We start from the raw sequence: 57210 nt of genomic DNA, 5'->3' as shown, positions 1-57210 counted from the left end.
TGTTCAGCACGATCCAGCCGATGGGCAAGAGGCCGGTGAAGCCGCCCAGCATGGCCGCACGCCCGGCCATCTCCGCCGGCATGCCATACGCGAACACGGCCACCAGCAGGGCCGCGATCAGGCCCATGCCGGCGGCGATGTGCGCCTTGATGTGGAAGAAGCCGAGTGCGCCGAGCATCACCACCACCGGAATCGCGGCCAGCGCGGTGGAGATGAGCATGTTCCCGAACGGGTCGTAGATTTGCTGCCAGATCATGAGTGTTTGTCTCCGATGCGTTTGTTTGTTCGTCTGTTTCGGATGGATCGATGGGCAAGGCAAACCCATCCCGCCGCATGGCGCTTCCATGCCGGTCGCCCGAATGTATGGGGAATGTATGGAGAATGTTTCATCGCGTGCGTGAAATCCCGTCCGCGCGGGTTGAGCCGATTTCAAACGCGTCAGCGGCGTGTCAGCAAGCAGCGGCGCACCCGGGCCGCAGGGCCGCGGGCCGGGTGGGAACGAAGGACGAACGAAGGGGGTGCGCGCAGGCGCGGCGCGGGGCCCGCCCCGCGCGCTCGGGCGATCAGGCGATCGGCGGGTTCACGCGCAGGCGGAGATGACGCCGCCGCCCAGGCAGACCTCGCCGTCGTAGAGCACGGCGCTCTGGCCGGGCGTGACGGCCCATTGCGCCTCGGTGAAGTGCAGGGCGAAGCGGCCCTCGGCATCCGCATCGGCCAGGGTGCAGGCCGCGTCTTGCTGGCGATAGCGCGACTTGGCGGCCAGGGCGCCGGCGGCGGGCGGGTGGCCGGTCACCCAGCTCGCATCGGCCGCCTGCAGCGTGTGCGAGAGCAGCCAGGGGTGGTCGTGGCCCTGCACCACGCGCAGGGTGTTGGTGTCCAGCTCCTTGCGAGCCACGAACCAGGGTGCGTGCTCGCCCGCGCCGCGCTGGGCGCCCTTTTCCTTCACGCCGCCGATCCCCAGGCCCTGGCGCTGGCCCAGCGTGTAGAACGACAGGCCCTGGTGGCGACCCAGCACGCGGCCGCGCTCGTCCTTGATGAAGCCGGGTTCCTTCTGGATGTAGCGGTTGAGGAATTCGCGGAACGGCCGCTCACCGATGAAGCAGATGCCGGTCGAATCCTTCTTCTTGGCGTTGGGCAGGCCGATCTCCTCGGCGATGCGGCGCACCTCGGTCTTGTGCAGCTCGCCCACGGGGAACAGCGTCCTGGACAGCTGCGCCTGGTTCAGCCGGTGCAGGAAGTAGCTCTGGTCCTTGGACGGGTCCAGGCCCTTGAGCAGCTCGAACAGGCCCGTGGCCGCGTTCTGCCGCACCCTCGCGTAATGTCCGGTCGCGATCTTTTCCGCGCCCAGGCGCATGGCGTGGTCGAGGAAGGCCTTGAACTTGATCTCGGCGTTGCACAGCACGTCGGGGTTGGGCGTGCGGCCGGCCTGGTATTCGCGCAGGAACTCGGCGAACACGCGGTCCTTGTAGTCGGCGGCGAAGTTGACGTGCTCGATCTCGATGCCGATCACGTCGGCCACGGCGGCGGCATCGACGAAGTCGATGTTGGACGAGCAGTACTCGCTGTCGTCGTCGTCTTCCCAGTTCTTCATGAAGATGCCGACCACCTCGTGCCCCTGCTGTTTGAGCAGATGCGCGGTGACCGCAGAATCGACCCCGCCCGACAACCCGACTACCACCCGATGCTTGCTGTTCATGGGGCCGATTATCCCCGTGGCGGCGCGGCGGTGCCCGCGTGGGGCCGCCCGCCCGGTCTGGGCACGTCACTATCGAAACCATAGCTGCATGCGCAGGCTACATGAGCGCCTGGGCCGTTTTTCATCGCAAACGCAGCGCGCCACCGTTCCATGTCTGCACCGCTGCGTTGCACTGGCGGGGTCTGGCGCCGGAGCACAGTGGCCCCATATGCTCCTCCATGGCCCGCCGCGTGCGGGCCCCCACGCCGACCCGAAGGACCCCGCCATGACCGTTTCCACCGCCTCGCCCATCCTGAGCCGCCAGCCGCTGGCCGGCGGACTCTGGCCCACGCTGGACCCGTTCCTCTTCTGCGCCCACCACGACGACGCCTATCCCGCCGGCACGCCCGAGCTGGGCCCGGACGCATCGCTCGCCGGCCGGCAGATCGGCCAGGACTTCTCCGGCAAGGACGGCTGGAGCATGTACCACGGCGACGTGGTGCCCGGCTTTCCGCCGCACCCGCACCGCGGCTTCGAGACCGTGACCATCGTGCGCGAGGGCCTGATCGACCACAGCGACTCGCTGGGCGCTTCGGCCCGCTTCGGCCAGGGCGACGTGCAGTGGCTGACCGCCGGCCGCGGCGTGGTGCATGCCGAGATGTTCCCGCTGCTCGACGCCGCCGGCCCCAACCCGCTGGAACTGTTCCAGATCTGGCTGAACCTGCCCGCCCGCCAGAAGATGGTGGACCCGCACTTCACCATGCTCTGGTCCGAGCGCATTCCGCGCCTGGTGCTGCGCGAGGGCGATGCGCCGGACGGCCCGGCGGCCCACGTCGCCGTGATCGCCGGACGGCTGGAGGGCGCCGCGCCGCTGGCGCCGCCGCCCGGCTCCTGGGCCGCGCAGCCCGCGTCGGACGTGGCCATCTGGACGCTGCGCCTGGAGCCCGGCGCGCGCTGGACGCTGCCGGCCGCCGCCGGCGAGGGCACGCGCCGCATGCTCTACCACTTCGCGGGCAGCGGCGTCACCGTGGCGGGCGAGGCCACCGGCCACGCCGCGCTGGAGCTGCGCGCGGGCGAGGCGGTGACGCTGGCCAACGGCGGCACCGAGGACGCCGAATTCCTGCTGCTGCAGGGCCGCCCGCTGGGCGAGCCGGTGGTGCAGTACGGTCCCTTCGTGATGAACACGCAGCAGGAGATCATGCAGGCGCTGCAGGACTACCGCCGCACCGAATTCGGCGGCTGGCCCTGGGGCGACGCCGCCCCGGTCCACGGCCCCGAGCCCCGGCGCTTCGCGCGCCGCCCGGGCACCGAGGCGGACGAGCTGCCCGCCGAAGCCGCCGCCACGGCCTGAGCCGGCCGCAAGGAGAGCAAAAGGGGGCGGGAAAGCCCCCGGCCCCACGCCCGCCGCAGTCTTGCTCCATGGCCGACAATCGCGGGCTCTTTTTTTCTTTCAGATACCCCAGGACCGCTACCCATGCAGATCGCCAAGGACACCGCCGTCACCCTCCAGTACAAGATCACCGACCCCGTCACCGGCAAGCCGCTGGATTCGGGCGACGTGGCCTATCTGCACGGCGGCTACGAGAACCTGTTCGCCAAGGTGGAGGCGGCCCTGGAAGGCCAGGCCGCGGGCCAGACCGTCACGGTGGACCTGGCGGTGGCCGATGCCTTCGGCGAGCGCGACGAGAGCCTGGTGCGTACCATCCCCAAGAGCGAATTCCCGCCCGGGGTGAAGGTCGGTGGCCAGCTGCGCGGCGTGGGCAACGACGGCCACCCGGCCGTCTTCAACGTGGTCAAGATCAAGGGCCCCGAAGTGCATCTGGACGGCAACCACCCGCTGGCCGGCCGCGCGCTGCGCTTCACGGGCAAGGTGACCGAGGTGCGCGCCGCCACGCAGGATGAGATCGCCCACCGCCATGTGCATGGCGGCCACGGCCACCACCATTGATTCGATGGTGCGGCGGGCGGCCCATCCGCCCGCATGGCCATTCGCTATATATTTGATAGCTTAAGGCCCTTGATCTGCAAGGGCCAGCGCCTAAAAATTCCCTGATCGGCGCGGGGCGAGCACTCAGCCCCGCGCCTTGATGGCCGTCTGCGTGATGGCGCGGCCCAGCGCCTCGAAGGCCCGGCCGGCCTGCTTCTGCTCGTCCAGCCCCTCGGCGCAGGTCGCCACGATGATGGCGCGCCGCCCGCCGTCCTGTGGATCGATCACGCCCATGTGGCAGGCGCGCTGGAACTGCGTGCCGGTCTTGTGGATGAAGCGCACCGTGCGCGGCAGGCCGGCTTCGAGCCGGTAGGCGTCGTAGGTGTCGAACTTCAGGTCCTTGTAGAGCTGCTGCTGGTGCTGTGCGTTCACCAGCTGGCCGCGCACCAGCCGCTCCAGCATGAAGCCGTAGTCCACCAGCGGCGCGGTGTTGTCGCCCCGGCGGTAGAAGCGCGCATAGGCCTCGTCCATGGTCCGCACCTGCAGCTGCGATTCGGGCATGCCGAGCGCCCGGGCCAGGGCCTGCACGCGGCGCGGGCCCTGCGGTGCGCCCGCGATGCGCACCAGGTCGCCGTGCGAGAGCTTGCGCGCGTCGGGGTGGAATTCGGCATAGACGCCGTAGCGCACCTCGGAAAAGTCGGTGATGCGGCCGGCGCGCGGGCCCAGCAGGCTGCGCGCGCGGCGGGCCACCACGTCGGGACCGGCCGAGCGCAGCAGCATGTTGGCGGCGGTGTTGTCACTTTCCATCAGCATGCGGCGCAGCAGGCCCTGCACGTCGTGCCGCGTGCCGTTGTCCTGCCAGACCACGCCGCCCGACCCATCCACCTTGTCGCCGTCCTGCACCACGAGTTCCTGGTCTTCGCGCAGGCGGCCGGCTTCCACCTCCTGCAGCACGGCGATGGCGATCGGCAGCTTGGCGGACGAGGCCAGGTACCACGGCCGGTCGGCCTGGTGGGCGAAGACCTCGCCCGTGTCCAGCCGCTTCACGTACACGCCCAGCTGGCCCGGCGTGGCCTTTTCGATGCGACCGACCTGCTGGCGCAGGGCGGCGACCCAGGCGCCGTCGGCGGCGGCTTTGTCCGCCGCCCTGGGCTGGGCCAGCGCGGCGTCAGGGCTCGTCGCCGCCGAGCAGATCGCCGTCCACAGCGCCAGCGCGAACAGCCGCGCGCGGGTGGACGATGGTGGACGCGGCCGCAGCCGGGGTGGGGCAGGGTAGGTCATGGGGTTTCCCGTGGGTCAGCAGGCCGGACTGGCAGATCGCAATGCCGACCTGCCGCAGCGTGCGGTCGGATCGGGTGGTGGAGGGCTCGCCCCGCGTGCAGGCGACGACGATGGCGCGCACGGCGTGCGGGTGCAGGGCATCGGCCGGCCGGGTGATGAGGCCCGAATCGCAGGTGCGGGCGCGCTGGGTGCCGGTCTTGTGGGCGAAGGTCACGCCGGCGGGCAGGCCGGCCTTGATGCGCTGCGGGCCGGTCTGCACGCGCTCCATCACGCCCAGCAGGTAGCGGGTGTGGGCGGGGTTCAGCAGCCGGCCCTGCGCCAGCTGCGCCAGCACCTCGCCATACGCATCGAGCCGGCCGGAATTGAGGCCGGTGGCGTAGTAGGCCTCGAAGGCCTCGCCCACGCCCAGCGGCCGCAGGCTGGCGGGCGCCACGTGCAGCAGGCGCGACAGCGTGTCCCGGACCTCGCGGTCGCCGCGCTGGGCCTTGAGTTCCAGGAAGTCGCGGCCCGACAGGTGCACCGCCTCGGGCGTGAGCTGCGCGTAGGCCTGGCGGCGCACGTCGGCCAGGGTGGTGATGCGCTCCAGCCCGCCGGGCGCGGCCTCCTGCGCCACGGCATTCACGGCCGGCAGGCCGACCAGCTCGATCAGCATGTCGCTGGCGGTGTTGTCGCTGAAGACGATCATCTGCTCCAGCAGCCAGCGCACGGTGAGCGGCGTGCCCGCCGGCTGGCGCTTGGTGGGGCCGGCGCCGTCCACGTAGTCGGCCTCGCGCAGCGTGAGCGACGTGTCGAGCGTGAACGTGCCGCGCTCCACGCCGCGCAGCACGGCGATGGCCACGGGCACCTTGACCGACGAGGCCAGATACCAGCGCTCGGCGCCATGGAACGAGAGCACATCGCCCGTGTCCAGATCGCGCACATAGACGCCGAAGGCCGTGGCGCCGGGCAGGGTGGCAGCCCGCTCCAGCCCGCGCTGCAGGGCCGGCACCCAGGGCGCGGGCACGGCGGCAGGCGCTGTGGTGGCCGCCAGGGCGGTGGCACCGGCCGGCGGCGCCGGTGCCTGCGCCCGAGCAGGTAGACCGGGCAGCGCGCACACGGCCAGGGCGGCGAGGGCGCGGCTCAGGACGGACAAGGCGGGCTTCGGGGTCGGCAGCGGAAGGCGGAGCAAAGGCATGGGGCAGGGCAGGGTACGGCGCAGGGCAGTGAAAGCAACCGCCACCGTACCGCGCACGCCCGCGCCGCCGCGTAGCGCCCCAGGTGGCACCCGTGTCGGACGGCAGCGCATGGGCAGCAAAAACCTACTGGTTTTATCATCAGTGGTTCATGCCGGACTTCCAACCCACCCGATTCCACCGCACGCGCCTCATGCAGATCTGGCGCTCCGCCGGCTGGCCCTGCAAGGACGCGCTGGAGATCGACCTGCTCGCCGCCGGGCTGATCGCCCAGCACGCCACGCGCGAGGGGCACGAGCTGCTGCGGCTCACCGAGGCCGGCATCGCCCTGCTGGCCCAGGCGCGCCAGCGCGGCCTGCGGGCGCTCTCGGCACACGACCGGCTGGCGCAGCGCTTCGCCCACCATCTGCTGGCGGGCGGGCGCATCGTGTGGCGCGAACTGGCCCTGCGCGCTGCGCTGGAAGCCCCGGCCGCCCCTGCGGGCGCCGCCCGCCCGCCTGCGCGGCCGCCCGCCGGGCCCACGCTCTGGGCGGACGAGAACGAAGGCGGCACGGCCACGCCACCGCCCGCCGCGCAGGTCTGGCGCATGGCGCGGCCCGATCTTTTCTCGGTGCGCAACACCAGCGTGCCGGCCTACCTGCAGCCCATGGTGCATGAGGTCAAGGCCAGCCGCGCCGATCTGCTCTCCGACCTGCGCCACGCCGAAAAGCGCCAGGCCTACCAGTGGCTGTGCGAGGAGTGCTACTACGTCTTTCCGGCCGGCGTGGCCGCGCCCGAGGAGATTCCCGAGCAGTTCGGCGTCTGGGTGATGCACGGCACGCTGGACGGAGGCGGCCCGGGCGAGAGCCGCTTCGAGCTGCTGCGCCCCGCCCGCCATGCCCGCTGCACGCTGCCCTTCGCGGTGTGGATGGCGCTGGGCAAAGCCACCCCGCTGCGCCTGCCCGACGAGCCCGCGCAGGCGCAGCTGGGCGAAGCGCCGGACGACAACCCAGGCGCCCCGGACGCCCCGGACGGAACCACCGCATGACCTACACCGTCGCGGTGCGCGAGCTGTGCGAGTTCACCGCCAAGGCCGGCGACCTGGACCTGCGCTTCACGCCCGCACCCACCGCGCTCGAAGGCATCGCCGGCCACGCCGCCGTAGCCGCCCGGCGCGGTGCGGGCTACGAGCGCGAGCTGACGCTGGCCGGCGACTGGCACGGCGACGGACCCGGCGAGGGCCAGCCCCTGCATCTGCACGTGCGTGGCCGGGCGGACGGCTTCGACGCCGCGGCCGGCCGGCTCGAAGAGGTCAAGACCTTCAAGGGCCGGCTCGACCGCCAGCCCGCCTCGCACCGCGCGCTGCACTGGGCGCAGGCCAAGGTCTATGGCTGGCTGCTGTGCGAGGCGCGGCAGCTGGACACGCTGGAAGTGGCCCTGGTCTATTTCGACATCGCCACCCAGCAGGAGACCGTGCTGGCCGAGCGCTGCAGCGCCGCCGAACTGCGCGCCCACTTCGACCGGCAGTGCCGCCGCTTCGCGGCCTGGGCCGCGCAGGAGCAGGCCCACCGCGCGGCCCGCGATGCCGCACTGTCGGCGCTGGCCTTTCCTTTCGGCGGTTTCCGCACGGGTCAGCGCCCGCTGGCCGAGGCCGTCTATCGCGCCGCCACCGCCGGCCGCTGCCTGCTGGCGCAGGCGCCCACCGGCATCGGCAAGACCGCGGGCACGCTGTTTCCGCAGCTCAAGGCCCTGCCCGGCCAGCGGCTGGACAAGCTCTTCTTCCTGGCCGCCAAGACCTCCGGCCGGCAGGTGGCGCTGAACGCGCTGGCCCGCATGGCCGGGCCCGCGGAGCAGGGCGGCGCGCTACCCCTGCGCGTGCTGGAGTTGGTGGCCCGTGACAAGGCCTGCGAACACCCGGGCCAGGCCTGCCACGGCGACGCCTGCCCGCTGGCGCGCGGCTTCTACGACCGCCTGCCCGCCGCCCGCGCCCAGGCGCTGGCGGCCCCGCAGCCGCCCGTGCCCGGCCCCCTCGCGATGGACCAGGCCCATGTGCGCGCCGCGGCGCTGGCCCACGGCATCTGCCCCTACTACCTCTCGCAGGAGCTGGCCCGCTGGGCCGACGTGATGGTGGGCGACTACCACTACTACTTCGACCTCGGCGCGCTGCTGCACGGGCTGGCGCAGGCCAACGGCTGGCGCGTGGCACTGCTGGTGGACGAGGCGCACAACCTCGTCGAGCGCGGGCGCGGCATGTACACCGCGGCGCTCGCGCCCAGCCTGCTCTACGACGCACGCCAGTCGCCCACCGCGCGCAGTTTTCCAGCCGTGAAGAAGGCGCTGGACCGCATCCGCCGCGCCTGGGTGGGGCTCGACAAGACCATTGCGCCGGACCAGCCCCAGGGCGCGGCCTACGCAGTGCAGGAGGACGGCTTTCCACCCCCGCTGCTGGCCGCGCTGCAGCAGGGCACCGGTACGGTGGGCGAGCATTTCGCGGAACACCCCGAGCAGGCCGACGGCGCGCTGCAGACCTTCTACCTGGAGGCGCTGCACCTGCTGCGCATGGCCGAATTGCTGGACGCGCATTCGCTGGTGGACGTGCAGCGCCCGGCCGGCAGCGCCCCCGGCGGCTCCACCGTCTGCGTGCGCAACATCGTGCCCGCGCCCTTCCTTGCGCCACGCTGGGCGGCCGCGCACACCGCCACGCTCTTTTCGGCCACGCTCTCGCCCGGGCACTACCACGCCGACCTGCTGGGGCTGCCGCCGGACCACGCGGCCATCGACGTGGCCTCGCCCTTCGCCGCCCGGCAACTGCAGGTGCAGGTGGCGCGCCACATCTCCACGCGCTGGGCGCACCGCGCCGCGTCGGCCGGGCCCATCGCCGACCTGATGGCGCGGCAGTTCGCCGAACGGCCCGGCAACTACCTGGCCTTCTTCAGCAGCTACGACTACCTGGCCCAGGTGGCCGAGGCCTTCGCGCACCGCCACCCGCAGCTGCCGCACTGGAGCCAGTCGCGCCGCATGCAGGAGTCCGAGCAGCGCGCCTTTCTGGAGCGCTTCACCGATGCCAGCGAGGGCATCGGCTTCGCCGTGCTGGGCGGCGCCTTCGCGGAAGGCATCGACCTGCCCGGGCGGCGGCTGATCGGCGCCTTCCTTTCCACGCTGGGCCTGCCGCAGATCAACCCGGTGAACGAGCAGATCCGCGCGCGCATGGAACAGCTCTTCGGCGCGGGCTACGACTACACCTACCTCTACCCCGGCCTGCAGAAGGTGGTTCAGGCCGCCGGGCGGGTGATCCGCACGCCGCAAGACGAGGGCGTGGTCCACCTCATCGACGACCGCTTCGCCCGCGCCGAGGTGCGGCAGCTGCTGCCCGCGTGGTGGCAGGTGGATCTTTCACCTACGCTGCGTATGTGAAAACGGCAAAGCGGTTTAACATACGCCGCGTATGTCAACCGCCCCCGCCACTCCCGCAGCGCCGCCCGCCCCGCCACGGACCCGGCGCGCAGAGGCCATGGAAGCCACCCGCGCGCGCCTGCTGGCGACGGCGCGGCGCGCCTTCGCCACCCAGGGCTATGCCCAGACGTCCATGGACGAGTTCACGGCCCAGGCCGGGCTGACCCGCGGGGCTCTCTACCACCACTTCGGCAGCAAGCAAGGGCTGCTGACCGCCGTCATCGAGCAGATCGAGGCCGAGGTCGGCGAGCGCCTGCGGGCCGTTTCCGACGCCGCCCCCACGCCCTGGGAAGGCCTGCGCCGCCGCTGCCGCACCTACCTGGAGCTGGCGCTGGACCCTGAGATCCGCCGCATCATCCTGCAGGACGCGCGCGCCGTTTTCGGCGACGTGCCGCAGGCCGCGCAGTCGGTCGGCATCGCCGCGCTCGAAGCCGCGCTGCAGGGCCTGATCGACCAGGGCACGGTGGCCCCGCTGCATGCCGGCGCCATGGCGCGCATGCTCTACGGCGTGGTCACCGAAGCCTCCTTCTGGATCGCCGAGACCGACGGCGACCCGGCCGAGCGCCTGGCCCAGGCCAGCGATGCGCTCGACCGGCTCCTGGGCGGCCTGCGCGCCACCCGTTCCTGACACCCTTTCCACAACACTCCACCCACCCTCATCCGGGAGCTTTCGCCATGCAGTGGACCAACACCCCCACCCGTTTCGGCGCCCTCGCCAAGTTCTTCCACTGGACGAGCGCCGCTGCCTTCATCGGCGCCTATGTCATCGTCTATTACGTGATCTGGTTCATGGACGACACCTCCGACGAGTCCCTGCCGGTGCTCAACATCCATTGGGTGCTGGGCCTGATCGTGGGCTTCATGGTGCTGCCCCGGCTGTTCTGGCGCCTGTCCAGCGTGCAGCCCGAGGACCCGCCCGGCACCCCGCTGGAACACGCGCTGGCCCACGCGGCGCACTGGGGCCTCTATGCGCTCATGATCGTGATGCCCTTCACCGGCTACATCGGCACGGGCGCACCGACGCACTTCGGCCTCTTCACCATCCCCGGCTTCAACGAGTCCGCGCTGTTCGGCTGGATCAGCCACACCTGGGGCCTGAGCTGGGAGGCCTTCGAGGCGCCCATCGACGTGGTGCACCACTTCATCGGCAAGTACGTGGCCTGGGTGATGGTGCTGCTGCACGTGGCCGCCGCGCTCTACCACCACCGCGTGCGGCGCGACGACGTGCTCAAGCGCATGCTGCCCGGCCGCGACTGAGTCCCCCCCGAGGCCCCGCCTGACGCCGCGCCCCTGCCGGCAGCGGTAGCGGGCCATGCGCCGCGGCCGGCGCATCTCTGCCACACTGTGCCCGCATCCCACGCACCTTCCCTGGCACAACGGCATGGCCTCACCCATCGACCCGCCCCGCACGCCGCTGGCGCCGGCCGCCCGCGCGCTGGCCGAAGCCGCGCTGCAGCGGCAGAACATGCTGCTGCGCCCCGCTGGCGCCACGCCGGCCGCAACGCCAGCAGAGGCCTCGTTTCCGGCCACGCTGCAGCCCGGCGCCGTGCCGCCGCAGTTCATCGCCCCGCCACCGCTGCCCCAGCCCGCCACGCCCGACCGCGTGAGCCTTTCGCCCCAGGCCCGGGAAAGCCTGCAGGGCACGCCCGGCGGCCATGCGCCTGGGCGCACCGGCAGCGCAGCGGGCGGATCCGACGGGCGGCCCGCGCAGGCGCCGCTGGCCGGCCTGGGCCGGCCAGCCACCGCAGCCACCGATGCCGCCGCCCCGCTGCGCACCACGCCCTGGCCCACGGGCGGCGTGCCCGCGCCGCTGCGCCAGGTGCTCGACGCACTGGTACGCCAGCTGACCGCGCCCGGCCAGGCACCGCAGCGCGTGGTGGCCGCCCAGCCCTGGTCCGCCGCGCTGGAGGCACAGCTCGCCGCCCATGAAGACCCGGGCCTGCCGCCGCTGCGCACCTGGCTGGTGGGGCAGGGCGCGGTGCAGACCGGCGAGGGTGCCCGCCCCGTGGCCGTGGCGCTGCGCGTGCCCGCCGCGTGGCTGCAGGAACAGCCCCCATCGGCCGCTGGCACCCATGCCGCAGGCCCGCTGTCCGCCGCCTTCGCAGGCCGGCCCCAGGCGCTGGCCTCGGGCCTCTTCGCGCTGGTGCTGCAGTCACCGGAGGCGGACGGCGCCCGCACCAGCGCGCTGCTGGCCCTCGATGTCACGCCGTGGCTGGCCGCGCAGGCCGCCACCGTCTATGGGCGCGACCCGCGCAGCGCCGGCGACCCCTGGTTGCAGATGGCCGCCCTGCAGGCCGCCGGATGGCGCCCGCCCGATGAGGATGAAGACACGCGCGGCGGGCACGGCACGCCCTGCGACACGCCCGGCTGTCCCTACCTGGGCCAGGCCACCTGCGTGCTGCCCTTCTGCATGGCGCTGCGCGTGGCGCCCATGGACGAGGCGCAGCGCCTGGGCGAACGGCTGCCGCCGCCGCCCCCGCACAACGACAAACCGCCAGGGCCCGGGTAGGGCGCTGGCGGCTTCTGGCTGCCGGGCGGGACTGATGGGCCCCCGCGGCAGGAGTTCGCTGTCGGGTTCGCCGACGTCAGTGCATCAGGGGTAGAGGCCGCGCATTTCGCGGGCGCTCAGGATCCTCTGGCAGGCCACGATGAAGGTGGCGGTGCGCAGCGTCACCTTGTGTTCCTGCGCCACGTGCCAGATGCCGGCGAAGGCCTCCTGCATGATGCGCACGAGGCGGGCGTTGATCTCGTCCTCGCTCCAGAAGAAGCTGGAGAAGTCCTGCACCCATTCGAAGTAGCTGACCGTCACGCCGCCGGCGTTGGCGATCACGTCGGGCAGCACCAGCACGCCCTTGTCGGCCAGGATGTCGTCGGCCTCGGTGGTGGTGGGGCCGTTGGCGCCTTCGATCACCAGCTTGGCCTTGATCTTGCCGGCGTTGTCCTTGGTGATCTGGTTCTCCAGCGCGGCCGGAATCAGGATCTCGCAGTCCACACCCCAGAAGTCTTCGTTGGCGATGGTCTCGGCACCGGCGAAGCCGCCCACGCCGCCGGTGTGCCGCACGTAGGCCAGCAGCGCCGGCACGGCCAAGCCGTCCTTGTTGAAGATGGTGCCGGTGTGGTCCTGCACGGCGACGACCTTGGCGCCCGCCTCGGCAAAGAGCTTGCCGGCGATGCCGCCCACGTTGCCGAAGCCTTGCACCGCGATGCGCGCGCCTTCCAGCGGCAGGCCCGTCAGCTTGGCGGCTTCCACGCCCACGGTGAACACGCCGCGGCCGGTGGCCTCGACGCGGCCCAGCGATCCGCCCAGGTCCACCGGCTTGCCGGTGACCACGCCCGTGGCGGTGGCGCCGGTGTTCATGGAGTACGTGTCCATCATCCAGGCCATGACCTGGCCGTTGGTGTTCACGTCAGGGGCGGGGATGTCCTTGGAGGGGCCGATGAGCAGGCCGATCTCGCTGGTGTAGCGGCGCGTCAGGCGTTCGAGCTCGCCGCGCGAGAGCTTCTTGGGATCGACGCGGATGCCGCCCTTGGCGCCACCGTAGGGCACGTTCACGGCCGCGTTCTTCACCGACATCCAGGCCGACAGCGCCATCACTTCGGACAACGTCACGTCCTGGTGGAAGCGCACGCCGCCCTTGCCGGGGCCGCGGCTCAGGTTGTGCTGCACGCGGTAGCCCTCGAAGTGGGCGATGGTGCCGTTGTCCATCTCGATGGGCACGTCCACGATCAGGATGCGCTTGGGGCGCTTGAGCGTTTCGACCCAGCGCGCGAGGCCGCCGAGGTACGGCGTGACGCGGTCCACCTGCTGCAGGTAGTTGCCCCAGGGGCCGAGGTGGTCGGCCTGGAGGTAGGAGGGCACGGCGTGCTGGACGAGGGTGTCGGGGGTGTTCGACATACGGAAGTTCCTTGAAGGAAGTCAGTTCAGGCGGATGACTGTATGCCGGCCCCCGGCAGCTGTCCAAGGCCGGAGTGTTTCGGGGTTATGCATCGGATGCATAACGTTGCGGAACGCCGTTCAGCCCCGATAAACCATCAAAAACCGTAGCAAACCACCTAGGCACCAGGCGGGCTACGGCGCGATAGCGTCAAAAACCCAGGCCCTTGAGCAGCTGCGTTCCGGTGCCGATCGGGTCCTGCCGCATGCGGGTTTCCTCGCGGCCCACATAGGTGAAGATGCCGTCGGCGGTCTTGCCTGCCACGTAGTCCGAGAGGCGCGCCTCGTCGAAGCCCAGCGCCGAGAGCTGGGCCGTCTTCTGCAGCACGCCGCTGGCCTGCAGGGCGTTGCGCACCAGGGGCTTGAGCTGGCTGGTGACCTGCGCGCCGGCGCTCTTGCGCAGATAGTCGGTAGCGCCGGTGCTGCCGCCCCGGGCGATGTCGAGGGCGTCGTTGAGTGTGGCCCGGTCGATGGCGGATCGGAAGATCGGCTTGGCCTGCGCGGCGGCCTGTTCGGCGGCACGGTTGAGGGCCGCATCCAGGCTGCCCGACAGGCCCGACTGCTGGGCCAGGTCCAGCAGCTTGCCCACGCCGCCCTGGCCCGCACCCGGCAGGCCGATGCGGATGGCCGAATCGGCCGAAAAGGCACCGGGCTGCGAGAGCTTGTCGAGCGCAGCGTCGGATGCCTGGGCCAGCAGCGGCTTGATGCCGATGGAGGGCGCCTGGGCGGCGGCAGGCTGTGCGGCGAGGGCCGCGCAGGCCAAGGTGGCGGTGGCGCCCAGGGCGCGCCAGAAGGTCGAGGTCATGGGAGCGTTCTCCAAAACAGGAACATGCGCGCCATTGTGCTGCGGGACACGGGCCGGGCAGCCATCGCACCGCGCACGTCCCCCGCCGCGTGCTATTCCACCTTGAACTTGGAGAGCGCCGGATCGCCCTCGGGGAAGCGCAGGTCGAGTTTCTGCAGCACCTCGCGCAGCACGGTGGCGATCATCAGGTTGCGGTGGGTCTTGGAATTCGCCGGCACGATGGTCCAAGGCGCCCAGGGGGTGTGCGTGGCGGCCAGCAGGGTGGCATAGGCGCGCTGGTAGTCGTCCCACTGCTTGCGCGCTTCGATGTCGCCCATCTCGAACTTCCAGTGCTTGGCCGGGTCGTCCAGCCGCTCCTGCAGGCGCTCGCGCTGCTCGTCCTTGCCGATGTGCAGCATGAACTTGACGATCACCGTGCCCGTCTCGGCCAGCAGGCGCTCGAAGTCATTGATGTGCGCCAGGCGCTGGGCGTGCTGCTCGGGCGTGACCCAGCCCTTCACGACGGGCACCAGCACGTCTTCGTAGTGGCTGCGGTTGAAGACCACGGTCTCGCCGGCCGCCGGCACCTGGGCGTGGATGCGCCAGAGGTAGTCGTGCGCGCGCTCTGCCTCGGTAGGGGCCTTCCAGCCGACGGCGCGCAGGCCCAGGGCGCTCATGCGGCCGAACACGCCACGGATGGTGCCGTCCTTGCCGGAGGTATCGGTGCCCTGCAGCAGCACGAGCAACTTGTAGCGCCGGTCGGCGTAGAGCAGGTTCTGCAGGCCATCCAGCTCCTCGGCCAGGGCCTCCACCGCGGCCTTGTCCTGGGTCTTGTCGCCCTGGGAGAAAGGCTTGGCGCCGGGGTCGAAGCGCTCCAGCGGCAGGGGTGGGGGCACCTCCTTGCGGTGGGCGGGCAGGTTGGCGAAATCCTGGGGCTGCCAGTCGGCCCATTGCCGGGCCAGATCGGGGTCAATGCGGGAAAAGGGGGCGAATTCCATGGCGTTCGGGTGGTAGGTGCAGGGCGGAACAAACACTGTAGCCGCGGCCCGTGCCGCCGCCTGTGGGCCAAGGGCGCGAACGCGCGCGCGCCCACCCACCTGCTTGCTGACCCGCAGCTTCAGCCCGGCTGCGTCGTCACGTGCACGCCCGGGCGCAGCCCGCCGTTCCAGCGCCCGCCCAGCGCGCGCTCGATCTGCGCGGCCAGTTGCAGCAGCAGGCCGTCGTGGCCCTGGCGGGCCTGGGCGTGGATGCCGAAGGGCAGGCCGTGGTCCTGCGCGCCCATCGGCAGCGAAATGGCCGGAATGCCGCAGAGATTGGAGAGCGGCGTATAGGCGAAGAACTGCCAGAGGTTGTCGAACCAGTCCAGCACGTCGGGGTTGCTGCTGGTGGTCAGGTATTCGGTCGTGCCCACGGGCGGCGTGGGCCGCGCGGTGATGGGGGTGAGGATGATGTCCCACGCCTCGAAGAAGGCGCCGAAGCCGCGCGCCGTGGTGTTGAACACGGTCTGCATGCGGTGGCGCTCGGCATAGGGCAGGTCGCGGCCCGCTTCCCAGATGCGGATGTTGATGGGCTCGATCAGGTCGGCGGGCGGCGATTCGAGGCCGCGCCGCTCCAGCAGGCCGTTGATGACCTGGGCGAAGTTGCTGATGTAGCAGGTAGTCTGGGCGCGGAAGGCGGCGCGCAGGTCCACCTGCGGCAGCGCCCATTCGACGTGGTGGCCCAGACCTTCGAGGAAGCGGCCGGCCTTTTCCAGCTCGGCCGCGATGGCGGGCGTGGCGCGGTAGTCGCCCCATTCGTGCGAGAGCGCGATGCGCAGGCGGGCCGGATCGCGCCGGATCAGCTCGGCATAGGGCTCGGGCGCTGTCCAGTAGGGCATGAACTCGCCCGGCGCGCCGCCCCGGCAGGCATCGACGAAGGCGGCCGTGTCGCGCACCGTGCGGCTGTGGCAGCCCTGGGTGGAGACGTAACCCGTGATGTCCGAAGCCTGCGGCGCGATGGAGAACACGCCGCGCGAGGGCTTCAGGCCGATGTTGCCGTTGAAGCCCGCCGGGATGCGGATGGAGCCGCCGCCGTCGGTGGCATGCGACATCGGCACCACGCCCGCCGCCACGATGGCGGCCGTACCGGCGGACGATCCGCAGGTGGTGTAGCCGGTGTTCCAGGGGTTGCGCGTGACATAGACGGCCGGGTTCTCGGCCGAGCTGCAGACGCCGAATTCCGGCGTGGTGGTGCGGCCCATGAGGTTCAGCCCCGCGCGGCGCATCTGCCGCGTGAGCCAGGCGTCCTCGGTGGGGCGGTTGCCGCGCATGAAGAGCGAGCCCTGCTCCTGCAGCCGCCCGGCCAGGGTGGGGCCCAGGTCCTTCATGAAGAAGGGCACGCCGGCCAGCGGGCCCTCGGCATTCACGCCGGCCTGCAGCGGATCGGCCACCGCATCGGCGAAGACCTCCACCACCGCGCTCAGGGCGGGGTTCACCTTCGCCACGCCGGCCGCCGCCTGGGCGGCCAGTTCGGCGGCGGTCACCTCGCCCCGGCGCACCTTCTCGGCCAAGCCCACCGCGTCGTGGGCGGCCCATTCGTCCCAAGTCATTGCCAAGCTCATGCGGATGCCTTCCGTTCCATGTGGTCGCCTGAAACGGCAAGACTGCCACAGGAACGCGGCCGATGCGCTCAGAACGTGTTCATGGCATCAGAAGCTGTGCTGCAGCCCCGCCACCACCTGCCGGCCCAGGCCCGGCATGACGGTGATCGCGGCCCACGAGGCGGTGGCGTAGTGCCTGTCGAAGAGGTTGTGCACGTCCAGCGTCAGGCGCGTGCGCGGGTCGATCTGCCAATAGGCCGTCACGCGTGCCGTGGTGTAGCCCGGCAGGCGGTAGGCATCGTTGGCCGTGGCGGTGCGCTCGCCCACGTACACCAGGCCGCCGCCCACGCCGTAGCGCCCGCCCGAAGCCAGGCGGTCTTCGCGGATGGCGAAGAGGCCGCCGCTCACGCGCGGGATGCCCAGCAGGCGCTTGCCCAGCAGAGTCTTGTCGTTGTCGCGCAGCACCTCGGTGTCGGTATAGGCGGCGTTGGCCGTCAGGCGCCAATGGGCGTCGAGCTTGCCGGACATGTCGGCCTCGATGCCGCGGCTGCGCACCTCGCCCGCCGCCACGTTGAAGTTGGCATTGTTCGGATCGGGCGTGAGCACGTTGGTCTTGCGGATGTCGAACACGGCCATGGAGGCGATCAGGCGCTGGTCGGGCGACTGCCACTTGGCGCCGGCTTCGAAGGCCTTGCCCTTGGTCGGCGCGAAGGCGTTGCCCGACGCGTCGCCGCCGGCATTGGGCCGGAACGAGCGGCCGTAGGAGACATAGACCGAGCTGTCCGGCGTGAGCATATAGCTCAGGCCCACGCGCGGCGAGGTGGAGGAATGCTCCTGCGTGGTGTTGGTCTTGGCCAGCCGGTCCTCCAGGCTCTGGTGGAAGCGGTCGAAGCGCACGCCGGCCAGCAGCTTCCAGCGCGCCGTCAGGTCGATCTGGTCCTGCAGGAAGAGGCCCGTGGCGCGCTGGTGGTCCTGGCTGCTGAAATACGGCGTCATCGACGCTGTCCGGGGGAGGTTGTAGGTGGGCTGGTAGATGTCGGTGGCGTACCGGCTGGAGCCTCGGGGCGAGGCCTCGCCGTACTGGCCCACGAAGAGCCGCCACGACTCCACGCCCGCCAGCAGCGTGTGGCGCAGGCTGCCGGTGGTGACCTTGCCCTCCACCTCGGCCTGCACCGAGGTGTCGCGCGAAGGCAGGCTGCGCCAGGTGTCGCTGCGATACAGCGTGCGGCCATCGCCCTGCAGCAGGCCCAGCCGTCCGTTGCCGAAGTCCATGGCGTCGCCGTAGTACTCCGTCTCGCGGTACGACGCACCCAAGCGCGTGCGCCAGCCCTGGCCCAGGTCGTGGTCCAGCGTGAGCTGATGCGTATCGCCATTGACGTGCAGACTGCCACGGTCGGGCTCCTGCAAGAAGCGGTCCGCCGGCAGCGCCAGCGCGTTGCCGTTCACCTGGATGGTGCCCCGGTCCAGCGGCGTGCGGATGCGGATGAACTCGGCCTCGTACTGCAGCACCGTGCTGTCGCCCAGCGTCCAGGCGAAGGCCGGGGCGACCACATACTTGTGGTTGTCCACCAGGCTGGTGCGGCTGGCGCCGTCCTCGGCCGCCACGTTCAGGCGGTAGGCGAGGTTCTGCGAAATGGGGCCGGTGGTGTCCAGCGTGGCGCGGCGCATGCCCAGCGTGCCCACTTCCAGGCCGGCCTTGTGCGATGCGGTGAACTGCGGCTTCTTGGTGACGATGTTGAGCGTGCCGCCGGGCTCGCTGCTGCCGTAGAGCGCCGCGGCCGGGCCCTTGAGGAACTCCACCCGCTCCACCGTCGCCATGTCGCGTTGGGGGCCATAGCCCCGGCCGGAGGCAAAGCCGTTGAGCAGCGATCCGCCTTCGGTGTTGCTGAAGCCGCGGATGGCGTAGTTGTCCCAGGTGCCGCCGAAGTCATTGAGGCGCGTGACGCCGCTCACGAAATCCACCGTGTCTGCCAGGCGCGTGGCGCCCAGGTCTTCGATGAGCTGCTTGGACACCACGCGCACGGCCTGCGGCGTCTCGATCAGGGGTGTATCGGTGCGGGTCGCCGCGGTGTTGCGCTGCGCGCCCTGGTAGCCGGTGGCGGCATCGCTGGCGTCTTGCACGCGCACCTCCTGCAGCGTGGCGGTCGGCGCTGCCGCTGCAGCGGCAGCATCGTCCGCCGCATGGGCCGCGCCATGGGCAGCCAGCGCGGCCGTGAGCGCCAGCACGGCCTGCGCCAGCGGCGCGCGGCGGGGAGCGAACGAGGACGAAGACGGGGAGGACAGCGAGAAAGCAGGCATGGGAGGACCAAGGCAACAGGCCGGAAGGCTCCGGCCCAGGGGGCAAGGAAAGAGACGGAGGGCGCCGTGCTCAGCGCAGATCGGGTCGAAGACCGCAGGCACGCCACAGGTGCGTAAAGCGGCAGAACTTTAGCACCATGTTGCGAACAACTCTCATTATCTGTCGCATTCCCGCGACGCTCAGACCAGCGCCTTCTCGCTGCCGCGCTGCAGCCACTCCACGAAGCGCCGCGCCCCCAGCCCCAGCGGGCGTTCCTTGGACCACACCACGTCCACCCACAGCTTCACGCCGTTGCTGAGGTTGTCGAAAGGCATTTCCACCAGCGTGCCCGCGTGAATGCGCGGATCTACCAGCTCGCGGGGCTGCCAGCCCCAGCCCAGGCCGGCTTCGATCAGGCTCAGCGCGGCCAGGTGGTTGTCGGTGCGCCAGTGGTGGCGGGCGAACACGAAGCGCGGGTCGGTCTGCGCCAGGTCGCGGCCGGCGACGACGATCTGGCGGGTGGTGGTGAGGTGGACCTCGCTGAGCGGCGCGCCAGCGGCGGCCTGCATCACCGGGTGCTGGGGCGCGATGACGGCCACCAGGGTTTCGCTGCCCACTTCCTGGAAGCCCTCGCGCCCGTCGATGCTGGGGCGTTCGAACACCAGCGCGAGCTGGGCGCGGCCGGCGTGCAGCAGGGCCATGGCGTCGGCCTGGGGAGCGGCCAGCACCTCGACCTGCAGCAGGGGATGGTCGGCGGTGAGGGCGGCCAGCGCCTCGGTCCAGGGGCCTGCGAGCAGCTCGGGCGCGATGGCGATGGTCAGGCGCTCTTCCAGCCCCTGGGTGAGCGACAGAGCCTGCGCATTGAGCTGGCGCAGCTGCGCGCCCAGCAACCGCGCCTGCGGCTCCAGCGCCCGGGCGGCGGCGGTGGGCCGGGGCTCGCGCCCACTGCGGTCGAAGAGGTGCACGTCCAGCTCGGCCTCCAGGTGCGCGATGGTCATGCTCACCGCAGACGGCACGCGCGAGAGCGCGCGGGCGGCGGCCGAAAACGAGCCGTGGTCCAGCACAGCCAGGAAGACATTGACGCTGTCGGAGGAGAAAGCCATGGCCGGCTTTCTATCAGAAAAACTGAAACAAGCTGACTATATATATCAGCCCCACGCACATACAGTGCGATTCATGTCTTTGCACCCTTCTTCCGCCGCCGCCGCTGTGTCCCCCGCCAACGCACCCGCCACTCCGCGCGCTTGCGCCGCCGCAGGACTGCAGGGGCCGTGGCGCCGCGTGGTCTATGTGTCGCTCTACGAGCTGATCGCCATCGCCTTCGCCACGGCCGGCCTGGCGCTGCTGACGGGCCAGGGCGCCGGCCATTCCAGCGCCGTGGCGGTGGCCTGCTCGGCGATCGCCATCGCCTGGAACATCGGCTTCAACTGGGCCTTCGAGCGCTGGGAGGCGCGCCAGCCGGTGCGCGGGCGCAGCGTGGGCCGCCGGGTGGCGCATGCCATCGGCTTCGAGGGCGGGCTGGCGCTGATCCTGGTGCCGCTCTTCGCCTGGTGGTTCGACGTGACGCTCTGGGACGCGCTGGTGATGGACCTGGGCCTGCTGCTCTTCTTCCTGGTCTATACCTTCGTCTTCAACTGGGGCTTCGACCGGGTGTTCGGGCTGCCGGCCTCGGCGCGGGGCTGAGCCGGCTGCGCTGGCGCGGGACATCGGCGCGGTGCGTAGCCTAGGCTGTCCACAGCGCCGCAGCGGCCGTGCGCGTTTCCACCCCCAGCTTCTCGAAGATGTGCTCCAGGTGCTTGTTCACCGTGCGGGGGCTCATGCCGAGGATGTCGGCGATGTCGCGGTTGGTCTTGCCCTTGGCGATCCAGGAGAGCACCTCGGTCTCGCGCGGTGTCAGGTCCACGCGCGGCAGGCGCGCTGCGGGCGTCGCGCCGGCGGCCTGCACCGATAGCAGCAGCATGGTCTCGCCCAGGCCGCTGGCTCCAAGCGGGCGCGCCAGGAGGCGCTGACCGGGCTCCAGCGCGGTGGCGCCTTCGCCCGCCTGCTGGGCCTGGGCCAACCAGCGGGCCAGGGCGGATGCTGGCGAGGCATCTGCGGCGAAGGCAGCCTCCAGCCAGCGCATGGCCTGGGGCGAGCGCCAGGCGATACGGCCCTGCGCATCGAGCACGACCACGCCCATGCCGGCCACATCCACGGCATCGCGCGCCAGCCGGGCCGCGCGGGCGTTGGCGACGTGCGTGGCCAGCCGGGCCATCACCTCGGGCAGGCGCAGCGGCTTGACCACGTAGTCCACTCCGCCGGCTGCGAAGCCGCGCACGATCTGGTCGGTCTCGGAAAGGCCGGTCATGAACACGATGGGGACATGCGACCAAGGCGGCGTGGCCTTGATGTGGGCGCAGAGCGTGAAGCCGTCGGTGCCGGGCATCACGGCGTCCAGCAGCACGCCGTCGGGCACGGCCAGGTCGAAGCGTTCCAGCGCCTCGTCGGCATCGCGGGCGGCCAGCACGGCGTAGCCTTCGGCGGCCAGCGCGTCGCCAAGCATGCGCAGCGTGGCGAGGTCGTCGTCCACCACCAGGATCACGCGCTGCGGCCCAGCGGAAGGGGCAAAAGGGACGGAGTCGGGGGTGGGTTCAGTCGGGTTCATCGGTGTCGTCTTCGGGTTCGCGCAACAGGCGGGTGAGCCGTTCGAAGTCGAGTTGGCCGGCCGCTTCCTGCAACTGCTCCAGCAGCGCGGCCAATTCGGGATGTGCGGCCTGGACTGCATGCAGCCGGGCGCGCAGCGCGGAGGCCTGTCCGGAGCGGGCCAGCTGGTGCAGCGCCTCGCGCGTTGGCTCGGGCAGCCCCCCCGCACAACCCGCCGTGGCATCGGCCTGCGCGGGCGCGGCGCTGGTGGATGCGCGTGGGGCCTCGTCCCGCGCCGGGTCGTGCAGCCACTGCAGGCCGAGCGCGGACTGCAGGGCCTGCAAGAGCTCCGATTCGACCACCGGCTTGCCCACGAAGCCCTGGCAACCGTGGGCGGCCACGCGCGCGCCGTCGTTGTCGAACTGGTTGGCAGAGACGAAGACGATGGGCAGCACCGCGGCAGGCAGGCACTCTCGCAGCATCGTGGCGGTCTGCCAGCCGTCGAGATCGTCCATGGTGATGTCCAGCAGCACCAGGTCGGGCGGCGACTGGCGCACGATCTCCAGGCATTCGCGCCCGCTCGCGGCTTCGCGCACGCCGAACCCCAGCGGCATCAGCAGGCCGGCGAGCAGCTGACGCTGCAGCGGCTGGTCGTCCACCACCAGCAGCGTCCGGCGCGGCGGCCAATAGCCCACCACGGGTCGCAGGGCGGCGGCCTGCGCGGGCTGCCAGGCCGGGTCGGGCGCGGCGGCGGGCAGATACAGGCGCGCGGTGAAGGTGCTGCCCTGCCCCACAGTGCTGCGAACGCTGAGCTGACCGCCCATGAGCTCGGTCAACAAGTGGGTGATGGTCAGGCCCAGGCCGGTGCCGGCTTCAATGGTGCGGCGGCCGGCGCTGCCGCGCTCGAAGGGCAGGAAGATGCGTTCGAGGTCTTGCGGCTCGATACCGATGCCGGTGTCGATCACCTCGATGCGCGCGACGTGCGCGCGGAAGTCCAGCCGCAGCCGCACTTCGCCCTGCCGGGTGAAGCGCACCGCGTTGGACAACAGGTTGATGAGGATCTGCCGCAGACGCTTGGCGTCGGCGCGGATCCATTCGGGCATCGCACCCAGCACCTCCACGGCGAAGGCCAGGCCCTTGGCCTCGGCCTGCGGGCGCAGCATGCCTTCGACGTCGCGCACCAGCTCGGGCAGCGGCAGCGGCACGAGCACCTGCCGCAGCCGACCGGCTTCGATGCGCGCCAGCTCCAGCGAGTCGTCGATCAGCGCATGCATGTGCCGGCCGCTACGCTCGATGGTGGAAAGCGCGTCGCGCAGCGCGTGGGCGTCCGGCGGGCCTTTCTGCAGGATCTGCGCATAGCCCAGGATGCTGTTGAGCGGCGAACGCAGCTCGTGCGTCATGCCGGCCACGTAGCGGGTCTTGGCCATGTTGGCGGCCTCTGCGCGGTCGCGCGCGGCCTGCAGTTCGGCGTCGGTGCGCTTGTGCGCCTCGATCTCCTGCAGCAGCAGCTGGGTCTGGCGTTCGGATTCGTCCTGCGCCATGCGCCGGCTGTCGGTGCTGAGCACCACCCACCACGCGCACACGGCGGCCAGCAGCGCGAGCAGGGCATAGACCTTGAGGAAGGGCCCGCGCAGGAACTGCGCGGGCGTTTCCAGCCCCTCCTGCACGTAAACCACTCCGATCAGGAAGGCGAGCGCCGCACACAGCGACACCAGCACCATCAGGTACTGGCCGAGCCGGAAATTCACCTTGGCGGCCCACGTGCGCGGCAGCAGCAGCGTGGCCAGCCCGCGCAGCTGGTCGGCCGCGCGCGAGCCGGTCTTGCAGCGGTCGTGGCAGCGCGATTCGAGCGAGCAGCACAGCGAGCAGATGGCCGCGCCGTACGCGGGGCAGCCCGCCATGTCCTCGGACTCGAAGCAGTTCTCGCAGACCGCGCAGCGCACCAGCTCGCCCGGCGCCCAGTCCGTGGTGGGCTGGCGGGCCAGGTAGTAGCGCCCTCCCGTCCACCACGCCAGCAGCGGCGCCAACGCCATGGACAGGGCCAGCGCAATGAAGGGCGAGAAGGCCGCCGCGGCCTCGCCCAGCAAACCCGCATAGGCGCAGCAGGCCACGGCGGCGGCCAGCACCATGGCGCCCAGGCCCACGGGGTTGAAGTCGTAGAGATAGGCGCGGCGGAACTCGATGCCCCGTGGCGAGAGGCCCAGCGGCTTGTTGATGACCAGGTCGGCCACCAGCGCGCCCACCCAGGCGATGGCCACGTTGCTGTAGAAGGCCAGCACCTTCTCCAGCGCCCCGAACACGTCCAGCGTCATCAGCAGCGTGGCGATGCCCACGTTGAACACCAGCCACACCACGCGCCCCGGGTGGCTGCGCGTGATGCGCGCAAAGAAGTTGGACCAGGCGAGCGAGCCCGCATAGGCGTTGGTGAGGTTGATCTTGATCTGCGAGACGACGACGAACAGCACTGTCACGGCCACCGCCATGCCGGGCAGGCCCAGCGACTGCATCACCTGCTGGAAGCCGGCCAGGAACATCTGCGTGGGCTCGGCCGCGCGCTGCACGCCCACCTCGAACTGCAGCGCCGCGAACGCGAGGAAGGCGCCGCCCGCCATCTTGAGCATGCCCATGGCGATCCAGCCCGGCCCGGCCACCAGCACCGCGCCCCACCAGCGCCAGCGGTTGGCGGCGGTGCGCTCGGGCAGAAAGCGCAGGAAGTCCACCTGCTCGCCGATCTGCACCACCAGCGAGAAGATCACCGCGCACGCCGCGCCGAACATGAGCGGATCGAACTGGCTGCTGCCGCTCTTGAGGCCCGAGAGACTGGCGAAGTCGCGGTAGAGCTGCGGCTGCGCGAGCGCGATCCACACGAAGGGCAGCAGCAGCAGGAAGAGCCAGAGCGGCTGCGTCCAGGCCTGCAGGCGCGAGATCAGCGTGATGCCGCGCATGGCAAGCGGCAGGATGACGAGCGAGGAAAGCACATAGCACCACTGCAGCGGCCAGTCCACCACCAGCCGCAGGGCGAGCGCCATGATGGCCGCCTCCAGCGCGAAGAAGATGAAGGTGAACACCGCGTAGATTAGCGAGGTGATGGTCGAGCCCAGGTAGCCGAAACCGGCGCCACGCGTGAGCAGATCCATGTCCAGTCCGTAGCGCGCGGCACAGTAGGCGATCGGCAGGCCGGTGAGGAAGATCAGCACCCCCACCGCGAGAATCGCCCAGAGCGCGTTGGCGAAGCCGTAATTGAGCGCGATGGCGCCACCGATGGCCTCCAGCGCGAGGAACGAGAGCGAGCCGAAGGCCGTGTTGGCCACGCGGAATTCGCTCCAGCGCCGGAAGCTTTTGGGCGTGTAGCGCAGCGCGTAGTCCTCCATGGACTCGTCGGCCACCCAGGCGTTGTATTCGCGCCGGAAGCGGAAGATCGTCTGCCTGGCCGCAGGGGCGTCTGTGGGAGTTGCCATGCCGTGCAGGCATGCAAGAAACGTTCTTGAAGCGGCGTGCAGCAGCGCCGTGCGCAGGCCACTACGTTAATTGACGTATGGGCGCCCTGCAGGGTTCTCCCTAACCTTCATTCCAGCGCGGAACTTCCCCCGCCGACCGGGACGACGACCCGTGCGTCGCCCTCTCCCCCCCTCGCCAGATGCAAGGAGCGCCTTCATGAAGCACCCTCTCGATCCCCGGAACGCCACGTCCCCCCTGGCCAGCGCCGATGCCGGCCGCCGCCGCCTGCTGCAGGCCATGGGCGCCGCCTCCATCGCCGGCCTGCCGGCCTGGGGTCAGGCCCAGCCCACGGCCCAGGTCAACACGACCAAGCTGGCCGTGACCGACACCGAGGTGACGGTGGGCCAGCTGCATTCGGCCACGGGCACCATGGCGATCTCGGAGACGGGCTCCATCCAGGCCGAGCAGCTCGCCATCGACCAGATCAACGCCATGGGCGGGGTGCTGGGCCGCAAGATCAAGGTCATCAAGGAAGACGGCGCCTCCGACTGGCCCACCTTCGCCGAAAAGGCCAAGAAGCTGCTCATCAACGACCACTGCGCCGCCGTGTTCGGCTGCTGGACCAGCGCCTCGCGCAAGGCCGTGCTCCCGATCTTCGAGAAGGAAAACGGCCTGCTCTACTACCCCACGTTCTACGAGGGCCTGGAGCAATCCAAGAACGTGATCTACACCGGCCAGGAAGCCACCCAGCAGATCCTCTACAGCCTGGACTGGGCGCAGAAGGAGAAGAAGGCCAAGACCTTCTTCCTCATCGGCTCGGACTACATCTGGCCGCGCACCTCGATGAAGATCGCGCGCAAGCACATCGAGAACTTCCAGAAGGGCAAGGTCGTCGGCGAGGAGTACTACCCGCTGGGCAGCACCAACTTCGGCTCGCTGATGAACAAGATCAAGGTGCAAAAGCCCGACTGCATCTTCGTGGCGGTGGTGGGCGGCTCCAACGTGGCGTTCTACAAGGCGCTCAAGGCCGCGGGCATCACGGGCGACAAGCAGCTGCTGGTGACGCTCTCGGTCACCGAGGACGAGATGACCGGCGTGGGCGGCGAGAACTTCGCGGGCTTCTATTCGTCGATGAAGTACTTCCAGTCACTGGACAACGAAAACAACAAGAAGTTCGTGGCCGCGTTCAAGGCCAAGTACGGCCCCAACGCGGTGATCGGCGACGTGACGCAGGCCGGCTACCTGGGTCCGTGGCTCTGGAAAGCCGCGGTGGAAAAAGCCAAGAGCTTCGACGTGGACAAGGTGGTGGCCGCATCGCCCGGCATCGAACTCAAGACCGCGCCCGAGGGCTACGTGAAGGTGGACGCCAACCACCACCTCTGGAGCAAGTCGCGCATCGCCCAGGGGCTGCCGGACGGCACGTTCAAGGTGGTCTCGGAATCGCCCGAGCTCATCAAGCCCGATCCGTTCCCCAAGGGGTATCAGTAAGGCATCCCCTGAGGCGCTGCGCGCCTCCCCCCTCTCTCGCTGGGCGGGAGGGGGACGACACCGTCGGTGCGGGGCGGCCCTTCCTCGGTGTCTCTGGCCTGGGGCCGCGCCAGCCTTCGATGCCGCGCCCGGTGCGGGCCGCTGCGGCGGCTGGTGCCGGCACGGATCGCATTTATCCCTTGGTTTGCACGCAGGAGCTGCACCATGACTTTCTCCGAAATGATGAACATCGGCCTGATGCAGGGCTTCGCGGGCCTGAGCCTGTTCGCGGTGCTGCTGCTCATGGGCCTGGGGCTGGCGATCATCTTCGGCCAGATGGGCGTGATCAACATGGCGCATGGCGAGTTCATGACCATCGGCGCCTACACGATCTACCTGGGCTCGACGCTGACGGCGCAGTACGCGCCCGGCTTCATGCCGTTCTATTTCCCGCTGGCCATCGTGGCCGCCTTCGGCTTCGCCTTCGTGGCCGGCTGGCTGGTGGAGTGGGGGCTGATCCGCCACCTCTACAAACGCCCGCTCGATACGCTGCTGGCCACCTGGGGCGTGAGCCTGGCGCTGCAGCAGTGCTTCCGCACCTTCATCGGCCCCAAGGAAGTGAGCCCCACGCTGCCCGAATGGCTGATGGGTTCCTGGGCGCCGGCCGAGGGCCTGGACATTCCCGTCAACGGCCTGTTCGTGCTGGCCCTCACCGTGGTGGTGACGGCCGGCGTGCTGATCGCGCTGCACAAGAGCCGCTGGGGCCTGCGGGTGCGCGCCACCGTCAGCAACCGCGTGATGGCCAACGCCATCGGCATCGACACCAAGAAGACCGACCGCCTCACCTTCGCCATCGGCTGCGGCATTGCCGGCGTGGCGGGCGCGGCCTTCACCACCATCGGCTCGACCGGCCCCACTTCGGGCTCGCTCTACATCGTCGATGCCTTCCTGGTGGTGACCTTCGGCGGCGCGGCCAGCCTGCTGGGCACGGTGGTGTCGGCCTTCGGCATCGCGCAGACGCAGTCGATCACCGAGTTCTTCCTGGCTGGCTCCATGGCCAAGGTGATCACGCTCTCGCTGATCGTGCTGATCCTGATGGTGCGGCCGCAGGGGCTGTTCGCCTCCAAGGTCCGCCGCTGAACGGCAGCGCTCACGTCCTTCCCGCATCCAACGGAGTCACCCCCATGAACGCCTTCAAAGCCTGGGTCCAGCGCTACCAGCTCGCCAGCCTGGTGCTGCTCACCGTGCTGCTGGCCGTGGTCCTGCCACTGAGCCTCGACATCTTCCGCCTCAACCTGGTGGGCAAGTACCTGACCTATGCCTTCGTCGCCATCGGGCTGGTGATGGTGTGGGGCTACGGCGGCGTGCTGAGCCTGGGGCAGGGCGTGTTCTTCGGCCTGGGCGGCTACGCCATGGCGATGTTCCTGAAGCTCGAAGCCTCCGACCCGGTCAGCACCAAGATCCAGTCCACGCCCGGCATTCCGGACTTCATGGACTGGAACCAGATCACCGCGCTGCCCTCGTTCTGGGTGCCGTTCAAGAGCCTGCCGTTCGCGCTGGCCGCCGTGGTGGTGCTGCCCACGCTGCTGGCCTGGATCGTGAGCTTCGCCATGTTCAAGCGCCGCGTGGGGGGCGTGTACTTCGCCATCATCACGCAGGCCGTGGCACTGATCTGCACGGTGCTCATCATCGGCCAGCAGGGCTACACGGGCGGCGTGAACGGCATGACCGACCTGAAGACGCTCTGGGGATGGGACACGCGCACCGACAGCGCCAAAGTCATCCTCTACTACGTGTGCGTGGCGCTGCTGGTGCTGTCCATCCTGCTGTGCCGCTTCATCCAGAAGAGCAAGCTGGGCACGCTGCTGCTGGCCATGCGCGACAAGGAAGACCGCGTGCGCTTCTCGGGCTACGACGTGGCCAATTTCAAGGTCTTCACCTTCTGCCTGGCGGCGGCGCTCTCGGGCATCGGTGGCGCACTGTTCACGCTGCAGGTGGGATTCATGTCGCCGAGCTTCGTGGGCATCGTGCCCTCGATCGAAATGGTGATCTACGCCGCCGTGGGCGGGCGCATGAGCCTGGTGGGCGCGGTCTATGGCGCGCTGCTGGTCAACGCGGGCAAGACGTACTTTTCCGAGAGCTTTCCGGACCTGTGGCTGTTCCTCATGGCGGCGCTCTTCATCGGCGTGACCATGGCCTTCCCGATGGGGCTGGCCGGCGTGTGGGAAGAGCGCATCGTGCCCTGGTGGAAGGGCCGCCGCGAGGCCCTGCGCCGCGCCGCCGTGCCCGCGCCTTCGCCGGCGCCATGGCCCGCGCAGGCCCCGGGCGCCGAGCCGCAGCCCTCCGCCCTGGCCGCCCCCGCCGGCGCGCCGCTGCCCCAGGGCACGCGCCACCAGGGCGTCTGAACAACACCACCACCGCGCAGGAGCCCCATCCATGAGCAACACCGACTTCGCCCTCGCCGTGGAAGACCTCACCGTCTCCTTCGACGGCTTCAAGGCCATCGACAACCTCACGCTGTACGTGGACAAGAACGAGCTGCGCGTGATCATCGGCCCCAACGGCGCGGGCAAGACCACGCTGCTGGACCTCATCTGCGGCAAGACGCGCGCCACCGGCGGCAGCATCAAGTTCAAGAACGAGGAGCTGACGCGCATGGCCGAGCACCAACGCGTGCGCCTGGGCATCGGCCGCAAGTTCCAGACGCCCTCCATCTACGAGAACCTGTCGGTCTTCCAGAACCTGGAGGTGTCGTATCCCACGGGCCGCACCGTGTTCGGCGCGCTGGCCTTCCGCTGCACCGATGCGGTGAAGGAACGCGTGCAGGCCGTGGCCGAGGACATCGGCCTGGCCGGCCGGCTGGAAACCGAGGCCGGCCTGCTCTCGCACGGGCAGAAGCAGTGGCTGGAGATCGGCATGCTGCTGATGCAGGAGCCCGAGCTGCTGATGCTGGACGAGCCCATCGCCGGCATGAGCGCGCGCGAGCGCGAGCTCACGGCCGAGCTGCTGGAGCGCATCTGCCGCAACCGCGCGGTGATCGTGATCGAGCACGACATGGAGTTCGTCAAGCGCATCGCGCACAAGGTCACGGTGATGCACCAGGGAAAGATCCTGGCCGAAGGGCCGATGGACCAGGTGCAGGCCGACCCCAAGGTCATCGACGTCTATCTGGGCCACTGACATGCGCCGCCCATCCCTTCAAACCCCTGGAGCCCGAGCATGCTGAAAGTCACCGACCTGCACGTCGCCTACGGCCAGAGCGAGGCGCTGCACGGCATCTCGTTCGAGGGCCGCGCCAACGAAACCGTCGCCATCATGGGCCGCAACGGCATGGGCAAGACCACGCTGTTCAAGAGCCTGATGGGCGTGCTGCCCTCGCGCAGCGGCCGCATCGAGGTGGCGGGCCACGACGTCTCCAAGGACGAGAGCTTCCGCCGCGTCGCCAAGGGCATCGCCTACGTGCCGCAGGGCCGCATGATCTTTCCCACCCTCACGGTGGAGGAGAACATCCAGACGGGCCTGGAGAACGCCAAGGACAAGCGCATCCCGGACGAGATCTACGCGCTCTTCCCGGTGCTGTGGGACATGCGCCGGCGCAAGGGCGGCAACCTCTCGGGCGGCCAGCAGCAGCAGCTGGCCATCGCCCGCGCGCTGGTCACCGACCCCAAGGTGCTGCTGCTCGACGAGCCCACCGAGGGCATCCAGCCTTCGATCATCAAGGACATCGCGAAGGCGCTCAACGAGATCCGAAAGATGCGCCAGCTCACCATCGTCGTGTCCGAACAGGTGCTGAGCTTCGCGATGGACGTGGCCGACCGGCTCTTCGTCATCGAAGGCGGCCGGCTGGTGCACGAGACCACCCGCGCCGACACCGACCAGCAGCGCATCAAGTCCTACCTCTCTGTCTGACCCACCAACGAAGGAGCCTGCCATGACCGACACCCTCATCAAAGTCGACCTCACCAAGTCGCCCACCGAGAACGAGAACATCCACAACCGCTGGCACCCTGACATTCCCATGGCCTGCTGGGTCAACCCGGGCGACGACTTCATCCTGGAGACCTTCGACTGGACCGGCGGCTTCATCAAGAACAACGACAGCGCCGACGATGTGCGCGACATCGACCTGACCACCGTGCACTACCTCTCCGGCCCGGTGGGCGTGAAGGGGGCCGAGCCCGGCGACCTGCTGGTGGTGGACCTGCTGGACATCGGCGCCAAGCAGGACAGCCTCTGGGGCTTCAACGGTTTCTTCTCCAAGAAGAACGGCGGCGGCTTCCTGACCGAGCACTTCCCCGAAGCGCAGAAGTCCATCTGGGACTTCAAGGGCATGTTCACCAGCTCGCGCCACATCCCCGGCGTGAACTTCGCGGGCCTGATCCACCCGGGCCTGATCGGCTGCCTGCCCGACCGCGCGATGCTCGACAAGTGGAACGCCCGCGAGCAGCAGCTGATCGACAGCGACCCCACCGCCGGCCTGGCCAACCCGCCATCGCCCGGCACCGCCCACATGGGCCGCATGCAGGGCGAGGCGCGCGACAAGGCCGCCGCCGAGGCCGCCCGCACCGTGCCGCCGCGCGAGCACGGCGGCAACTGCGACATCAAGGACCTTTCGCGCGGCGCGAAGGTGTATTTCCCGGTCTACGTGGACGGCGCGGGCCTGAGCGTGGGCGACCTGCACTTCAGCCAGGGCGACGGCGAGATCACCTTCTGCGGCGCCATCGAGATGGCCGGCTGGGTGCACATGAAGGTGCAGCTCATCAAGGGCGGCATGGCCAAGTACGGCATCAAGAACCCGATCTTCAAGCCCAGCCCGATCGTGCCCACGTACAACGACTACCTGATCTTCGAGGGCATCTCGGTGGACGAGGCCGGCAAGCAGTACTACCTGGACGTGAACGTGGCCTACCGTCAGGCCTGCCTGAACGCCATCGAATACCTGAAGAAGTTCGGCTACAGCGGCGCGCAGGCCTATTCCATCCTGGGCACGGCCCCGGTGCAGGGCCACATCAGCGGCGTGGTCGATGTGCCCAACGCCTGCGCCACGCTCTGGCTGCCCACGCAGATCTTCGATTTCGACATCAACCCCAGCGCCAGCGGCCCCGTGAAGATGCTCGACGGCAGCATCGACATGCCCCTGTCGCACGACATCGTCTGAGCGCGCGAGAAGGAAGCCCGCCCATGCCCACCTACGACTACCACTGCGCGGACTGCGGCGGCTTCGACGCGCTGCGCAGCGTGGCCCAGCGCAACGAGCCCGCGGCCTGCCCGGCGTGCGGCGCGGCATCGCCGCGCGTCTTCGCCAGCGCCCCGCACCTGGCCTGTGTGAGCCCGGAGCAGCGCCGCGCGCACGAGACCAACGAGCGCGCCCGCCACGCGCCGCGCTCCTCGCGCGACACCGAGGCTGGCAGCTACGGCCGGCTGCGCCACCCCGCAGGCTGCGGCTGCTGCAGCGGCGCGGGCAGCGGCAAGCGCAGCGCCACCGTCACCGCGCCCGGCGGCGCCAAGGCCTTTCCATCCAAGCGCCCCTGGATGATCAGCCACTGAGCGCGGCGCCCGGACGGCCTTTTCCTCTCGTCACCGATTCACAGTCATCCCAGGAGCCCCGCCATGATCCACGGCGATATTTCGAGCAGCGACGACACCGTCGGCGTCGCGGTCGTCAACTACAAGATGCCCCGGCTGCACACCCAAGCCGAGGTGCTGGACAACGCCCGCAGGATCGCCGACATGCTGGTCGGCATGAAGGCCGGCCTGCCGGGCATGGACCTGGTCATCTTCCCCGAGTACAGCACCCACGGCATCATGTACGACCGCCAGGAGATGCTGGACACGGCCGCCACCATCCCCGGCGATGAGACCGAGATCTTCGCCGCCGCCTGCCGCAAGGCCAAGGTGTGGGGCGTGTTCTCGCTCACCGGCGAGCGCCACGAGGAACACCCGCGCAAGGTGCCCTACAACACGCTCATCCTCATGAACGACCAGGGCGAGATCGTGCAGAAGTACCGCAAGATCATGCCGTGGACGCCCATCGAAGGCTGGTACCCCGGCGATCGCACCTACGTCAGCGACGGCCCCAAGGGCCTGAAGATCAGCCTCATCATCTGCGACGACGGCAACTACCCCGAGATCTGGCGCGACTGCGCCATGCAGGGCGCGGAACTCATCGTGCGCTGCCAGGGCTACATGTACCCGGCCAAGGAGCAGCAGATCCTGATGAGCAAGGCCATGGCCTTCGCCAACAACAGCTACGTGGCCGTGGCCAACGCGGCGGGCTTCGACGGCGTGTACAGCTACTTCGGCCACAGCGCGCTGATCGGCTTCGACGGCCGCACGCTGGGCGAATGCGGCGAAGAGGAAATGGGCGTGCAGTACGCCGCGCTCTCCAAGCACCTGATCCGCGACTTCCGCCGGCACGGCCAGAGCGAGAACCACCTCTTCAAGCTGCTGCACCGGGGCTATACCGGCGTGCTGAATTCGGGCGAGGGCGAGCAGGGCGTGGCCGACTGCCCCTACGGCTTCTACCGCCAGTGGGTGAACGACCCGGCCGCCGCGCGCCGCACGGCCGAGGCCGTCACGCGCAGCGCCGTGGGCACGGCGCAATGCCCGATCGAGGGCATCCCGCATGGCGCGCGGGAGCCCTGAAGCGGGCGCCAGCGGCTACCGGCCCCGGGACGAGTAATCGCTCTCGATCCACGCCAGCGCGCTGGCCTGGCTGAGCTTGAAGCCGGCCTCCACGCGCGCCTCGCCCAGCAGCTCGCTGGCGGCGTCGTGCGCCGTCAGCACGGCGTATGGATATTCCTCGTCCGGCACGATGCGCAGCGCCACCCGCACGAGTTCGTCGCCCGCGCCCACGGTCACCGCTTTGTGCAGCTGCGCGTGCAGTTGCTGCTCGTGGCGGCGCAACACTTCGGAGGCCGTCTTCACCAGCGTGTGGAAGGCCGGCGCATCCAACGGCTTGGGGTTCTTCTTGTCGCGGCCCATCGTCCAGGGGCCGACCAGCGCCGGCTCGGACTCGCCGCGCAGCGTCATGGACACGGCCCAGCCGTCGTCGTCTTCGTTCTTGATCACTTCGGCCGTCCAGCGCTCGTCGCGCCAGAGGCGCGCTTCCTGGATCGGCGCGTCGGGGGTGTCGAGCGCCGCCTCGTCGGTCGCTCGCAGGGGGGAATCGTTCATCGGCGTATTGTCCGGCAGGCAGGCTTGCCAGATGATGCCGCCGCCGCCGCCGCCGCCGCTCGGGCGCAGCGCCTCGGCTCAATCCCCGCGCCGCTTCAGGGCCCCGGACGCCTGCGTGGTCACCAGCCAGATGCCCCAGCAGACCAGCACCAGCGCGGCGGCGTTGCGCCATTCCAGGATGCTTTCGCCCAGGAACAGCGCCGACAGCAGCGCGCCGAACACCGGGATCATGAAATTGAACGCCGTGATGAGGCTGACGCGGTTGTGCTGGAGCAGCAGGCTCCAGATCGAGATGGCCAGAGCCGACAGCACCGCCATGTAGCCCAGCAGCGCCGACGAGGCCGGCGTGATGTGCCCCAGCGATCCGCCCAGCGCATAGCCCGCCGCCAGCAGCACGGCGCCGCCCACCACCAGCTGCCAGCCGGTCATGGCGACCGGGTCCATGTGCTGCGAGATGCGTTTGCCGTAGATGCCGCCCACGGCCAGCACCAGCGCGGCGATGACCACGAAGCCTTCGCCCAGCAGCGTGAACTCCACGCCCGTCAGAGCGCCTGCCAGACCTCCACCCGATCCACCCAGGTTGACCACCATCACCCCCACAAAGCCCGCACCGCAGCCCAGCGACTTGCGCCAGGTCAGCCGGTCGTTGTGATACAGCCAGTGCGCCATCAGCACACTGAAGAAGGTGCTGGTGGCGTTCATGATCGAGGCCTTGACCCCGGTGGTGTGCGCCAGGCCGATGTAGAAGAACACGTACTGCACGCTGGTCTGCACCAGGCCCAGCACCACCAGCTGGCGCCACACGGAAGGCGGCCAGCCGCCCAGGCGCCGGCCGGTGGCCGCGGCCCAGGCCAGCAGCAGCCCGCCCGCCGCGAGAAAGCGCCAGCCCGCGAAGACCAGCTTGGAAGGGATGTCGTCCCCCGCGATGCCCAGCAGCGCATAGCCCGACTTGATGGCCGGGAACGAGCTGCCCCAGAGCAGGCAGCACAGCAGCGCCAGCGCGAACACGCTGCCGCGCCGGGTGAAGGCGGTCGAGGCAGGGGAGGTGGCGACGGCAGGCGCCGTTGGCGCGGGAGAAGCGGCAGAGGACACGGCAGGCACTTTCATCATCGACCGGGGCGCCCAGGCCCCGGAGTGCAGGCATTCTAGGCAGGGGGCGACGACTGCCGTGCGCCCGCCGGCAATGCCCTGACGGCTGCATCCGGGGCCGCGCCGCACGCCCCGCCCCGGCTTTGGCACGCCGCATCATTCGCTACAAATTTCATAGCTGCACGCCCTTCTAATCCAAGGGCTATAGGCACATTCTCCTTTCAATCACCGAACGGACCGACGCTGTGGCACGATGCGCCCCGGCCCGCTTGCCCCGTGCGGCCGGCCGACCCAGCAACCACCCCAGGAATGGCCGCCGTGGACACACCCACCTCCCCCCCGACCGCCGGCGACGATGACGACCACGCAGCAGCGGCCACGCTGCCGCCGGCCTTGCCGCCGCTCTCGCAGGCCTGGCGCTTCTGGCTCAAGCTCGGCTGCATCAGCTTCGGCGGGCCGGCCGGGCAGATCGCGCTGATGCACGAGGAGCTGGTGGAGCGGCGGCGCTGGATCTCGGAGCGGCGCTTTCTGCACGCGCTCAACTACTGCATGCTGCTGCCCGGCCCCGAAGCGCAGCAGCTCGCCACCTACATCGGCTGGCTGCTGCACCGCACCTGGGGCGGCATCGTGGCCGGGGCGCTGTTCGTGCTGCCCTCGCTCGCGCTGCTCATCGGGCTGTCGTGGCTCTATCTGGCGCATGGCGACGTGCCGGTGATCGCGGGCCTCTTCTACGGCATCAAGCCGGCCGTCACCGCGCTGGTGGTGCAGGCCGCCTGGCGCGTGGGCGGGCGCACGCTCAAGAACGGCTGGCTCTGGGGCATCGCCCTGGCGGCCTTCGTGGCGCTCTTCGCGCTGCAGCTGCCGTTCCCGCTCATCGTGCTGGGCGCCGCGCTGGCGGGGCACCTGGGCGGCAAGCTCTCGCCGCAGTCGTTCGCGGCGGGCGGCGGCGCACATGGCGGCCGCGCGGCCGGCCCGCCGGCCCCCCCGGCCCTGATCGACGACGACACGCCCATGCCGCCCCATGCGTGCTTCCGCTGGCCGCGCTTTCGCGCCGTGCTGCTGGCCGGCGGCGGCCTGTGGCTCGCGGCCATGGCGGGCCTGGTGGCGCTGCAGGGCTGGCACGGCACGCTCACGCAGATGGGCTGGTTCTTCACCAAAGCGGCGCTGCTGACCTTCGGCGGCGCCTACGCCGTGCTGCCCTACGTCTATCAGGGCGCGGTGGAGCACTTCCACTGGCTCACGGCCGCGCAGATGATGGACGGGCTGGCGCTGGGCGAGACCACGCCCGGCCCGCTCATCATGGTGGTGGCCTTCGTCGCCTTCGTAGGTGGCTGGACGCAGGCCCTCTTCGGGCCCGACGCGCTGCCGCTGGCCGGCGCCGCCGCCGCGGCCGTGGTGACCTTCTTCACCTTCCTGCCCTCGTTCGTGTTCATCCTGCTGGGCGGGCCGTTCATCGAATCCACCCATGGGCAGCTGCGCTTCACCGCGCCGCTCACCGCCATCACCGCCGCCGTGGTGGGCGTGATCGTCAACCTGGCCGTGTTCTTCGCCTGGCACGTGCTTTGGCCGCAGGGCATGGACGGGCGCTTCGACGCGGCCAGCGCCGTCATCGGCGTGCTGGCCGGCGTGGCGCTGATGCGGCTGAAGTGGGGCATGATGCCGGTGCTGGCGCTGGCCGGGCTGGCCGGCGTGGGCTGGCGGCTGCTGGCAGGGGGCTGAGGGCGGCCCCCCAGGCCGACAGCAAGCTCGCCACGAATTCCGGCGCCGCAGGGCCAGGAGATGGCGTGCCGCAGCACGCAGATCAAGGGCCGCACCATCCAGATGGACCGAGCGGGATGAGACTTGCACCCACGGCGCCGGCGGCGAATGCGGATGCCGGGGCCGCCCGTCAGGGCAGGCTCAGGTCCATGCCCAGATGCTTGGCCAGGGTGAACGTGAAGAACAGAAGGATCGCAAGCGCCACCAGGAAGACGGCGCCCAGCTTGCCCGCCGTGAGCAGCAGCGCACGCTTGTCCAGCTTCTTGCGGCCCTGGTCGTAATGCCACTTGACGGCGAAGAACATGCACGTGCCGAACACGAGCACCTTGAAGACGACGAAGACGACGGGGACCCAATCGATCATGTGAGACTTTCCGGGCCATGAGGCGGCCCTCTCCTCTGTGTGGGGTGGGGTGGGCAGCGCGGCCGCGCCCACCACGGCACAGGCCAGGACGTCGAGCGGCGGCCATGCAAGCATGCAGCCGCAGCCCGTTCTGGGCATGGTACGTTGAAGCAATATCCATACATCGAGAGACAACGCCCCGTTCAGATCCATGCAAGAAGACGACAACGCACACCTCTGGCGGCCGCGGCTGACCGCGCAGGGCGGCCCCCGCTTCCTCCAGATCGCCGATGCGTTGCAGGCGGCGGTGGCGGACGGATCGCTGGCCCCCGGCGACCGGCTGCCGCCGCAGCGCCTGCTGGCAGCGCAGCTGGGCGTGGACCTCACGACGATCACGCGCGCGTACGACGAGGCCAAGCGCCGCCACCTGCTGGAGGGGCGCGGCGCCCGGGGCACCTACGTCGCCGCGCCGAAAGTCGAATGGGGCGCGGTCCTCGACCTGAGCATGAACATCCCGCCGCCGCCGGAGGGCGTGGACTTCGGCGACCTGCTGAAGCAGGGTTTGTCGCAAGTCCTGATGCGGGCGGATGCCGAGCTGCTGATGACCTACCACCTGGGCGGCGGCAGCGATGCCGACCGCGAGGCCGGAGCCCGGTGGCTCGCGCCCATGCTGGGCGATGTGGATGCGCGGCAGGTGGTGGTCTGCCCCGGTGCGCAAGCCGCCATCGCCGCATCGATCCTGGCGCTGACGGAGCCGGGCGATGCCATCCTCGCAGAGCCCATGACCTATCCCGGCTTGATGGCTGCGGCCGCTCAGTTCGGCCGGCGCGTCGTGCCGGTGGAAACGGACGCGCACGGAATGCTGCCCGACAAGCTGGAGCAAGCGTGCCGGCAGCAGCAGACCGGGTTGGTCTATCTCAACCCCACGCTGCAGAACCCGACCGCCATCACCATGCCGGAGCACCGGCGCAAGGCACTGGCCTGCATCGCTCAGCGCTGCAGGCTGCGCATCATCGAGGACGACCCCTACTGGCTGCTCGCCGACGCCCCGCCACCGCCCATCGCCACCTTCGCGCCGGAGCAGACGCACTACATCGCCACCCTGTCGAAGTGCCTGACGCCCGGCCTGCGCGTGGCCTTCGTGCTTCTGCGCGACCCGCAGGAGCGCGAACGCTTCCTGGCCGCACTGAAAGCCTTCGCACCGATGGCCACGCCCTTGACCGCCGCCCTCGCCACGCAATGGATCCTCGACGGCTCGGCCGCCGCATTGATGGACGGCGTGCGCAAGGAGGCGCGCCTGCGCCATCGGATGGCGAGGGACATTCTGGCGGGGCGTTACAGCGGCGCGGGAGACGGCCTGCATGCATGGCTGGAGTTGCCGGGGTATTGGAACTCTTCAGAGCTGGCGCGCGCGACCCGCAGCGAGGGCATCGCGGTGATGCCGGCGGAGGCGTTCGCTACGGACGGCGGATTGGTGACTGCCGATGCCATTCGGATATCGCTGGGGAGTATCCAGGAAAGGGGGCGTTTGCAGGCGGGGCTTCGAAGGCTGTCTGATTTGTTGGCGCGAAGGCCCGAGCAGAGTGCTGTCTGAGCCGTGTGGGCTAACGTTCGCCTCGGGCACTGAGCAGCCGTCCAGCTAGAACCTCTAAAGCTGTCATTCAGCCATGATGGCCAGAAAACCTTCGATTTCCTGCTGCCCCATGTCGTGGATGCCGCAAGCCGTGCCATTTCACGAACATGCGCACCCATTGCATGTAGGCACTGCTCGATGCGCGGGCTATAGTTGTTTTAACGAATTCGCTCACGGAGCTGGTCCAGCAACCGTGTGGCGCACAACACAAGGGGGGCGGCGGGTTTCATGGCTGAATTTAGTACTGTATTTTTGTGCAGTAAACGCGCCGCCAAGCTAGGCTACAAGCCCCTTTCCGCATTTTTTTCGCACCAATTTAGACCGCAAGCGCCAGATATGGCCTGCGGCTTGGTGCGGTCTACATGACGTTAGGCATCACAAAATGGCTCGCGGCGCACTGTCATTTACTTCTCGTTTCTCGAACAATACGCTCGTCATCGTTGATGCTCTTGACGAGTCTGACTTGCAGACAGCAATTCACCTGAGGGATGAAATATGCGACGCCACGTCAGCAAATCGCCCTGGTTATTGCCACTACTTCAAAGTTGAAAGCGAGTCGCAGTTCCTCGCCGTTCTCGAACAGATCAATGAACAAACCAAGGATGGTTTGCGACCGATTCTTCACATTGAAGCGCACGGTGACGAGCATTTGGGGATTCAGATCGCCACGTCAGGAGAGATGATCTCGTGGCCCCAACTCCTGCCGAAGCTACAGGAGATCAACAAGAATTCGAAGAACAATCTTGGTGTCGTTATGGCTGCATGATTTGGCCTACATGCAATTAAGCCTCTGCGTATCGAAGAGCCATGCCCGTTCTATTTCTTGATCGGCTCAGACGAGCTCGTTCCCGCTGGCTACATTGATGATGCAATGAGGCTCTTCTACCTAGAGCTAAACAAAAGTAACTCGCTCGATGATGCGATGAAGAAAGTGGACGCCAAGTTTAAGCAGTTCCACGCTGAGAAATTCTTCTTCATTACCTTTGCTAAGTATATGAAGCGCGCTTGCATGGGTGCCGGAGCACAGCGGCGCGTCGAGCAGTTGCTCACAGAAGTTGTCGAAGGTGGTGCCGTCACCAATAGAGCCACACTGCGCGCCATGCGAAAAAGCGCTAAGACCTTCGTTCGGTCGCAAGAACGCGCCTTCAACCAACATTCATCTCGGTTTCTTCACGGTCGAAAGTCGGTCACATATGAGGAATTCCAACGGTTTGTACGCGGTGATGCCTAACACTACGTTCGAGGCGACCTGCGCGAAAAGCCGCGCAGGCGCCTCAACTTCACGTTAGGCCTTCTCATATGAGTGAATCCGAAACAGTCATCATCAAGCGTGGCGAAGCGCTTTTTCGCAAAGCTCAACTCTTATGCGTTGGGGTTCCGTTCTAGCGCTCGCCGCTATTGGAGCAGTGTTCTTTGTACTGTTCGTCTGATCTTCGCTTTACGACCGGCGCTTCAATGACACCCTCTACGAACACTTGGCGGCTGCTATCGGAGTGCCATTGGCTACCCTGACTGCACTGGCACTGGCACTGGCACTGGCACTGGTATTGGTATTGGTATTGGTATTGGTATTGGTATTGGCACTTGAGCAAGTATCCGGCGATATCGAGTTAGAGGTGTGGGGAATCAAGTTCAAAGGAGCATCCGGCCCAATAGTCATGTGGGCCATTTGCTTTATTACACTAATTTCAGGAATAAGGGCACTATGGTGAACAGCGACAGGCGCGAGTCAAACCAGAAAACAATCGACATGCTGAATGGCATTGCTGTTACCAAAGAAGAGTTGCTAACCCTTGTCACAGAGAGCGAGAAGTACTCTGGAGATGAGCCGGGCGGAGGCTTATTCCTAATTGCAAAACTGTACAAGGGCAACCCACAGAAGGCACAAGCTGTGTACTTCAGAATGGAAGCCCTCAGCCAACTTCTTGTTAAAAATGGCGCGCCGGGCTGGACACTTCCTCCTGCCGAGGACGGATCAATACTCACACAAGCTGCAGTATTTTCTGCAGCAGCGCTTGAACCGCTCGCAGCTATTGACGACGACATTGGCTTCGAACAAGAGTCATTTTTGCGTCGTGTACTTGCAGAAGCTGACACAGAAGGAACTGCATGAACTGGGCATGCTTTACGCTTCGGCAAGGCCTAACTGGCGGTTCAACGCGGACGCCAACACTGGCCATGGCTTCGCCATTTTTATGGCCAGTGTTGGTGCCCTTCAGTCGCTGCGCTCCTTACGGCGCCGGTTAACCTGGGCGTTAGGAGGCTTCGTGGCTCCAGTTGAGAATCCAGAGTTGCAAGTTCGCCCGGCGCTCCGAATCATTGGTGCAGTGATGATGCTGCTGATTTCGGCACTGACGATTCTGAGCTCCATTCCATTCTTCTCTGCGAAGAAAATCACGCTGAAGAGCTGTGCCGACAAGTACAAGGCAAGCTCACAACTTATTTGCGAGATTGGCAATGCAATGATGTCTATGCTTCCGGCACAGATGCAGGGCCCGACAGAAGGTCTGGCCCATATAGCTATGTCCGCTCTATTAATTTGGCTTTCATGGCTATTGATCAAGCCACTTTTTGCATGCCCATGAAATATTTCCCCAACTATCCGTTGCAGCCGACCGCCTACGGCGGCGTCTGAACTCAGCGCGTTAGGCCACTGTTTATGGAAGCACATGAGTTCATCGTCGGTCATGAACACGTCATCGCCCACTTTGGGCTTTGGCCAAGCTTTCATGATGCAGAGGTGTTCAAGCTATCTCTCGATAGGACGCTAGGCAAATCAGCCCCGACACTTGACTTGCATCTGCGTGGATGGGTAACGGCCTCAGAGATCACGCCTGAAGGTCACTACAAGTTGCATGGCGATGCTGTGCTTCATTTCCAGTTTGAGGGCATCAGTGAATTTCACCTCGAAGGCTTCAACGGCCAGAACGTCATCTCATCATTGAACCTGGAAATCGTACAGGCACAAGACAAGCAGGAGCAAACCTTCATCAAAGTCGAGCTGGAGCACTGCTACCTCTTTGAGGCTTCTTTCGCCGCCCAACGGGCTCAACTCATCAGCATCACACCGTATGCTAAATAAGCTTTGCCTCCGCCAAGCTATAAACATAGGCCTAACATTACGGTCAAGCGGACGCCAACAAAGCCCATGGCTTCGCCATTTTCATGGGCTTTGTTGGTGCCCTCCACTCGCTGCGCTCCTTCTGGCGCCGCTTACTGGGGCATTAGGCCACTCAAAAAATTCATTTGCGCAAACATGAGCGAACTACAAAGCGTGATTGAACAGGCATATCAAGCGGCGAAATCCGGGGAATGGGATCGCCTTCTATCGGAGTGGGAGAAATCTGCTGTCCTCGCAAAACGCTGTAGTCGCTATTCAAAGCCTGGTTCGTCGTGGAGCTTTCTCCATCAGGCTGCTTACTTCGGCAATGAACAGGCATGTCGTGCGTTGATTGAGCTTGGCGCATCGACCGAGGCACAGACCCATGACTCTCTTACTCCGGCGGAAGTTGCCGCGCAGAAGGGGCATCACGAACTCGCCGTGTTCCTTAGGAGCGCATCTATCGGCAGAAACACGCTATGGGAACCGCCGATTGACCCCGACGTTCTGCCGGGCAGCAACCGGTGGAGCGAGGCAACAGAAGCGAGAGCCAGCACTGAACTGTTCGTCGCTTATGGCGGGGGACTGGTCAGAATTAGCAAGGGCTCACCGTACTTCACAGACTCCCTTGGTCGTGTTTTGGTGGGGTGGCATGGGACGTTCAATCCACCATGCGGCATGGACGGTGAGTCAATGCTTTCTCGTAATGCATAAAGTGCTTACAGAAGTCGCGCCTAACTGGTCGGTCAAGCGGACGCCAGCAAGGGCCATGGCTTCGCCATTGCCCTGGCCCTTGTTGGTGCTCTCCAGTAGCTGCGCTTCTTACGGCGCCGCTTGACTTGGGCGTTGAGCACCCGCTTTCACCTGCCACCCCCGACTGCTACTGGCCGATAACAGCCCTGATCACGTCGAAGCCATGCAACGCCCTACGCCAAACACCCAAGCAAAGTCGCTGCATAGTGAATGAAGCGACTCCTCGCCCTTGGGCAGCAAAAATCATCGCCAGCCCGCCCCACCACGAAAAGCACTGGGATTGGCCCCCGCCCCCCGGCGCATCAGCTGCCGCAACGCCGTAGCGTCGATATATCCCACCTCCTGCGCGACCTGGTCCACCGGCATCCGGCTGTTCTCGATCAGCAGGCGCGCCCGATTCAGGCGCACGGCCTGGACCAGGGCCAGCGGGCTCTGGCCGGTGGCGGCGCGCACATGGCGTGCCAGCGTGCGGGGCGACATGGCGAAGGCATCCGCCAGTTCGCCGACGCTAGGGGGATGGGGCAGCGCCGATTCGATGAACGCGGTCAGGCGCGCGATCAGTTCGTTGCCGCCGGCCAGCATGGCCGGCACCATGAAGCGCGACTGCGCCTGCCGGCCATCGATCAGCAGCACCTTGCCCACCGCGTCGGCCAGGGCGGCGGAGAAGCGCACGCGGATGAGGTGCAGCATGAGAGCGGTCTGCGCGAAGGCCGCCCCGGCGGTGGTCACCGGGCCGTCGCTGACCACCATGCGGTCGGCGTCCACCGCGCAGTCGGGCTGGAGCCTTCAACGCGCCGGCCCGCCAAGGTTCCGCTTCGCTTCACAAGGGCGCCGTACCGCCGCCCGCCTGGAACACCCGCGTGAAGTCGCAGCACGACTGCGCCAGCATGATCACCGACCCCACCAGGGCGCTGCGCTGGTCCCCGCACACCATGGCCACATAGGGCACGGGCGGCAGGGGCGGCTGCACGTCGATCTCGGCCAGCATGCCGGCGGCGACCAGGGGGGCAAGGCAGTGGCGGGGTAGGTAGCTCACGCCCAGGCCGGAGATGGTGAGGCCGGCCAGGGCGATGAGGTTACTGACGACCAGCGTATCGGCGGGCTCCACGCCGCGCTCGCGCATCCAGCCGTCGTAGAGGCGGCCGGTGCCGGAGGCGCTGCCCTGCACCAGCAGGCGGTGGGTGGCCAGGTCGTGCAGGCGCACGGGGCGGCCGGGGGCGGGGGGCTGCACGAGGCCGGGGCGGCACATCCAGGCGCTTTCGACCTGGCCGACGGCCTTGGCGGGCAGGCGGCTGTCGGTGAAGGCGTCGGGCACGATGATCACGTCCAGCGCGTCGGCCAGCAGCTTGTCGCGCAGGGGCAGGCTGCCGTCCACGTCGGGCTCGAGCGTGACCTTGGGGTAGTGCTCGCGCACCAGCGCCACCAGGCGGGGAAGCCAGGTCATGGCGGTGAGTTCGGTCACGCCGATGCGCAGGCGCCGCTCGATCACTTCGGGCTTGCCGAACTGCTCCACCGCCGCATCGCGCTCGCGCAGCAGCTTGCGCGCCAGCATGAACATCTCTTCGCCCTTTTCCGTGAGGCGCGCGCTGCGCTGGCTACGGTCAAAGAGGGCGGTGTCGAAGATCTGTTCCAGCTCGTGCACCCGCTTGGAGATGGCGGACTGCGTGGTGTGCAGCTTGCGGGCAGCGGGCGCGAAGCCGCCGAGCTGGCCGATCCAGTAGAGGGCTTCCAGCTGCTTGAAGGTCATCATGGGCGCGTCCGATCCATCGCTTTTTGCTCATGCGATTCGAGCACAAAAAATCGCTTTTTGAAACCTGACGCGACTTCCACAATGGGCCGCATCCGCCCCGTGCGCCGGCTTTGGCCGCACGGTTCTCGTCCCCCGGCTTCGCTATTGCCGCCGCCGTCCTTCCAGGAGTCCGTGCCATGACCTCTCGCCGCTTCGCTTCCTCCTCCGTCCTGGCCGCCGCGCTGGGCGCCTGCCTGCTGGCCCATGGCGCCGCCGCCAGCGCGCAGGAGATCGACACGCTGGCACGCATCAAGCAGACCGGCGTGGTCCACATCGGCAGCCGCGACAGCTCGATTCCGTTCTCGTACACCCCCAAGGGCGGCAGCGAGCCGGTGGGTTTCTCCAACGACATCTGCCTGAAGGTCGTCGATGCGATCAAGGCCAAGCTGGGCCTGCCCGCGCTGCGCGTGCAGTACACGCTGCTCAATTCGCTCAACCGCATTCCGCTGATGCAGAACGGCACGGTGGACCTGGACTGCGCGACCACCACCAACTCGGTGGTGCGCCAGCAGCAGGTGGCGTTCGCGCCCAGCCATTTCGTGGCGGGCATCACGGTGGCGGTGAAGAAGAATTCGGGCATCAACTCGCTGGCCGATCTGTCCGGCAAGACGGTGGCCACGGTGTCGGGCAGCACCTCGGTGCAGCTGCTGCGCACCTTCAAGCGGGCCGAGGCCATGGACGTGCGCGAGATCAGCGGCAAGGACACGGCCGACGCCTTCCTGCTGCTGGCCAACGGCCGCGCCGACGCCTATGTGCTCGACGACGTGCAGCTGGCAGGGCTGATCGCCACGGCGCCCAACCCGGGCGACTACCGCATGCTGCGCGACGTGGTGCTGCGCCAGGAGCCCTACGGCATCATGTTCCGCAAGAACGACCCGCAGTTCGAGGCGGTGGTGGACGAGGCCGTCACACAGCTCATGAAGAGCGGAGAGATCGACCGCCTCTACGCCCGCTGGTTCACCCAGCCGATCCCACCCAACAACGTGAACCTGAACTTCCCCATGACGGACGCCGTGCGCGAGGCCTATCGCAACCCCAGCAAGAAGGGCGTCTGAAGATGCTGGCCGGCCATGACGTTCTTTCGGCCCGCTACCCGCAGGGCCTGCCGTTCCCTGAGGCGGTGATGCGCGAGGTGCGCGGCCGCTTCCTGCAGGTGGAGCACGACCATGCGGGCCGCCCGCGCCTGTATTTCGACAACGCGGGCGGCTCGTTCCGCCTGAAGGCGGCGGTGGCGCGATTCGCGGAGATCGACGCGGTGCCCGACAACACCGAGCGCATCCACCCCGTGGCGCGCGAGCTGCAGGCCATCCAGAACACGGGCACCGACGACCTGCGCATGATGCTCAACGCCGAGGGCGGCAGCGTGCATGCCGCGCTCACCGCGTCGGGCGCGATGTTCGAGATGGTGCGCGCCATCGCGCTGAACGTGCCGGGCACCAACATGGTCACGACGGTGCTGGAGCACCCTTCTTCCTACGACGCCATGGAACGGTATGCGCGCGAAACCGGGCGCGAGCTGCGCGTGGCGCCCAGCAACCCGGCGACGGGCGGCGTGGATGTGGAGGCCGTCGTGCGGCTGGTGGACGAGGGCACGGCGCTGCTGAACGTGATCTATGCCTCCAACATCTCGGGCGCCAAGCTCGATCTGGAGCGCATCGTGGCTGCGGCGCGTGCCATCAAGCCCGATCTCTACATCGTGGTGGACGCCGTGCAGCACGCGCCGCATGGCCTGATCGACCTGCAGAAGACGCCGGTGGACGGCGTGAACATCGCGCCCTACAAGTTCTTCGGCTGCCGGGGATCGGGCCTGGCGTGGCTGTCGGAGCGCGCCGCGGCGCTGCCGCACCACAAGCTCTCGGCCAAGCCGGAAGGCTTCTGGGACCTGGGCAGTTCATCGCCCTGGCAGTTCGCCGTGGTGACCGAGATCGCCGACTACGTCTGCTGGCTGGGCCGGCAGGCGCTGCGGGAACTGCCGGAGCTGGCCGCTGCGGTGGAGGCGGCTTCCGGCACCGACGAGCCCTCGCGCCGCGCGCTGTTCGCGGCCGGCATCGAACGCATCATGCTGCACGAGCGCGCCCTGCTGGCGCGGCTGCTGGACGGCGATGGCCATGGCGATGACGGCGCCCGCTGCGGCCTGCGCCGCATGGCCGGCGTGCAGGTGTTCCTGGACCACCCGGACCTCACGCTGCGCGACCTGATCATCGCCATCGGCATCGACGGCGTGGACTGCACCCAGGCCGTGCATGAATACGGCCTGCGCGGCGTGACGGTCTATGAGCGCAGCGTGGCGAGCCTGTATTCGCGGCGCATGCTCGAATCGTTCGGGCTTACGGGCGCGGTGCGCGTGTCGCCGCTGCACTGCCACACGGCCGAGGACGTGGATGCCTTCCTGCGGGTGACGGCAGACATCGTGCGGGCGCATGCCGCGCCCCGGGCCGAAGCCGCTGCGGCCACGGCCTGAACGGCGCCGCGCCCAGACAGTCCTGCCCACAGCCACGCCGCACAGCGCTTCCTTCAGCCGCCCATCGGCCTTGCCGCCACCGAAGGCGTGTGCCGCGTAGCCGGTCAGTTCCAAGCCGCGGGCGCTTGAGCGTGGGCCGGACCTGGTAGGCCACCTGCCCATAATCGGCCCGTGATCATGCGCACGCCGGCCACCTCCACCCCGCTTGCCCGCCGCCGCCTGCTGGTGCAGGGCGGCGCGCTGGCCGGTGCGGCGCTGCTGATGGCCGGCTGCGGTACGTCCGCGCATACCGACCGGGGCGAGGTGCAGGCGGCAAGCCTGCAGTCCACCGAGCTGGCACAGTCCGACGTGAACCGCATGGCGACGCTGGCCATGCGCGACAACCTGGACGGCCTCTACCTGCTGATGGACAAGCTCTACCGCCGCAACCCGGCCGAGTGGCGCAAGGGCGCCCTGGCGCCGGGCCAGCTGCCGGGCCGCATCCAGGCCGGCCAGCGCGTGCGCGAGGCCGTGGAGCAGCGCCAGCCCTGGGCGCCGCTGCAGGGCCGGCGCGACATCGCCGCGCTGGCGCTGGCGCTCAGCCCCGAATTCACGGGCGACCGGGTGGCGGCCGTCACCTACGCCACGGCCGACATGATCATCACCGCGCACGGCGGCAAGACCGAGTTCTTCCTGATCGACAGCCTGGACGCGCAGCACCTCTACAACGCGGCGCGCAACGTGGAGATCGCCGTGTGGCTCATCGCCCAGCGGCGCGATGCGGCCACCGGCCAGCCGCTGCTGCTGGCCGACGAGATCGCGCCCGGCGTGCGCAACCTGAGCTTCGAGCGCGAATACGGCAAGATCATCGCCCGGCTGGACCTGCTGGCCGCCGTGGTGGCCGAGAAGTACCGGCGCGCCGCCATCAGCTATGTGCAGAACCTGCTGGGCGGGACCTTCCTGCAGTTCCTGCCTGTGCGGTGAGCCGGGTAGCGCGCGCATGGCGGGGCGCGCATGGCGGCAGGCCACCGGCTCCTTGACGGGGACGGCACGGCGGGTCTCCGCGATGCCCCACACGCGAGGCATTTGTTCGGCGTTGCCCTAAAATTGCCCGCCCCCCGAGGAGCGTTGCAGCGCGCGCCGGCCCTTGCTTTTCAAGCCAGGAGCCGGCAGCGTCAGGCTCGGGCCGGCCGTTGCCCCGCAGCTTTGCGCCTTCCAACGACGCTCACCTGTTGTTCCATCCCCCAACCGATTGCACAGGTGAGCCTGATGTCCGCTGTTTCCCTCCCTCCCATGAAGCTGTCCGGCCTGGAGCCGGTGTCCATCGGCGAGGGCACGCTGTTCGTCAACATCGGTGAGCGCACCAACGTGACGGGCTCCAAGGCCTTCGCGCGCATGATCCTCAACGGCCAGTACGAAGAGGCCCTGGCCGTGGCGCGCCAGCAGGTGGAGAACGGCGCCCAGGTCATCGACATCAACATGGACGAGGCCATGCTCGACAGCAAGGCGGCCATGGTGCGCTTCCTGCAGCTGATCGCCTCCGAGCCCGACATCGCCCGCGTGCCGATCATGGTGGACTCCTCCAAGTGGGAGGTGATCGAGGCCGGGCTGCGCTGCATCCAGGGCAAGGGCATCGTCAACTCCATCTCCATGAAGGAGGGTGTGGAGAAGTTCAAGCACGAGGCGCGCCTCGTCAAGCGCTACGGCGCCGCCGCCGTGGTGATGGCCTTCGACGAGCAGGGCCAGGCCGACACCTTCGCGCGCAAGATCGAGATCTGCGAACGCGCCTACCGCGTGCTGGTCGATGAGGTGGGTTTCCCGCCCGAAGACATCATCTTCGACCCCAACATCTTCGCGGTGGCCACTGGCATCGAGGAGCACAACAACTACGCCGTCGATTTCATCGAGGCCGTGCGCTGGATCAAGCAGCACCTGCCGGGCGCCAAGGTCTCGGGCGGCGTGTCGAACGTCTCCTTCAGCTTCCGCGGCAACGACCCGGTGCGCGAAGCCATCCACACCGTGTTCCTCTACCACGCCATCAAGGCCGGCATGGACATGGGCATCGTCAACGCCGGCATGGTGGGCGTCTATGACGACCTCGAACCCGTGCTGCGCGAGCGCGTGGAAGACGTGGTGCTCAACCGCCGCCCCGACGCGGGCGAGCGCCTGGTCGAGATCGCCGAGACCGCCAAGAGCGGCGCCAAGGACGAAAGCAAGAAGCTCGAATGGCGCGGCACGCCCGAGCACCCCAAGACGGTGGGCGAGCGCCTGGCGCACGCGCTGGTGCATGGCATCACCGACTTCATCACCGAAGACACCGAAGAGGCCTACCGCGAGATCCTCGCCAAGGGCGGCCGCCCGCTGCACGTGATCGAAGGTCCGCTGATGGACGGCATGAACATCGTGGGCGACCTCTTCGGCGCCGGCAAGATGTTCCTGCCCCAGGTGGTCAAGAGCGCGCGCGTGATGAAGTCCGCCGTGGCCCACCTCATTCCCTACATCGAGGAAGAAAAGCGCCAGGACGAGCTCGCCGGCCGCGACGTGCGCAGCAAGGGCAAGATCGTCATCGCCACCGTCAAGGGCGACGTGCACGACATCGGCAAGAACATCGTCACCGTCGTTCTGCAGTGCAACAACTTCGAGGTGGTGAACATGGGCGTGATGGTGCCCTGCCACGAGATCCTGGCCCGCGCCAAGGTGGAGGGCGCGGACATCGTGGGCCTGTCGGGCCTCATCACCCCCAGCCTGGAAGAGATGCAGTACGTGGCCGGCGAGATGCAGAAGGACGACCACTTCCGCATCAAGAAGATCCCGCTGCTGATCGGCGGCGCCACCACCAGCCGCGTGCACACCGCCGTCAAGATCGCGCCGCACTACGAAGGCCCCGTCGTCTATGTGCCCGATGCCTCGCGCAGTGTGAGCGTGGCGCAGAGCCTGCTGGGCGACGGAGCGCAGCACTACGTCGATGAGCTGAACGCCGACTACGACAAGGTCCGCACCCAGCACGCCAACAAGAAGCAGACGCCGATGTGGCCGCTGGCCAAGGCCCGCGCCAACCGCACGCCCGTCGATTTCAGCGCCTACCGCCCGCGCCAGCCGCGCCTGCTGGGCCGCCGCGTGTTCAAGAACTTCGACCTGACCGAGCTGGCCAAATACATCGACTGGGGCCCCTTCTTCCAGACCTGGGACCTGGCCGGCCCGTATCCGGCCATCCTCACCGACGAGATCGTGGGCGAGCAGGCCCAGCGCGTCTTCGCCGACGGCCAGGCCATGCTCAAGAAGCTGGTCGAAGGCCGCTGGCTCAGCGCGAGCGGCGTGCTGGCCCTCTACCCCGCCAACAGCGTGGGCGACGACATCGAGTTCTACACCGACGAATCGCGCACCGAAGTCGCCATGACCTGGTACGGCCTGCGCCAGCAGACCGAAAAGCAGGTGATCGACGGCGTGACCCGCCCCAGCCGGTGCCTGGCCGACTTCGTCGCGCCCAAGGACAGCGGCATCGCCGACTACGCCGGCCTCTTCGCGGTGACGGCCGGCCTGGGCGTGGAGAAGAAGGAACAGGCCTTCATCGACGCGCTGGACGACTACTCCGCCATCATGCTGAAAAGCCTGGCCGACCGCCTGGCCGAAGCCTTCGCCGAGGCCTTGCACCACCGCGTGCGCACCGACCTCTGGGGCTATGCCGCCGGCGAAGCCCTGAGCAACGAAGAGATGATCGCCGAGAAGTACCAGGGCATCCGCCCCGCGCCCGGCTACCCCGCCTGCCCGGACCACAGCGCCAAGACCGACCTCTTCCGCGTGCTGCAGTGCGAGGAGATCGGCATGGGCCTGACCGAAAGCCTGGCCATGACCCCGGCCGCCAGCGTGAGCGGCTTCTACATCGGCCACCCCGAGAGCGTGTATTTCAACGTCGGCAAGATCGGCGAAGACCAGCTGCACGACATGGCCGAGCGGCGGGGCATGGATGAAAAAGCCCTGGCGCGACTGCTGGCGCCCAACCTCTGAGGCTGCGAGCCCTGCGCTCGAATCCGGAAAAGACGAAGGCCCCGCATGCGGGGCCTTCCATTTGGTGCATCTTTCAGCTTGTTAGCGTCCAGAGCGCATATCCCAGTGATCTAAGTGTTTGCGAATCTACCCGAATCCGCTACAAACGGCAAACAGCAGAGCGGAGGGGGATGCATGCAGAAAGACAGACAGCAGGCGTATCGCTTGGCGTTGGACCTGGGGTCCACATCGCTGGGCTGGGCCCTTTTCCGGTTGGATACTGCGGGCAGTCCGTCGGCCATCATCAAGGCCGGCGTGCGCATCTTCAGCGATGGCCGCAATCCGAAGGACGGCTCTTCCCTCGCCGTCACCCGCCGTGCCGCACGCGCCATGCGGCGGCGGCGTGACCGGCTGCTCAAGCGCAAGGCCCGCATGCTGGCCGCGCTGGAGCGGCATGGCTTTTTTCCGCAGGAAGAGTCAGCCCGTAAGGCACTGGAAAAGCTCAATCCCTACGCGTTGCGCGCCCGAGGGCTGGAATCCGCGCTCAAGCCGGAAGAATTCGGCCGCGCGCTGTTCCACCTGAACCAGCGCCGGGGCTTCCAGAGCAACCGCAAGACCGACCGCAAGGACAGCGACAGCGGCGCGCTCAAGCAGGCCATCGGCACGTTGCGGGCGCAGATGCACGAGTCGGGCTGCCGCACGGTGGGCGAATGGTTCTGGAAAGTGCGTATGGAGCAAAAGCCCGAAGGGGTGAAGGGCCAGGGCGTGCGCGCCCGCTACCGCGAAAATCGCTACACCAACGATGAAGGCAAGCCGCGCATCGACAAGCGCTATGACCTGTACGTGGACCGCGCCATGGTGGCGCAGGAATTCGATGCGCTGTGGGCCGCGCAGGCGGCATTCAACCCCGCGCTGTTCAACGAAGTGGCCCGCGCCGAGCTGCGCGACATCCTGCTGCACCAGCGCAAGCTGCGGCCCGTGCAGCCCGGCCGCTGCACGCTGGTGCCCGACGAGCCGCGCGCCCTGTTGGCGCTGTCGAGCACGCAGCGATTTCGCATCTATCAGGAAGTGAATCACCTGCGCGTGCTGCATGACGAATTGCGCGAAGAGACACTGACTCTGGCGCAGCGCGACCAGATTGTGGTGCTGCTGGAGAAGCAGGCCAAGGTGACCTTCACCGCCATGCGCAAGGCGCTGGGCTTTTCGGCCCTCTTCAACCTGGAAGACCCCAAGCGCGATGGCCTCAAGGGCAATGCCACCGCAGCGGCGTTGAGCAAGAAGGACTTGTTCGGCGCGCTGTGGGCCGGGTTCGACACCGCACTGCAGGACGAGATCGTCACGCAGCTGATGACCGAGGAAAGCGAGCCGCGCCTGATCGCCTGGCTGCAGGAACACACGGGCGTGGACGAGGCGCGGGCGCAGGCCATTGCCAACACGGGCCTGCCAGAAGGCTACGGCAGCCTGGGCCGCACAGCATTGGCCCGCATGGTGCCGGAGCTGCAGCGCGACGTCATCACTTATGACAAGGCCGTGCAGGCTGCCGGCTTCGCGCACCATAGCGATTTGGGCTTCAGCTTCGAGCACGGCGCAGACGAAGTGGAACGCATCGGCGAGCGCACCATCGCCTCCACCGGGGAGATCAAGCCCGTCTTCGCCTTCAAGCAACTGCCCTACTACGGCCGCGCCTTGCAACGCCATGTAGCGTTTGCCAAGGACAACCCACGCAACGACGAAGAGCGCTACGGCAAGATCGCCAACCCCACCGTGCATATCGGCCTGAACCAGGTGCGTGTGGTGGTCAATGCGCTGATGCGCCGCTATGGCCGCCCGGCCGAAGTGGTGATTGAGCTGGCGCGCGACCTCAAGCAGAGCCGCGAACAGAAGCTGGAAGTGCAGCAGCGGCAGGCGGACAACCAGAAGCGCAATGCACGCATCCGCCGCTCCATCGCCGAGGTGCTGGGCATCAGCGAGGAACGGGTGCGCACGCTGGACATCCAGAAATGGATCTTGTGGGAAGAGCTGAGCCACGATGCGGCCGACCGCCGCTGCCCCTACAGCGGCGTGCAGATCAGCGCGAGCATGCTTCTGGGCGAAGGCGTGGAGATCGAGCACATCCTGTCGTTCTCGATGACCCTGGACGACAGTCTGAACAACCGCACGGTGGCGCTGCGCGAAGCCAACCGCATCAAGCGCAACCGTACGCCGTGGGAAGCCCGTGCCGACTTCGAGGCCCAGGGCTGGAGCTATGACGGCATCCTGCAACGCGCCGAGCGCATGCCGCTGCGCAAGCGCTACCGCTTCGCGCCCGACGGCTACGAACGCTGGCTGGGCGAGGACAAGGACTTTCTGGCCCGTGCGCTCAACGACACGCGCTATCTCTCACGTGTAGCAGCGGAGTATCTGCGACTGGTGTGCCCCGGCAGCGCCACCCGCGTGATCCCGGGCCAGATGACGGCGCTGCTGCGCGGCAAGTTCGGCCTGAACGACGTGCTGGGCCTGGACGGTGAAAAGAACCGCAACGACCACCGCCACCATGCGGTGGATGCCTGCGTGATCGGCGTGACCGACCAGCGCATGATGCAGCGCTTTGCCCAGGCCAACGCACAGGCGCGCGAAGACGGTTTGACGCGGCTCGTCGAAGACATGCCGCTGCCCTGGCCCACCTACCGCGCCCATGTGGAGCGCGCCGTGCGCCACATCTGGGTCAGCCACAAGCCCGACCACGGCTTCGAAGGCGCCATGATGGAAGAGACCAGCTACGGCATCCTGCGCGACGGCAGCATCAAGCAGCGCCGCAAGGCCGACGGCAGCGCGGGGCGCGAAATCAGCAACCTGATCCGCATCGCCGAGCCCGGCCAGCCCCAGCGCCATGGCGTCGATGCCGAAGGCCAGCCGCTACCCTACAAGGGCTATGTGGGCGGCAGCAACTACTGCATCGAGGTCACCGTCAACGACAAGGGCAAGTGGGAGGGGCAGGTGATCTCCACCTTCGATGCGTATCGCATCGTCCGGAAAGGAGGCCTACAGCAGTTGCGGCATCCGACCCAAGGCCAGAATGGGCGGGCATTGGCCATGCGGCTGGTGATTGGCGATAGCGTGCGGTTGGAAGCAGGCGAAGGGAGCTTGCAAACTTTGCGCGTGGCGAAGATGTCTGCAGCGGGACAGGTCTTCATGTCAGAAGTCAATCAAGCCAACGTGGACGCCCGCAACAGAAACGGCGATTTGCCCTATGTCTCCAAGATGGCTGGGTCTTTCCAAAAAGCCAGGGCCCGCCAAGTCACCATCTCCCCCATCGGCGAACTCCGTGATCCGGGGTTCAAGGGCTGACGCACCATGGTCGGCCGCATCGTCGAAATCGCGGACGACAGGCGGCATCTCTTCGTGCATCGCGGCTTTCTCGTCGTGCGCGACACCGAGGGAGAGCGCAAGGAACTGGGCCAGATCCCCCTGGACGACATCGCCGCCGTCATCGCCAATGCCCACGGCCTGAGCTACACCAACAACCTGATGGTGGCCCTGGCCGAACGCGGGGCGCCCTTCGTGCTCTGCGGAGCCAACCACAACGCAGTCGGCATGCTGCTGCCCATCGACGGCCACCATGTGCAGGCCAAGCGCATCGAAGCGCAATTGGCTGCCGGGCTGCCGCTGCTCAAGCGCCAATGGGCGACAGTGGTCAAGGCCAAGCTGGAACAGCAGGCCGCCGCGCTGGAAGCCGCAGGCGCCGCCACGGCCCCGCTGCTGGCCCTGGTGGGCAAGGTGCGCAGCGGTGACCCGGAGAACATCGAAGGGCAGGGAGCCAGGCGCTACTGGAGCCTGCTATTCGGTGCGGGTTTCCGGCGAGACCAGGATGGCGATGGCCTGAATGCGCTGCTCAACTACGGCTACACCGTGCTACGGTCAGCCACCGCCCGGGCCGTAGTCGCAGCTGGACTGCATCCCAGCCTGGGCCTGCACCACAGCAATGACGCGAACCCCATGCGCTTGGTGGACGACCTGATGGAGCCCTTCCGGCCGGTGGTGGATCTCAAGGTCTGGCAATTGCACCGGGCTGGCCAGGCCCACGTCACGCCCGAGACCAAGCGCGCCCTGGTGCGCGTGCTGTACGACGACATGCAGACGCTGCAGGGCGTGACGCCCGTCATGGTGTGCATTCAGCGCGTGGCGACATCGTTGGCCCAGGTCTATCTGGGTGAGCGGATCCGGCTCGATCTGCCCCTGCCCGGATTGCCGCTCTCACTGGCAGGCAGCTTCGATTCCGATTGAAGTGACGCCGAACGGACGCATGCCAACAGGATTGCAACCATGCTGACGGGGTACCGACTGATGTGGATGGTGCTGATGTTCGACCTGCCAGTGATCACCAAGGCCGAGCGCAAGGCGGCCACTGGCTTTCGCAATGCCTTGCTGGACGTGGGCTTCCAGATGAGCCAGTTCAGCGTCTATCTGCGCTTTTGCACCAGCCAGGCCCAGGTGGACACACTCTGCCGTCAGGTGGAGCAAGCCTTGCCGGCCGGAGGCAAAGTGCATATCTTCCAGTTCACCGACAAGCAGTACGAGCGCGCCATCTCCTTCCATGGCCGAAGCCGTCAGCCCGCGCAAAAAGCGCCTGACCAGTTCGATCTTTTCTAGCCCGACGCCATGTTTTCCTGGACTGCAGAAACGAAAACCCCTTGACGAATCAAGGGGCTATCGCGATCAGAGTCTAGATCACTGGGATATGCGCACTGGCCGGAACACCGCCGCACTGCCCACGCTGCCCGGCCGTAGTCTAGATCACTGGGATATGCGCACTGGCCGGAACGAAAACCATGTTCACCAGCGGATGATCGAAAGTCTAGATCACTGGGATATGCGCACTGGCCGGAACCCATCAATGCAAGCGGGGAGGTGCGCAATGAGTCTAGATCACTGGGATATGCGCACTGGCCGGAACTCCAGATGGTCGCTCCTGTCCTCGGCCAGCAGTCTAGATCACTGGGATATGCGCACTGGCCGGAACCCGCATGGAACCCGCAGCAGCACATTGAGCAGTCTAGATCACTGGGATATGCGCACTGGCCGGAACCTGATCGGCGTAGCGCTCGCCGGCACCCTTAGTCTAGATCACTGGGATATGCGCACTGGCCGGAACGAGCACGCCCACCTGATCGATGCGGACCTGAGTCTAGATCACTGGGATATGCGCACTGGCCGGAACAAAGCGCTTGAGTTGGCAAATTCATCCACCAGTCTAGATCACTGGGATATGCGCACTGGCCGGAACCATCGCTGCAGGTGGCCGCGTACTGTGCGTAGTCTAGATCACTGGGATATGCGCACTGGCCGGAACGGCTGCGCCGCATCGCGCTGCTGCAGGCGCAGTCTAGATCACTGGGATATGCGCACTGGCCGGAACTGAGCCGGCCCATGTAACCGCCCGGGTGGAAGTCTAGATCACTGGGATATGCGCACTGGCCGGAACCGAACTCCCCAAGGATCGTCTCGATCATTTAGTCTAGATCACTGGGATATGCGCACTGGCCGGAACCCTACCTGTTCAGCCACGTCGCATCTCCGTAGTCTAGATCACTGGGATATGCGCACTGGCCGGAACTTCCCCGTGCCGCTCGAGTATGTCGAACTGAGTCTAGATCACTGGGATATGCGCACTGGCCGGAACTGGTGTCGGCTGCCGTGTAGTCAGCCTGGTAGTCTAGATCACTGGGATATGCGCACTGGCCGGAACGCGGATGCGGTCGGCATCAAGTGGCAGGGTAGTCTAGATCACTGGGATATGCGCACTGGCCGGAACGAGTCACTAATGACCGTGAACGCGGCATCAAGTCTAGATCACTGGGATATGCGCACTGGCCGGAACTTGCCCGTGCCGCTCGAGTATGTCGAACTGAGTCTAGATCACTGGGATATGCGCACTGGCCGGAACCTGCGCAGGCTGTGGGCCTGCCCTGGGTGCAGTCTAGATCACTGGGATATGCGCACTGGCCGGAACTGCCATGACGCGGATGCCTGCTGCGCCGGGAGTCTAGATCACTGGGATATGCGCACTGGCCGGAACACCGCAGGCTGCACACCACGTCGTCGCGCAAGTCTAGATCACTGGGATATGCGCACTGGCCGGAACCCCGGCAGCGCGTGGGTTCAAATCACTCCGAGTCTAGATCACTGGGATATGCGCACTGGCCGGAACTAGCCCGCCGTGCGGGCTTTCTCATTTCTGAGTCTAGATCACTGGGATATGCGCACTGGCCGGAACATAGGTCGGCGATTTGAAGACAAAGGTCTTAGTCTAGATCACTGGGATATGCGCACTGGCCGGAACCAGGGGTGAACGCAGATGGAACGCTCGCTTAGTCTAGATCACTGGGATATGCGCACTGGCCGGAACAGCAGAACCACGCGCGGCATTTCCCACCGCAGTCTAGATCACTGGGATATGCGCACTGGCCGGAACCATGGCCGCATGTGCGTTCACATGCTGAGAGTCTAGATCACTGGGATATGCGCACTGGCCGGAACCCAGCTTTCGCCAATGTCGCCGTAGATGAAAGTCTAGATCA

The 57210-nt window shown here is 67.9% G+C and carries 49 protein-coding genes, 1 CRISPR repeat array and 1 riboswitch (1 of these 51 only partly in view); of the genes, 31 read left to right on the top strand and 18 right to left on the bottom strand.

Features of this window, described 5'->3' with window-relative positions; all coding sequences use genetic code 11:
- Together AC3A84_RS03060 and mnmA are read right to left on the bottom strand one after the other, a co-directional pair.
- Positions 1 to 256 carry the 5' end (the start) of an L-lactate permease gene (locus AC3A84_RS03060; RefSeq protein WP_487968272.1) on the bottom strand. 1406 nt of this gene lie to the left of the window's left edge, so 256 of the gene's 1662 nt are visible here — the first part of the coding sequence; the start codon lies at positions 254 to 256; its stop codon lies off the left edge, out of view.
- A gap of 324 nt (positions 257 to 580) precedes the next feature.
- Positions 581 to 1696, bottom strand: coding sequence for a tRNA 2-thiouridine(34) synthase MnmA (mnmA, locus tag AC3A84_RS03055; RefSeq protein WP_487968271.1), 1116 nt, complete (start codon positions 1694 to 1696; stop codon positions 581 to 583).
- Between the two features lie 265 nt (positions 1697 to 1961).
- Here mnmA and AC3A84_RS03050 point away from each other — a divergent pair, with 265 nt between their 5' ends.
- Positions 1962 to 3026 (top strand): pirin family protein, encoded by a 1065-nt coding sequence (locus tag AC3A84_RS03050; RefSeq protein ID WP_487968270.1) that lies wholly within the window; start codon positions 1962 to 1964, stop codon positions 3024 to 3026.
- Between the two features lie 123 nt (positions 3027 to 3149).
- Positions 3150 to 3623 (top strand): FKBP-type peptidyl-prolyl cis-trans isomerase, encoded by a 474-nt coding sequence (locus AC3A84_RS03045; RefSeq protein ID WP_092940222.1) that lies wholly within the window; start codon positions 3150 to 3152, stop codon positions 3621 to 3623.
- Between the two features lie 123 nt (positions 3624 to 3746).
- On the opposite strand, the gene AC3A84_RS03040 is transcribed toward AC3A84_RS03045, so the two are convergent.
- Entirely contained in the window at positions 3747 to 4883 is a 1137-nt protein-coding gene (locus AC3A84_RS03040) for a serine hydrolase (RefSeq protein WP_487968269.1), read from the bottom strand.
- A complete protein-coding gene (locus AC3A84_RS03035) occupies positions 4771 to 6015 on the bottom strand; it encodes a serine hydrolase (RefSeq protein WP_487968268.1) in 1245 nt (414 codons plus the stop codon). Before AC3A84_RS03035 ends, AC3A84_RS03040 begins: the two co-directional genes overlap by 113 nt.
- 191 nt (positions 6016 to 6206) lie before the next feature.
- Between AC3A84_RS03035 and AC3A84_RS03030 the strand changes: the two genes are divergently transcribed.
- From AC3A84_RS03030 to AC3A84_RS03010, 5 genes are all read left to right on the top strand, one after another.
- A complete protein-coding gene (locus tag AC3A84_RS03030) occupies positions 6207 to 7082 on the top strand; it encodes a hypothetical protein (RefSeq protein WP_487968267.1) in 876 nt (291 codons plus the stop codon).
- Complete coding sequence (locus AC3A84_RS03025; RefSeq protein WP_487968266.1) at positions 7079 to 9448, top strand: ATP-dependent DNA helicase; 2370 nt, start codon at positions 7079 to 7081, stop codon at positions 9446 to 9448. The genes AC3A84_RS03030 and AC3A84_RS03025 overlap by 4 nt, the downstream gene beginning before the upstream one ends.
- A 97-nt stretch (positions 9449 to 9545) precedes the next feature.
- Positions 9546 to 10115, top strand: a complete 570-nt coding sequence (locus tag AC3A84_RS03020; RefSeq protein ID WP_487968265.1) for a TetR/AcrR family transcriptional regulator — start codon at positions 9546 to 9548, stop codon at positions 10113 to 10115.
- A 47-nt stretch (positions 10116 to 10162) separates the two neighbouring features.
- A complete protein-coding gene (locus AC3A84_RS03015) occupies positions 10163 to 10744 on the top strand; it encodes a cytochrome b (protein WP_487968264.1) in 582 nt (193 codons plus the stop codon).
- 124 nt (positions 10745 to 10868) lie between these two features.
- On the top strand, positions 10869 to 11996 hold the full coding sequence (locus AC3A84_RS03010; protein WP_487968263.1) for a hypothetical protein: 1128 nt from the start codon (positions 10869 to 10871) through the stop codon (positions 11994 to 11996).
- An 84-nt stretch (positions 11997 to 12080) separates the two neighbouring features.
- Here AC3A84_RS03010 and AC3A84_RS03005 read toward each other — a convergent pair whose 3' ends face one another.
- The 6 genes from AC3A84_RS03005 to AC3A84_RS02980 form a co-directional block, all read right to left on the bottom strand.
- On the bottom strand, positions 12081 to 13382 hold the full coding sequence (locus AC3A84_RS03005) for a Glu/Leu/Phe/Val family dehydrogenase (RefSeq protein WP_487968262.1): 1302 nt from the start codon (positions 13380 to 13382) through the stop codon (positions 12081 to 12083).
- 190 nt (positions 13383 to 13572) lie between these two features.
- A complete protein-coding gene (locus AC3A84_RS03000) occupies positions 13573 to 14226 on the bottom strand; it encodes a DUF4197 domain-containing protein (protein WP_487968261.1) in 654 nt (217 codons plus the stop codon).
- A gap of 92 nt (positions 14227 to 14318) precedes the next feature.
- On the bottom strand, positions 14319 to 15203 hold the full coding sequence (locus tag AC3A84_RS02995) for a PPK2 family polyphosphate kinase (protein ID WP_487968260.1): 885 nt from the start codon (positions 15201 to 15203) through the stop codon (positions 14319 to 14321).
- Between the two features lie 119 nt (positions 15204 to 15322).
- Positions 15323 to 16792, bottom strand: a complete 1470-nt coding sequence (locus tag AC3A84_RS02990; RefSeq protein ID WP_487968259.1) for an amidase — start codon at positions 16790 to 16792, stop codon at positions 15323 to 15325.
- A gap of 99 nt (positions 16793 to 16891) precedes the next feature.
- Positions 16892 to 19081, bottom strand: coding sequence for a TonB-dependent siderophore receptor (locus tag AC3A84_RS02985; RefSeq protein WP_487968258.1), 2190 nt, complete (start codon positions 19079 to 19081; stop codon positions 16892 to 16894).
- A gap of 180 nt (positions 19082 to 19261) precedes the next feature.
- A complete protein-coding gene (locus AC3A84_RS02980; RefSeq protein WP_487968257.1) occupies positions 19262 to 20164 on the bottom strand; it encodes a LysR family transcriptional regulator in 903 nt (300 codons plus the stop codon).
- Positions 20165 to 20321: 157 nt separating this feature from the next.
- Here AC3A84_RS02980 and AC3A84_RS02975 point away from each other — a divergent pair, with 157 nt between their 5' ends.
- On the top strand, positions 20322 to 20744 hold the full coding sequence (locus AC3A84_RS02975; RefSeq protein WP_487968412.1) for a PACE efflux transporter: 423 nt from the start codon (positions 20322 to 20324) through the stop codon (positions 20742 to 20744).
- Positions 20745 to 20784: 40 nt separating this feature from the next.
- Here AC3A84_RS02975 and AC3A84_RS02970 read toward each other — a convergent pair whose 3' ends face one another.
- Together AC3A84_RS02970 and AC3A84_RS02965 are read right to left on the bottom strand one after the other, a co-directional pair.
- A complete protein-coding gene (locus AC3A84_RS02970; RefSeq protein ID WP_487968256.1) occupies positions 20785 to 21705 on the bottom strand; it encodes a response regulator in 921 nt (306 codons plus the stop codon).
- Positions 21692 to 25141, bottom strand: a complete 3450-nt coding sequence (locus tag AC3A84_RS02965) for a hybrid sensor histidine kinase/response regulator (RefSeq protein WP_487968255.1) — start codon at positions 25139 to 25141, stop codon at positions 21692 to 21694. The genes AC3A84_RS02970 and AC3A84_RS02965 overlap by 14 nt, the downstream gene beginning before the upstream one ends.
- 196 nt (positions 25142 to 25337) lie before the next feature.
- On the opposite strand from AC3A84_RS02965, the gene urtA reads away from it, so the two are divergent.
- The 8 genes from urtA (at position 25338) to AC3A84_RS02925 (ending at position 33233) form a co-directional block, all read left to right on the top strand.
- Entirely contained in the window at positions 25338 to 26609 is a 1272-nt protein-coding gene (gene urtA, locus AC3A84_RS02960; protein ID WP_487968254.1) for an urea ABC transporter substrate-binding protein, read from the top strand.
- 204 nt (positions 26610 to 26813) lie between these two features.
- Positions 26814 to 27728 (top strand): urea ABC transporter permease subunit UrtB, encoded by a 915-nt coding sequence (gene urtB / locus AC3A84_RS02955; protein WP_487968253.1) that lies wholly within the window; start codon positions 26814 to 26816, stop codon positions 27726 to 27728.
- A gap of 44 nt (positions 27729 to 27772) precedes the next feature.
- Positions 27773 to 28993, top strand: coding sequence for an urea ABC transporter permease subunit UrtC (gene urtC / locus AC3A84_RS02950; protein ID WP_487968252.1), 1221 nt, complete (start codon positions 27773 to 27775; stop codon positions 28991 to 28993).
- 31 nt (positions 28994 to 29024) lie between these two features.
- Positions 29025 to 29768, top strand: a complete 744-nt coding sequence (gene urtD / locus AC3A84_RS02945; protein WP_487968251.1) for an urea ABC transporter ATP-binding protein UrtD — start codon at positions 29025 to 29027, stop codon at positions 29766 to 29768.
- Positions 29769 to 29807: 39 nt separating this feature from the next.
- A complete protein-coding gene (gene urtE, locus AC3A84_RS02940) occupies positions 29808 to 30497 on the top strand; it encodes an urea ABC transporter ATP-binding subunit UrtE (protein ID WP_487968250.1) in 690 nt (229 codons plus the stop codon).
- Positions 30498 to 30519: 22 nt separating this feature from the next.
- The gene (gene fmdA, locus AC3A84_RS02935; RefSeq protein WP_487968249.1) at positions 30520 to 31746 is read left to right on the top strand and encodes a formamidase; all 1227 of its coding nucleotides are present in this window, start codon (positions 30520 to 30522) and stop codon (positions 31744 to 31746) included.
- Between the two features lie 23 nt (positions 31747 to 31769).
- Positions 31770 to 32135: an FmdB family zinc ribbon protein gene (locus AC3A84_RS02930; RefSeq protein WP_343592420.1), complete on the top strand. Its 366-nt coding sequence runs from the start codon at positions 31770 to 31772 to the stop codon at positions 32133 to 32135.
- A 63-nt stretch (positions 32136 to 32198) separates the two neighbouring features.
- Positions 32199 to 33233 carry an aliphatic amidase gene (locus AC3A84_RS02925; RefSeq protein ID WP_487968248.1) on the top strand — a complete coding sequence of 345 codons (1035 nt, stop codon included), beginning with the start codon at positions 32199 to 32201 and terminating at the stop codon, positions 33231 to 33233.
- A gap of 15 nt (positions 33234 to 33248) precedes the next feature.
- On the opposite strand, the gene AC3A84_RS02920 is transcribed toward AC3A84_RS02925, so the two are convergent.
- A complete protein-coding gene (locus tag AC3A84_RS02920; protein ID WP_487968247.1) occupies positions 33249 to 33764 on the bottom strand; it encodes a hypothetical protein in 516 nt (171 codons plus the stop codon).
- A gap of 78 nt (positions 33765 to 33842) precedes the next feature.
- The gene (locus AC3A84_RS02915) at positions 33843 to 34856 is read right to left on the bottom strand and encodes a DMT family transporter (RefSeq protein WP_487968246.1); all 1014 of its coding nucleotides are present in this window, start codon (positions 34854 to 34856) and stop codon (positions 33843 to 33845) included.
- A 306-nt stretch (positions 34857 to 35162) separates the two neighbouring features.
- Between AC3A84_RS02915 and chrA the strand changes: the two genes are divergently transcribed.
- Entirely contained in the window at positions 35163 to 36572 is a 1410-nt protein-coding gene (gene chrA / locus AC3A84_RS02910) for a chromate efflux transporter (RefSeq protein ID WP_487968245.1), read from the top strand.
- Between the two features lie 169 nt (positions 36573 to 36741).
- Here chrA and AC3A84_RS02905 read toward each other — a convergent pair whose 3' ends face one another.
- Positions 36742 to 36975: a hypothetical protein gene (locus tag AC3A84_RS02905; protein WP_487968244.1), complete on the bottom strand. Its 234-nt coding sequence runs from the start codon at positions 36973 to 36975 to the stop codon at positions 36742 to 36744.
- Positions 36976 to 37165: 190 nt separating this feature from the next.
- Here AC3A84_RS02905 and AC3A84_RS02900 point away from each other — a divergent pair, with 190 nt between their 5' ends.
- Entirely contained in the window at positions 37166 to 38548 is a 1383-nt protein-coding gene (locus tag AC3A84_RS02900) for an aminotransferase-like domain-containing protein (RefSeq protein WP_487968243.1), read from the top strand.
- A gap of 421 nt (positions 38549 to 38969) precedes the next feature.
- The gene (locus AC3A84_RS02895; RefSeq protein ID WP_487968242.1) at positions 38970 to 39353 is read left to right on the top strand and encodes a hypothetical protein; all 384 of its coding nucleotides are present in this window, start codon (positions 38970 to 38972) and stop codon (positions 39351 to 39353) included.
- A gap of 126 nt (positions 39354 to 39479) precedes the next feature.
- Here the strand turns inward: AC3A84_RS02895 and AC3A84_RS02890 are convergent, their stop codons facing one another.
- Complete coding sequence (locus AC3A84_RS02890) at positions 39480 to 39743, bottom strand: hypothetical protein (protein WP_487968241.1); 264 nt, start codon at positions 39741 to 39743, stop codon at positions 39480 to 39482.
- 343 nt (positions 39744 to 40086) lie between these two features.
- On the opposite strand from AC3A84_RS02890, the gene AC3A84_RS02885 reads away from it, so the two are divergent.
- The 5 genes from AC3A84_RS02885 (at position 40087) to AC3A84_RS02865 (ending at position 42401) form a co-directional block, all read left to right on the top strand.
- Positions 40087 to 40299: a hypothetical protein gene (locus AC3A84_RS02885; protein ID WP_487968240.1), complete on the top strand. Its 213-nt coding sequence runs from the start codon at positions 40087 to 40089 to the stop codon at positions 40297 to 40299.
- A complete protein-coding gene (locus AC3A84_RS02880; RefSeq protein WP_487968239.1) occupies positions 40293 to 40700 on the top strand; it encodes a hypothetical protein in 408 nt (135 codons plus the stop codon). Before AC3A84_RS02885 ends, AC3A84_RS02880 begins: the two co-directional genes overlap by 7 nt.
- Entirely contained in the window at positions 40663 to 41172 is a 510-nt protein-coding gene (locus tag AC3A84_RS02875; RefSeq protein ID WP_487968238.1) for a hypothetical protein, read from the top strand. The genes AC3A84_RS02880 and AC3A84_RS02875 overlap by 38 nt, the downstream gene beginning before the upstream one ends.
- 74 nt (positions 41173 to 41246) lie before the next feature.
- Entirely contained in the window at positions 41247 to 41669 is a 423-nt protein-coding gene (locus tag AC3A84_RS02870; RefSeq protein WP_487968237.1) for an Imm50 family immunity protein, read from the top strand.
- Between the two features lie 174 nt (positions 41670 to 41843).
- Positions 41844 to 42401, top strand: a complete 558-nt coding sequence (locus tag AC3A84_RS02865; RefSeq protein WP_487968236.1) for an ankyrin repeat domain-containing protein — start codon at positions 41844 to 41846, stop codon at positions 42399 to 42401.
- A gap of 282 nt (positions 42402 to 42683) precedes the next feature.
- Here the strand turns inward: AC3A84_RS02865 and AC3A84_RS02860 are convergent, their stop codons facing one another.
- The gene (locus AC3A84_RS02860) at positions 42684 to 43205 is read right to left on the bottom strand and encodes a helix-turn-helix domain-containing protein (protein WP_487968235.1); all 522 of its coding nucleotides are present in this window, start codon (positions 43203 to 43205) and stop codon (positions 42684 to 42686) included.
- A gap of 55 nt (positions 43206 to 43260) precedes the next feature.
- Positions 43261 to 44187: a LysR family transcriptional regulator gene (locus tag AC3A84_RS02855; protein ID WP_487968411.1), complete on the bottom strand. Its 927-nt coding sequence runs from the start codon at positions 44185 to 44187 to the stop codon at positions 43261 to 43263.
- A gap of 179 nt (positions 44188 to 44366) precedes the next feature.
- On the opposite strand from AC3A84_RS02855, the gene AC3A84_RS02850 reads away from it, so the two are divergent.
- The 7 genes from AC3A84_RS02850 to cas2 all read left to right on the top strand — a co-directional run bounded on the left by AC3A84_RS02850 (position 44367) and on the right by cas2 (position 55282).
- Positions 44367 to 45284, top strand: a complete 918-nt coding sequence (locus tag AC3A84_RS02850; protein ID WP_487968234.1) for an amino acid ABC transporter substrate-binding protein — start codon at positions 44367 to 44369, stop codon at positions 45282 to 45284.
- Positions 45285 to 45286: 2 nt separating this feature from the next.
- Positions 45287 to 46690 (top strand): aminotransferase class V-fold PLP-dependent enzyme, encoded by a 1404-nt coding sequence (locus tag AC3A84_RS02845; RefSeq protein ID WP_487968233.1) that lies wholly within the window; start codon positions 45287 to 45289, stop codon positions 46688 to 46690.
- A gap of 177 nt (positions 46691 to 46867) precedes the next feature.
- Positions 46868 to 47653: a hypothetical protein gene (locus AC3A84_RS02840; protein WP_487968410.1), complete on the top strand. Its 786-nt coding sequence runs from the start codon at positions 46868 to 46870 to the stop codon at positions 47651 to 47653.
- Positions 47654 to 47783: 130 nt separating this feature from the next.
- Positions 47784 to 47903, top strand: a riboswitch (S-adenosyl-L-homocysteine riboswitch).
- Between the two features lie 59 nt (positions 47904 to 47962).
- Positions 47963 to 50674 carry a methionine synthase gene (metH, locus tag AC3A84_RS02835; protein ID WP_487968232.1) on the top strand — a complete coding sequence of 904 codons (2712 nt, stop codon included), beginning with the start codon at positions 47963 to 47965 and terminating at the stop codon, positions 50672 to 50674.
- Between the two features lie 174 nt (positions 50675 to 50848).
- Positions 50849 to 53980, top strand: coding sequence for a type II CRISPR RNA-guided endonuclease Cas9 (gene cas9, locus AC3A84_RS02830; protein ID WP_487968231.1), 3132 nt, complete (start codon positions 50849 to 50851; stop codon positions 53978 to 53980).
- Between the two features lie 6 nt (positions 53981 to 53986).
- A complete protein-coding gene (gene cas1 / locus AC3A84_RS02825; protein ID WP_487968230.1) occupies positions 53987 to 54916 on the top strand; it encodes a type II CRISPR-associated endonuclease Cas1 in 930 nt (309 codons plus the stop codon).
- Positions 54917 to 54955: 39 nt separating this feature from the next.
- Complete coding sequence (gene cas2, locus AC3A84_RS02820; RefSeq protein WP_487968229.1) at positions 54956 to 55282, top strand: CRISPR-associated endonuclease Cas2; 327 nt, start codon at positions 54956 to 54958, stop codon at positions 55280 to 55282.
- Between the two features lie 70 nt (positions 55283 to 55352).
- Positions 55353 to 57169: a CRISPR direct-repeat array (repeat unit 36 nt; unit sequence AGTCTAGATCACTGGGATATGCGCACTGGCCGGAAC).
- Positions 57170 to 57210: the final 41 nt, after the last annotated feature.

The organism is Paracidovorax sp., from assembly GCF_057642795.1.
The sequence above is the reverse complement of the archived record's forward strand: the minus strand, read 5'-3'. Positions and strand labels throughout refer to the sequence as shown.

Bases quoted from the DNA above. Each gene is read 5' to 3' on its own strand.
- mnmA (WP_487968271.1), bottom strand. From the start codon at position 1,696: ATGAACAGCAAGCATCGGGTGGTAGTCGGGTTGTCGGGCGGGGTCGAT.
- AC3A84_RS03050 (WP_487968270.1), top strand. From the start codon at position 1,962: ATGACCGTTTCCACCGCCTCGCCCATCCTGAGCCGCCAGCCGCTGGCC.
- AC3A84_RS03045 (WP_092940222.1), top strand. From the start codon at position 3,150: ATGCAGATCGCCAAGGACACCGCCGTCACCCTCCAGTACAAGATCACC.
- AC3A84_RS03040 (WP_487968269.1), bottom strand. From the start codon at position 4,883: ATGACCTACCCTGCCCCACCCCGGCTGCGGCCGCGTCCACCATCGTCC.
- AC3A84_RS03030 (WP_487968267.1), top strand. From the start codon at position 6,207: ATGCCGGACTTCCAACCCACCCGATTCCACCGCACGCGCCTCATGCAG.
- AC3A84_RS03025 (WP_487968266.1), top strand. From the start codon at position 7,079: ATGACCTACACCGTCGCGGTGCGCGAGCTGTGCGAGTTCACCGCCAAG.
- AC3A84_RS03020 (WP_487968265.1), top strand. From the start codon at position 9,546: ATGGAAGCCACCCGCGCGCGCCTGCTGGCGACGGCGCGGCGCGCCTTC.
- AC3A84_RS03015 (WP_487968264.1), top strand. From the start codon at position 10,163: ATGCAGTGGACCAACACCCCCACCCGTTTCGGCGCCCTCGCCAAGTTC.
- AC3A84_RS03010 (WP_487968263.1), top strand. From the start codon at position 10,869: ATGGCCTCACCCATCGACCCGCCCCGCACGCCGCTGGCGCCGGCCGCC.
- AC3A84_RS03005 (WP_487968262.1), bottom strand. From the start codon at position 13,382: ATGTCGAACACCCCCGACACCCTCGTCCAGCACGCCGTGCCCTCCTAC.
- AC3A84_RS03000 (WP_487968261.1), bottom strand. From the start codon at position 14,226: ATGACCTCGACCTTCTGGCGCGCCCTGGGCGCCACCGCCACCTTGGCC.
- AC3A84_RS02995 (WP_487968260.1), bottom strand. From the start codon at position 15,203: ATGGAATTCGCCCCCTTTTCCCGCATTGACCCCGATCTGGCCCGGCAA.
- AC3A84_RS02990 (WP_487968259.1), bottom strand. From the start codon at position 16,792: ATGACTTGGGACGAATGGGCCGCCCACGACGCGGTGGGCTTGGCCGAG.
- AC3A84_RS02985 (WP_487968258.1), bottom strand. From the start codon at position 19,081: ATGCCTGCTTTCTCGCTGTCCTCCCCGTCTTCGTCCTCGTTCGCTCCC.
- AC3A84_RS02980 (WP_487968257.1), bottom strand. From the start codon at position 20,164: ATGGCTTTCTCCTCCGACAGCGTCAATGTCTTCCTGGCTGTGCTGGAC.
- AC3A84_RS02970 (WP_487968256.1), bottom strand. From the start codon at position 21,705: ATGAACCCGACTGAACCCACCCCCGACTCCGTCCCTTTTGCCCCTTCC.
- AC3A84_RS02965 (WP_487968255.1), bottom strand. From the start codon at position 25,141: ATGGCAACTCCCACAGACGCCCCTGCGGCCAGGCAGACGATCTTCCGC.
- urtA (WP_487968254.1), top strand. From the start codon at position 25,338: ATGAAGCACCCTCTCGATCCCCGGAACGCCACGTCCCCCCTGGCCAGC.
- urtB (WP_487968253.1), top strand. From the start codon at position 26,814: ATGACTTTCTCCGAAATGATGAACATCGGCCTGATGCAGGGCTTCGCG.
- urtC (WP_487968252.1), top strand. From the start codon at position 27,773: ATGAACGCCTTCAAAGCCTGGGTCCAGCGCTACCAGCTCGCCAGCCTG.
- urtD (WP_487968251.1), top strand. From the start codon at position 29,025: ATGAGCAACACCGACTTCGCCCTCGCCGTGGAAGACCTCACCGTCTCC.
- urtE (WP_487968250.1), top strand. From the start codon at position 29,808: ATGCTGAAAGTCACCGACCTGCACGTCGCCTACGGCCAGAGCGAGGCG.
- fmdA (WP_487968249.1), top strand. From the start codon at position 30,520: ATGACCGACACCCTCATCAAAGTCGACCTCACCAAGTCGCCCACCGAG.
- AC3A84_RS02930 (WP_343592420.1), top strand. From the start codon at position 31,770: ATGCCCACCTACGACTACCACTGCGCGGACTGCGGCGGCTTCGACGCG.
- AC3A84_RS02925 (WP_487968248.1), top strand. From the start codon at position 32,199: ATGATCCACGGCGATATTTCGAGCAGCGACGACACCGTCGGCGTCGCG.
- AC3A84_RS02920 (WP_487968247.1), bottom strand. From the start codon at position 33,764: ATGAACGATTCCCCCCTGCGAGCGACCGACGAGGCGGCGCTCGACACC.
- chrA (WP_487968245.1), top strand. From the start codon at position 35,163: ATGGCCGCCGTGGACACACCCACCTCCCCCCCGACCGCCGGCGACGAT.
- AC3A84_RS02905 (WP_487968244.1), bottom strand. From the start codon at position 36,975: ATGATCGATTGGGTCCCCGTCGTCTTCGTCGTCTTCAAGGTGCTCGTG.
- AC3A84_RS02900 (WP_487968243.1), top strand. From the start codon at position 37,166: ATGCAAGAAGACGACAACGCACACCTCTGGCGGCCGCGGCTGACCGCG.
- AC3A84_RS02895 (WP_487968242.1), top strand. From the start codon at position 38,970: ATGGCTCGCGGCGCACTGTCATTTACTTCTCGTTTCTCGAACAATACG.
- AC3A84_RS02890 (WP_487968241.1), bottom strand. From the start codon at position 39,743: ATGTTGGTTGAAGGCGCGTTCTTGCGACCGAACGAAGGTCTTAGCGCT.
- AC3A84_RS02880 (WP_487968239.1), top strand. From the start codon at position 40,293: ATGGTGAACAGCGACAGGCGCGAGTCAAACCAGAAAACAATCGACATG.
- AC3A84_RS02870 (WP_487968237.1), top strand. From the start codon at position 41,247: ATGGAAGCACATGAGTTCATCGTCGGTCATGAACACGTCATCGCCCAC.
- AC3A84_RS02865 (WP_487968236.1), top strand. From the start codon at position 41,844: ATGAGCGAACTACAAAGCGTGATTGAACAGGCATATCAAGCGGCGAAA.
- AC3A84_RS02855 (WP_487968411.1), bottom strand. From the start codon at position 44,187: ATGACCTTCAAGCAGCTGGAAGCCCTCTACTGGATCGGCCAGCTCGGC.
- AC3A84_RS02850 (WP_487968234.1), top strand. From the start codon at position 44,367: ATGACCTCTCGCCGCTTCGCTTCCTCCTCCGTCCTGGCCGCCGCGCTG.
- AC3A84_RS02845 (WP_487968233.1), top strand. From the start codon at position 45,287: ATGCTGGCCGGCCATGACGTTCTTTCGGCCCGCTACCCGCAGGGCCTG.
- AC3A84_RS02840 (WP_487968410.1), top strand. From the start codon at position 46,868: ATGCGCACGCCGGCCACCTCCACCCCGCTTGCCCGCCGCCGCCTGCTG.
- metH (WP_487968232.1), top strand. From the start codon at position 47,963: ATGAAGCTGTCCGGCCTGGAGCCGGTGTCCATCGGCGAGGGCACGCTG.
- cas9 (WP_487968231.1), top strand. From the start codon at position 50,849: ATGCAGAAAGACAGACAGCAGGCGTATCGCTTGGCGTTGGACCTGGGG.
- cas1 (WP_487968230.1), top strand. From the start codon at position 53,987: ATGGTCGGCCGCATCGTCGAAATCGCGGACGACAGGCGGCATCTCTTC.
- cas2 (WP_487968229.1), top strand. From the start codon at position 54,956: ATGCTGACGGGGTACCGACTGATGTGGATGGTGCTGATGTTCGACCTG.